Source organism: Achromobacter sp. SLBN-14 (genome assembly GCF_006715415.1).
GTDB classification, from domain to species: domain Bacteria; phylum Pseudomonadota; class Gammaproteobacteria; order Burkholderiales; family Burkholderiaceae_B; genus Achromobacter; species Achromobacter mucicolens.
Map to the genome: position 1 here is coordinate 3,653,899 of NZ_VFNE01000001.1, position 56,212 is coordinate 3,710,110.

A 56,212-nucleotide genomic window follows, 5' to 3' on the forward strand; every position below is an offset into this window, starting at 1 on the left:
TCAGAATCCTGCCTGGTAAGCGATGCGGAAAACGCCCTGGTTGATGCGCAGGGCCTGGTCACGCTGATGCGTCAGCCCGGCCTGCACGATCAATCCCAAGGGCGTGACGTAGGTGACTGCGCCCGAAACTCCCCAATCCGTGCCGTCCTGCAAGCCATGCCGCGCCAGTGTCTGGCCGCCGCCGGTCAGCTTGCGCGCGGCGGCCGTCGCGGTAACCTGCCAGCGGTCACGAGACAACGACACCGAGGTTACGCCATTGCCGTTGGCGACCGGCGCGCCGCGAAAGGCGCTGGAGTAGGTGGCTTCGTTGAACCAGTTCAGGTGCCATGCGTTGCCCAGCGGCGTGTCGTAGCTCAGGCGGGCCGATACCGTGTTGGCGCTTTTTCCCTGGACCGGATCCAGGTGCAGCCGGCCGGCGTCCACCCCGCCCGAGACGCCCGGCAATCCGGGCAGATCGCGAAAGTCGTACGACACGACGAATGACTTGAGCTGGTCGCTGAACAGGGGCGGTTCATCGGGCCCGAGCAGGCCGCCGTCCAGGCTGAACCGGCGGTTCATGGCGGTGTTGTCGCGCTTGAACAGGATGACGGCGACCGAGTGCGCGCCGCGGCCCGCGGTGTCCAGCGTGTAGCGTCCGCCCACGCCGATCGAGCCGCGGAATTCCGAGTTCTCGTTGAATCCCGAATACAGGCCGTCCACGATGTGCCAGGCGTCGCCAAATCCCAGGTCCATCTTGCCGCCGTAGAGCGCGTAGTTGTCGGCGGTGTAGGCGGCAAAAAGGTTGTCCAGATTCACGCCCAGATCGGAAAACGCGTTGTCCTTGGTGTCGTTGGTGGACGAGTTGAAGGTTGCCTTGGTCCGGACCGAGAACGCCCGCGTCAATTGCAGCACCAGCGCCGCCTCGGCCGTCGGTTGCACGCTGCTCCAGTGCGAGCGAGGCAGCTGGCCGTTGTCGTCCCGCACGCCAAAAAAGCCCGTGTAGCCAGTCATCATCAGAAATCTGCCGTTCAGGCGCGGATACGAGTCGTCGCCGCCCGACAGGTCGCTGTAGGGCGTAAGGAAGATTTCGGTCTTGAAAATGTCTTGCGCCTGCTGCGCCCACGCGCCCTGCGCGGCCCACGCCAGCAACAGCGCCGCTGCGGCCAGGCGCGGCGCACGAAGGCGCCGCATCACCGGCCCAGCTCGGCCGCCAGTTCGCGCACCTGCGCATGGATGTTGTTGAACATCCCGAAGTTCACCCGGCTGGCGACGACGAACACGCCCAGGTCGCGGTTGGGCGACAGGACGGCGTAGGACATGAAGCCGCCGATGCCGCCGCTCTTGCCCAGCAGGAACGGCGTGCCGTTGCGCGGCAGGGTCACCACCCAGCCCAGCCCCATGCCGTCGCCATCCGTGACTTCCGTGCCCACGACGGACTTCAGCCCGTCGTACGGCAGCCACATCGTGTGGGCCAGGAGCGCGGCCTCGCGGGCTTGCCGGGCGCCATCCAGATGCCAGCGCATCCAGCGCACCATGTCGTCCGCCGTGGCATAGATTCCGGCGCTGGAGTACATGATGTCGGGCGCCACCGCATTGGGATCCGGCTTGTCGAAGGGATCCAGACCGGTCATCAGACGTTTTTTCTGCGCCTCGGTCAGCATGTTGGTGGCGTCGGTCATGCCGGCGGGCTTGAAGACCTCGTTGGCGAGCACGGTCGAATAGTCCGCGCCGCCCGCCTTGGCCAGCGCGTCGCCCAACAGGCCATAGCCCAGGTTGGAGTACAGCGTGGTGGTGCCCGGCGCATAGGCCGGCTTGTGGGTGCCCATCCACTTCCAGTAATAGGCGCGGTCGAAGGCGTTGAACGGGTTGTCGGAGGGCTTGGCGTCGGGATTGGGCAATTCGCGGGGCAGGCCGGCCGAATGCGTTGCCAGGTCCAGCAGCGTGATCGGCCGGCCGTTGGCGTCGACCTTGGCTTGATCGGGCGCGTACTTCGCAAGCGGATCGGTCAGCTTGAGCTTGCCCTTGGCCGCCAACGACGCGAGCACATCGCCGGCAAACACCTTGGACACCGACGCGATGCGGAAAATGGATTGGCCGTCGGGTTCGACGCCGCTGCCGGGCGCGGTCTCGCCATAGCCCTGCACAACGACGTCATTGCCGCGCACCGCCGCGATGATCAGGGCGGGCGCGCCGGCGTTCAGGTAGAGCTGCATGCCGGCCATGGAAACGGCATCCTGCAGGGCAAGGTCAGTTGCCCGGGCCGGGCCGGAAGCCAGTGCGCAGACAGCGCTCAAGGCAAGAAGGGAGATGCGCGGCAGAAGGCGGGACGTCAGCATGCGGTTCTCTCGAAGAGGCGCGGCTGGGGGTGTCCCGTCCGCATGCCGCGATGATCCCAAAATCCGCCGACGCAGCCATCTGCGCCAGGATGAAACAACATTCCCGCATGATGAATGGCATATTGGGCGGCGCCGCAACCGGCAAACCCGGGCTCAAAGCCCCATGCGCTCGCGCAGCGGCTTGCGATAGGCGCGGGACACCGGCCAGGCGTCGTCCACGGCCCGCATCCGGATCTGCCACTTGTCGACGCTTCTGCGGTCCACGTCCATGACATGCAACGCGTTCGCAATGGCGGTGCGGTGCACCCGGAAGAATGTCTGCTCGGGCAGCAGCGTCGACCAGACGCCGAGCGCGCGCGAGTCCAGCACCATCGATCCGTCCTCAAGCCAGATTTCGCTGTAATTGCCGGCTGAGCGCACGCCGACGATGGCCTCTGGCTGCACGCCGCGGACCACGCCGCGCATGCTCAGGTACACCACTGACGCGGCAGGGTTGCCCAGCGGCGCACGAGTGCGGCCGCTGCCGTACTTGGCCTGACCGATGAGGTTCGCGCATTGGTACAGGGCGCCGACCTCGGCGGCGGACCAGTGCCGGTGGCGCAACGTGGTGTCAAAGCCGATGATGCCTTGCAGCTTGCCGTCATGAGAGACCGGCACGCTCAGCACGCTCTTGTTGCCCTGGCGCTGGAACTCGGCCTGGATGGTGCGCGCGGTGCGGGGCAGGTCGTTGACGTCGTGGATGGCGACTGCCTGGCCCTTGACCATGAAGCGGTGCAGCCAGGCGATCAGCGTGGTGGGCACATCCTGCAGCTCGGCGACGAAAGGTTCGGTCTGGCCGCGGCACCATTCGTGCGTATTGCGCAGCCGCAGCATGTCCGGGCGGTACTCGATCATCCAGGAGCGGTCGATGTCGGAGGTTTCACCCATGTAGGCAAGCTGCTCGGAGATCGCATCGTCCGCGGGCAGCTTGAGCAGGCTCATCGCGCAGTGGTAGACCCATTCCGATGACGGGTCCGGCTGGAGCAGGGTGACGGGGTGAGTCTGGTATTGGCCAACATCATCCTTCACGGGCGGATCCTCTTGAGGCGGCGACGCGCTTCGGGGGCGCGCTGTCGGACGCGCGCGGCTCGGCGGAATTCTCCTACCGGCGGCGCGGCATGACAACTGCCGGTCGCGGCCAGGAGCCCAGCCAGGTGACACCTGGCTACGTTGCCGCACAGCCGCCCGTCGACTCGCGCTCGACGATCTGGAAACCCACGTCGATGATGCGCTCCTGCGTGCTCTCGCCGCGGCAGCGCGCCATCAGGATGCGCGCGGCCTGCGCGCCGATGTTCGCGCCGTCGACCTGCACGGTGGTCAGCGACGGCGCCAGATGCGCGGCAAAATCAGCGCCGCCAAACCCGCAGACCGCCAGGTCCTGCGGCACGCGCAGGCCGCGCACGCGCGCTTCGGTCAGCACGCCCTCGGCAAGCGCGTCGGCGCTACAGAAAATGGCCTGCAGGCCGGGCGCCTTGTCGAACAGTTCGGCGGCGGCGCGCCGGCCGGACGCCACATTGCTGGGCGCCGGTACCACGGCCGTGGGCACGTCGTGGCCCAAGGTTTCCAGAAAGCCCGCGCGGCGCACGGCGGCGCGCTGGTCGTCGCCGGTTGCCAGCCCCACGTTGCGCCATCCCTTGGACAGGAAGAATTCGGCCACGGCGTTACCCACCCGCCGGTGCGAAAAACCCACCAGCATGTCGAGCGGGTGGCCGGTCAGGTCCCAGGTCTCGACGACGGGGATGCCGATTTCGCGCAGGCGGTGCGCGGCCGGTATGTCGCTCAGCAGGCCGGCGACGACGACGCCGTCGACCCGGCGTCCCGCCATGGCATTGAGCAAGGCTTCCTCGCGGCCGCGGTCATAGCCCATCTGTCCCAGGATGAGCTGGTAGCCGTCGCGGTCGAGCTCGGCGGTCAAGGCCTCGATGGTGGGCAGGAACTGCGGCACCGAGATGATCGGGACCAGCGCCGCGACGGTGTGGCTGCGCCGCGACTTCAGGCCGCCGGCCAGCAAGTTCGGGATGTAGCCCGTTTCCGTCACGGCCTGCTGGACTTTCGCGATGGTGGCCTCGGAGACGCGCCCCGGGTTGCCGAGCGCGCGCGAAGCGGTGATGAGCGACACGCCAGCGGCGCGGGCGACGTCATGCAGGGTGATGGACTTGGGCTTCATGGGATGGAAGGATAGTACGGGTATGTACGGATCGCGACGCGGCTTGCCGTGAATTTTGGACAACGTTATCATGACCGCCAGCTGCCACGTTCTCATCGCCGTCGCCAGCAAGGCTCCGCATCCCGGCGCTTTTTATTTGGCCACGAATGACAACGTTGTCCATTGGCTTGGACATCCCAGCGCCTGCTGCCTGCAATGCCCATTCAAGACACCTGGAGACTCCCATGACCGCCTCGATCCCCGCCGACCGCATCGCCTGGATGCGCATCTCGTCCTGCTATCTGCCGCTGGCCACCCCGATCAGCGACGCGAAAGTGCTGACCGGCCGGCAAAAGCCGATGACCGAGGTCGCGATGCTGTTCGTCGAAGTGCAGACCGAAAACGGCGACGAAGGCATCGGCCTTAGCTACTCAAAGCGCGCCGGCGGCCCGGGCCAGTTTGCCCATGCCAAGGAGATCGCGCCTGTCCTGATCGGCGAAGACCCCAGCGATATCGGCCGGCTCTGGACCAAGCTGTGCTGGGCCGGTGCGTCCGTGGGCCGCAGCGGCCTGTCCACGCAGGCCATCGCCGCGTTCGACGTGGCGCTTTACGACCTGAAGGCCCGCCGCGCCAAGCTGCCGCTTGCCAAGCTGCTGGGCGCCTATCGCGACTCGGTCGCTTGCTACAACACGTCGGGCGGATTTCTGCACACGCCGCTTGAGCAACTGCTTGTGAACGCCAGCGCGTCGCGCGAGCGCGGCATTGGCGGCATCAAGTTGAAGGTCGGCCAGCCCGACCGCCAGCTCGATATCCGCCGCGTCGAAGCCGTGCGCAAGCACCTGGGCGACGACGTGCCGCTGATGGTCGATGCCAACCAGCAATGGGACCGCCCGACGGCTCAGCGCATGTGCCGCATCTTTGAACAATTCAACCTGGTGTGGATCGAAGAGCCGCTGGACGCCTACGACCACGAAGGCCACGCCGCGCTGGCCGCACAGTTCGACACGCCGATCGCCACCGGCGAAATGCTGACCAGCGCGGCCGAGCACAGCGAGCTGATCCGCCACCGCGCCGCCGACTACGTGCAGCCCGACGCCCCGCGCGTGGGCGGCATCACGCCGTTCCTGAAGATTCTTTCGCAGGCCGAGCAGGCCGGCGCGATGCTGGCGCCGCACTTCGCGATGGAGCTGCACGTGCACCTGGCCGCCATCTATCCGACCGAACCGTGGGTCGAGCACTTCGACTGGCTGGAGCCGCTTTTCAACGAGCGGCTGGAGATCCGGGACGGCCGCATGCTGGTGCCCAACCGGCCGGGCCTGGGCATCTCGCTCAGCGATCAGGCGCGCGCCTGGACGCGTGAGCGCGTCGAGGTCGGCAAGCGGATCTGATCCATTTCCTGTTCCCGCCACGGGCCTTGCGGCGGGACGCATGCAACACCACCGGCGCGACAGACGCCATCCCAGAGGAGACTCGCATGAAAAAATGGTTCACCACGCTCGCACTTGGCCTGGCCGTCACGGCGTCGGCCCAGGCGCAGAACTGGCCGGCCAAGCCCGTCACGATGATCGTGCCGTTCCCGCCAGGCGGTTCGACGGACCTCATCGCCCGCACGGTGGCGCCCAAGCTGCAGGAAAAGTTTGGCGCCACCTTCGTGATCGAGAACAAGCCCGGCGCGGGCGGCACGCTGGGCGCCGGGCAGGCCAAGCGCGCCGCGCCCGACGGCTACACGATCCTGGTGTCGTCGCTTGGGCCCTTCGTGATCGGCCCGCATCTGGTCAAGGATCCTGGCTACGACGCGCTCAAGGATTTTGAATACATCACGGTGGCCGTGCAGGCGCCCAACGTGCTGGTGGTCAACGCCAACTCGCAGTTCCGCGACCTGAAGGGCGTGCTGGCGTACCTGAAGGCCAACCCGGGCCGCATGACGTTCGCCTCGGCGGGCAACGGCACCTCGGACCACCTGACCGCCGAACTGTTCTGGCAAGAGACCGGCACGCAGGCCACGCACGTGCCGTACAAGGGCGGCGCGCCCGCCATCGTGGACCTGCTGGGCGGCCAGGTCGACGCCAGCTTCAGCAACATCAACACCAGCCTCACGCACATCCAGTCCGGCAAGCTGCGCGCCCTGGCGGTCACGAGCGCGAAGCGTTCGCCCCTGCTGCCGGACGTGCCGACCATGGAAGAGTTGGGCCTGAAGGGCGTGACCGTGACGTCGTGGCAGGCGTTTGCCGGTCCCAGGAACATGCCCGCCGACGTTCGCGACAAGCTGCGCGGCGGCATCGTCGAGGCGCTGAACGACCCGTCGGTCAAACCGCGTCTGCTGGAACTGGGCTTTGAGATCGTTGGCAATACGCCGGCGGAATTCACCAAGTTCCAGGCCGACGAGTTTGCCCGGTGGAAGAAGGTGATCGAAGTGGGCAAGATCACGGCAAATTGATCTGGCCCGGGGGGCAGGAGGCGGTCCCGAGCGGGTGGTCCGCACCGTGTTCAGGCCTGATCGCTCCCGTTCGCTTCCAGCTCGATATAACCTGAAAAGTATCGGCCTTTGGCCCCGTTCCTCTGAGACGGGGCTTTTTATTTATGCCTTGAAGGTATCAATTCGGATTTTCAAAGTATTGGACGCGCAAAGTCGCCGGCTCTTATAAACGCCGTGTGACCACCTCTTCTACACCGCCGTCCATGCCCGCAGCCTTCATCGAACGCATCGAAACCTCTCTCGTCGACCTTCCCACCATCCGCCCGCACAAACTGTCGGTGGCCACGATGTATGGCCAGACGCTGATGCTGGTGAAGGTGTTCTGCAGCGACGGGGTGGTGGGAATCGGCGAAGGCACCACCATCGCCGGCATGGCGTACGGCCCGGAAAGCCCCGAGGCCATGAAGCTGTCGATCGATGCGTACTTCGCGCCCGCCATGATCGGCCAGGACGCCACGCGCATCCAGGCGCTGATGGCGCACCTGGGCAAGCTCGTCAAGGTCAATCACTTTGCCAAGAGCGCGCTGGAGACCGCGCTGCTGGATGCGCAGGGCAAGCGCCTGGGCGTGCCGGTCAGCGAACTGCTGGGCGGCCGCCGCCGGGACCGTCTGCCCGTGGCCTGGACGCTGGCATCCGGCGACACCACGCGCGACATTGCGGAAGCCGAACAGATGCTGCAAGAGCGCCGCCACCGCATCTTCAAGCTGAAGATCGGCGCGCGCGATCCGAAGACGGATATCGAGCACGTGGCCGCCATCAAGCGCGCGCTGGGCGACCGCGGTTCGGTGCGGGTCGACGTGAACATGGCGTGGAGCGAAACGCAGGCGGCCTGGGCGATTCCGGCCTTGGCGCAGGCGGGCTGCGAACTGGTGGAGCAGCCGGTGGCCAGTGCCGCGGCGCTGGCGCGGCTAATGCGCCGGTTTCCGGTGGCGCTGATGGCCGACGAGGTTTTGCAAGGCCCGGATACCGCGTTCGAGATCGCGCGCCAGCACGGCGCCGATGTCTTCGCCATCAAGATCGAGCAGAACGGCGGCCTTTTTGCGGCGCAGCGCGTGGCGGCGATTGCCGACGCGGCGGGCATCGAACTCTATGGCGGCACGATGCTGGAAGGCGCGGTCAGCACGGTGGCATCGGCCCACCTGTTTGCAAGCTTTGCCCAGCTGCAATGGGGCACGGAGCTCTTTGGCCCCTTGCTGATCACCGAGGAAATCCTGACGCAGCCACTGGACTACAGCGACTTCGAGCTGACCGTGCCGGCCGGCCCGGGTCTGGGCATCACGCTGGACGACGACCGCGTCAAGCGCTTCACGCGCGACGGACTGGTCAAGGTCACGAACAAGAAACACTGAACACACCAAACAAACAGATAACCCACTGGAGACAGACATGAGCCTCGACGTATTCAACACGAAGGAAGTGCAGGACCTGCTGAAGGCCGCGACCAATCTGGACGGCAGCGAAGGCAATCCGCGTTTCAAGCAGATTCTGAACCGCCTGTTGAGCGACCTTTTCAAGGCCATCGACGATCTGGACATCACGCCCGATGAAGTGTGGGCGGGCGTCAATTACCTGAATCAGCTTGGCCGCGACGGCGAGGCCGCGCTGCTGGCCGCCGGACTGGGCCTGGAGAAGTATCTGGACGTGCGCATGGACCACGAAGACAAGCTGGCCGGCCTGGATGGGGGCACGCCGCGCACCATCGAGGGCCCGCTCTACGTGGCCGGCGCGCCGGTGCGCGATGGCGTGTCGCGCATCGATGCCGATCCGGATGCCAACGCCGGTCCGCTGGTGATCCGCGGCATCGTGCGCGATACCGGCGGCGAGCCGCTGGCCAATGCGGTCGTCGAGTGCTGGCATGCCAATTCCAACGGCTTTTACTCACACTTCGACCCGACGGGCGCGCAGACCGACTTCAACCTGCGCGGCGCGGTGCGTACAGGCCCGGACGGCAAGTACGAGTTCCGCACCCTGATGCCGGTCGGCTATGGCTGTCCGCCCCAGGGCGCCACCCAGCAGCTGCTGGACGCGCTGGGCCGCCACGGCAACCGCCCGGCGCACGTGCACCTTTTTGTCAGCGCGGATCAGCACCGCAAGCTGACGACGCAATTCAATATCGAGGGCGATCCCCTCATCTGGGACGATTTCGCTTACGCCACCCGCGAAGCGTTGATCCCGCCGGTGACCGACAAGACCGGCGGCGCCGAACTGGGCCTGAAGGCAGACGCGTACAAGGAAATCGTCTTCGACGTCGTGCTCACGGGTCTTGTGCAAGGCAAGGACAACCAGATCGTCAATCGCCTGCGCGCGTCCGCCCAGGCCTGATCCCGGCAGGCATCGCCGTGACGCGATGCCGCCACCACCCCATACCTCATACCGATAACGGGCTCCGCGCGGAGCCCGGGGAGACTCTCATGGCCTCAACCCTCTCCATCCCGAGCCTGATCGATCAGGAACGGATGGGCGCCTTTCAATGGCGCGTCCTTGCCCTGTGCTTTCTGATCGCGCTGTTCGATGGCTTTGACACGCAGGCAATGGCGTTCACCGGGCCGGCGATCCTCGCGGCATTCAAGCTGCAGCCCGGCGAACTGGCGCCGATCCTCACGGCGGGCATCGTCGGCATGACGGTGGGCGCCATGACGCTGGGCCTGGTGGGCGACCGGATCGGCCGCCGTCCGGCGGCGCTGATCGGCGTGGCGGTGTTCGGGCTGGCGACGCTTGCGACGGCGGGCGCCACGCAAACGTGGCACATCCTTACGCTTCGGTTCATCGCGGGGTTGGGCATGGGCGGCTGCACGCCGATCGTGCTGGCGCTGGCGGCGGAATACGCGCCGGCACGCCATCGTGGCTCGGTGATCACCGGCGTGCTGCTGGGCCTGCCCGCGGGCGCCATGCTGGGCGGCCTGCTGGCCGCGCGCATGCTGCCGGTGATCGGTTGGGAGGGCATCTTCATCGTTGGCGGCGTGGCGCCGCTGCTGCTGCTTGGGGCGCTGGTCGTGCTGCTGCCCGAGTCGCTGCAATTCAAGGCCATGCGCGGCGACGCGGCGGGCCAGGGATATGTCGCCCGCATTCTGGCGAAGATCTCGCGCCAGCCGCTGCCGGCCGGCACGCGCTTCACGGTGCCGGAAGACGCGACGATCCGCGCCAGCGTCAAGGCGCTCTTTGCCGACGGCTATGCCCGCAAGACGCTGGCGATCTGGTCGGTGTACCTGCTGAACTGGGTGGCGTGGTTCATGCTGCTGTCGTGGCTGCCCACGGTGCTCAAGGCGGCGGGCTTGCCGGCAGACCAGGCCCCGATGGGCACGTTCACCGTGAACCTCGTGTTCATCGTGTGCGCCTTTCCGCTGTCCTACCTGATGCCGCGCGTGTCGACGCGGTCGCTGCTGATCGCGATGTTCGCGCTGGGCATTGCGGTGGCGCTGGGGCTGGGCTACGCGGGAACGGACTGGACGCTGGTGTTCATCCTGATCGGCGCGGCGGGCCTGGGCATCGGCGGCCAGCAGCTGGCGCTGAATTATCTGGTCATCGGCGCGTATCCGACGGCGCTGCGCGCCACCGCGACGGGCTGGTCCATCGGCATCGGCCGCGCCGGCGCCATCATCGGCTCGGCCATCGGCGGCACGTTCCTGGGCTGGTTCGGACCGTCGGGCTTTTTCATGGTGCTGGCCATTCCGCTGGCGGGCGCGCTGCTGGCCGTGCTGGCCGTGGACAACCGGTCGTCACAGCCCGCGCCGGGCGAGCTGTCGCGCGCGCATTGAGGGGGAGTCGGCATGAATCGATTTGAAAATCAGATCGCGCTGGTCACGGGCGCCGCGCAGGGGGTGGGACGCGCCACCGCCAAGCGGCTGGCGGCCGAAGGCGCCATCGTCGTCCTCGTCGATCGCGCCGCCGAACTGGGCGAGACTGTGGCCCGCGAGATCCGCGACGCCGGCGGGCAGGCGTCGTTCATCGACGCCGACCTGGAAACCCATGCGGGCGCGCAGCGGATGGTGCAGTACACGATGGACTCGCATGGCCGGATCGACGTGTCGGTGCACAACGTGGGCGGCACGATCTGGATGAAGCCCTTCTGGGAATACACGCCGGACGAGATGCAACGGGAGGTAACCCGGTCGCTCTGGCCAACGCTGTGGTCGTGCCGCGAGGTGATCCCGGTGATGCGCAAACAGGGCCGGGGCGCCATTGTGAACGTGGGCTCAAACGCCACCCGTGGCATTTATCGCGTGCCGTATTCCGCGTCCAAGGGCGGCGTGCACGCCGCCACCGTCTGCATGGCGCTGGAACTGGCCGAATCCGGGGTGCGCGTGAACGGCGTGGCGCCGGGCGCCCTGGACAATGGCGTGCGCGCCATCCCGCGCAACACCGAAGCACCTTCGGAGCAGGACCGCATCTGGCAGCGGGAAATGTATACGGATTGTCTGGCCGGAACGCCCATGCACCGCATGGGCAGCATGGAAGAGGTTGCCGCGGCGATCTGCTTTCTGGCGGCGCCCGAGGCGTCGTACATCACGGGTCAGGTGATGTACGTGGCGGGCGGGCACGTGGGGTGAGGACGCCGTTCAGGCGGCGTCATGCCGCCTGAACGAGCCGCTCCAGGCTGGCGGCGCCCAAGCGGCTGAAAGAGGCCGTCAGCCGGCCCGAACCTCCGCGCGCCGGCGAGGGCGGCTGCGCCGCCTGCGTCAGGCGGCGCACCGCCTTCAGCACTTCATCCGGGTTGGCCGGCTTGCGCATCAGGACCGCGCGTTCGCCGCAGGCTTCCAGCATTTCATGTTCGGGGCGGCCGCTCAGGACCAGCACGGGCGTTTCGTGCAGGTAGGCGTTTTCCCGCATGGCGGTCAGGAGGGCGCCGCCGTCCATGCCGGGCATGGACAGATCGGTGATGACGAGGTCGGGGCGCAGCGCAATCATCTGCTGCAGCGCGGTGAGTCCGTCGGTATGCGTCGTGACGTCATAGCCTTCGCTGCTCAGGAACTCGCTCATCAGGGCGACCAACGTGGGTTGGTCGTCCACCAAAAGGATTTTCTTCATGATTGTCAGTGCCGCGGACGGCTGGAATTCGGTTGTCTGCGCCATCGGCTGGCCGCGCGGTCACGCGGGCAGGGCCGGGACATGCCGGGCTAGGCGGCATCCGCGAGTAGGGGCGCAGTGCGTGCAGGCGAAATCCTAGGGCATGCCCGGGCTGATAGGGTGTCGTAGTTGTATCCATACGCAACCATCGGGCCGCAAGGACCTGTATAGTTCCACAGTTCGAAGGATTTCTATGGTGTTTTTCAATCCGCATAATCCTTCCGATCCTCGCATTGCGCGATTCGCGCGCCTTTCCTGATCTGGTAAATCGACCTCATGCTGAAATCGCCGCAGCCCGCCAGCCGCCTTGCCTTTCCTCGCACTCTGATGGCCGGATTCGTCTTGGCGGCGGTGGCCACGCTGGTCATCGCCTTCGTCAACGTCCGGTCCGCGGACACCCGGGCGCGCGCCGTCCAGGCCATGGACCGCGCCACCGAGTCGCTGCGACAGCTCAGCCTGTTCAATTCCGCCTTGAAAGACGCCGAGATCGGCCAGCGGGGATATCTGCTGACGGGCGACCCGTCTTATCTGGAACCCTACGTGCGCTCCGTGCCGCTGATCGAGCAGCGGTTGTCGGTCGTGAAGGATGCCGCGAATGACAATACCGCGCAGCGCCGGATCGCCAATGACATCGCCGGCATCACGCAGCAAAAGCTCAGCGAACTGAACAACACCATCGAAATGCGCAAGGCGGGCGACGCCGAGGGCGCAATGGCGGTGGTGCGGACCGATTCGGGCAAGGACGCCATGGACCGGCTGCGCGATCTGGTCGGCGAGCTCTACGCCCTGCAGATGGATCAGATCCAGCGCGAGCGGGATGCGTGGAACCAGGCCTCGACGATCTCGACCTACTACTCGTGGGGCGGCGCGCTGCTGCTGCTGGCCCTGATCGTGGCCTCGGCCGGCATGACCATCCGCGAATACCGCATCAAGGCGCGGCAGGCGTGGGTGACGACGGGCCTGTCCGGTCTCAGCATGCGGTTGCGGGGCGACCTGCGCCTGGATGAAATCGGCAGGCGGGCGCTGGATTACCTGGCCGAGTACCTGCATGCCAGTGTCGGCGCTGGGTATGTCGTCAACGGTGACGACCTGGAGCTTTTTGGCGGCTATGCGCTGCCGCCCGAGCGGCTGCCGCAAAAGATCCCGCTGGCGCAAGGCCTGGCCGGCCAGTCGGCCACGTCGCGCAAACTGCTGCACGTGCGCAATGTCCCCGCCGGCCACCTGGAAGTGTCGTCGGCCATGGGGCGCTCGACGCCGACCGAATTGGTGGTGGCGCCGGCCATGCAGTACGAGCGCGTGTATGCCGTGATCGAGCTGGGCTTCAATCATTCGGTCAGCGAGAGCGAGCGCAGCCTGCTCGAAGGCGCGTCGGAAATGCTGGCGTCGGCGATCCGGGCGGGCATGGACCGTTCGCGTCTGGAAGCGCTGCTGGCCGAGACGCAGCGCCAGTCCGAAGAGCTGCAGACCCAGCAGGAAGAGCTGCGCGTCAGCAACGAGGAGCTGGAGCAGCAAAGCCGCATCCTGCAGGAATCGCAGGCGCGCATGGAATTGCAGCAGACCGAGCTTGAGCAGACCAACCTCAACCTGGAATCCCAGACCGAACAGCTTCTGCGCGTGCAAAGCGCGCTGACGGACAAGGCGCGCCTTCTGACGCAGGCCAGCCAGTACAAGAGCGAGTTCCTGGCCAACATGAGCCACGAGCTGCGCACGCCGCTGAATTCGACGCTGATCCTGGCCAAGCTGCTGTCCGATAACAAGACGGGCAACCTGTCGGCCGACCAGGTGAAGTACGCCCAGACCATTCACGCGGCGGGACGCGACCTGCTGGCGCTCATCAACGACATCCTGGATCTGGCCAAGATCGAAGCCGGGCAGGCGACGGTGGAGGTCGAAGAGGTGGCGGTTGCCCCGGCCCTCCAGCGCCTCTTGGAGCCGTTGCAGCCGCTGGCCCAAGAGAAGGGGCTGACGCTGGAGCTGGATATCGCGCGCGACGTGCCCGACACCCTGCGCACGGATCCGCAGCGCCTGGGGCAGGTGCTGAAAAACCTGCTGTCCAACGCCATCAAGTTCACCGACAAAGGGTTCGTGGCGCTGCGCGTGGCGCGGGCCCCGGGGCGCATGGTGTCCTTTGCGGTGCACGATACCGGCATCGGCGTGCCCGCCGAACAGCACGAACTGATTTTCGAGGCGTTCCGCCAGGCCGACGGCAGCACGCACCGCAAGCACGGCGGCACCGGGCTGGGCCTGTCGATTTCGCGCGACCTGGCCAAGCTGCTGGGCGGCACGCTGTCGCTGACCAGCACCCCCGGGCAGGGCAGCGTGTTCACGCTGCTGCTGCCGATGAACCTGCTGGTCATTTCGCCCGCGCCGTCGGCCAACGACCGGACCGATGCGCCCGCGATGCCCGCGATCCCGGCGCAACCGGCCCCGGCCACGCCCGCCGTTCCCGCCACCTCTCAGGCCGACCCGCAAGCGCCGGCTGAGACCGCCGAATCGGATCCCGCGCAAACGTATGCCCGCACCATCCTCGTCATCGAGGACGACGAGCGCTTTGCCGGCATCCTGTCCGATCTGGCGCACGAGATGGGCTTTGGCTGCCTGACCGCGCATACCGCGACGGATGGCCTGGCGCTGGCGTCCCAGCGGCGGCCCGACGCGATCGTGCTGGACGTGAACCTGCCCGACTTTTCCGGCCTGGGCGTGCTGGATCAGCTCAAGCGCAATCCGGCCACCCGGCACATCCCGGTGCACATCGTGTCGGTGGCGGACTACGCGCAGGAAGCGCTGGTTCGCGGCGCGGTGGGCTACGCGCTCAAGCCGGTCAAGCGCGAGGAACTGGTGCACGCGCTGCACCGGCTGGAAGCCAAGTTCACGCAGAACGTGCGGCGCGTGCTGGTTGTCGAGGACGATGACCGCCAACGCGACAGCGTGCGCGAACTGCTGGCGCGCGACGACGTCGAGATCGTGCTGGCCGCCACTGCCGGCGATGCGCTGACGCTGCTGCGCGACACCACGTACGACTGCGTGGTCATGGACCTGAACCTGCCCGACATGAGCGGTTACGAACTCCTGCGCGAAATGGCCGAGCAGGACAGCGTGTCGTTCCCGCCGGTGATCGTGTACACCGGCCGCGCGCTGTCGCGCGACGAAGAACAGCAGCTGCGCCGCTTCTCCAAGTCGATCATCATCAAGGACGCGCGCTCGCCCGAGCGCCTGCTGGACGAGGTGACGCTGTTCCTGCACCAGGTGGAAGCCGAACTGCCGCCGCAGCAGCGCCAGATGCTGGAGCTGGCGCGCAGCCGCGACACCACGCTGGAAGGCCGCACCGTGCTGGTGGTGGAAGACGACGTGCGCAACGTGTTCGCGCTGTCCAGCATCCTGGAGCCCACCGGCCTGCACGTGGAGATCGCGCGCAACGGACGCGAGGCGCTGGATGCGCTGGGCCGCGCCGGCGTGAACGGCCACCGTGCGGTCGACCTGGTGCTGATGGACATCATGATGCCGGAGATGGACGGCTACACGGCCATGCGCGAGATCCGCGCGAGGCCCGAGTGGCGCCGGCTGCCCATCATCGCCCTGACGGCCAAGGCCATGAGGGACGATCAGGAGAAGTGCCTGGCCGCGGGCGCCAACGATTACATCTCCAAGCCGCTGGACGTCGAGCGCCTCTTGTCGCTGGTGCGCGTCTGGATGCGCAAGTAGGCCGGACCGGATCAGGACACAGCGATCACGCCCATGCCGACACAGAACAAGGCGCACATCGAAGACATCGAGCAGCGGCTGCTGCTCGATGCCATCTATCACCGGTATCACTATGACTTTCGCGAGTATGCGCAGGCCTCGCTGAAACGCCGCCTGCGCACCGCGCTGGGCGAGTTCGATTGCAGAACGCTGTCGCAACTGCAGGACCGCGTGCTGCACGATCCGGCCGTCTTCACGGGCCTTCTGCAGTACCTGACGGTGCAGGTCAGCGACATGTTCCGCGACCCCAGCTACTTTCTGGCGCTGCGCCGCGAGGTTTTGCCCATCCTTCGCACCTATCCCTCGATCAAGGTGTGGGTGGCCGGTTGCAGCGCCGGCGAAGAGGTCTATTCGCTGGCCATCCTGCTGCACGAGGAAGGCCTGCTGGACCGGTCGCTGATCTATGCGACCGATATCAATCCGCACGCGCTGCGCGCGGCCGAGCAGGGCGTCTTCGACCTGGACCGGGCGGCGGCCTTCACGGCCAACCACGCCCAGTCCGGCGGGCGCAGCTCGCTGTCGGACTACTACACGGCGCGCTATGGCCGCGTGGTGTTCGACAAGTCGCTGCGCGAACACATGGTGTTCTCCGACCACAGCCTGTCCACGGACAGCGTGTTCGCCGAAGTGCATCTGGTGTCGTGCCGCAACGTGCTCATCTACTTCGAGCGCGACCTGCAGAACCGGGCGCTGGGACTGTTCCACGATGCGCTGGTGCATCGCGGATTCCTGGGACTGGGGTCCCGGGAATCGGTCCGGTTCTCGGCGCAGGCCGACGGCTTTGACGACTTCGTGCTGGCGGACCGCATCTACCGCAAGAAGGCCGACCTGTGACCGCACGCGCACCGGACCCTCGTGCCGATGCGCAGGCCGCGGCCTCCTGGGATGCGATCGTCATCGGCGGATCCTCGGGCGCGATCGACGCCTTGAATGTCTTGCTGCCGGCGCTTCCGGCCGGCCTGCGCGCCGGTGTGGTGGTCGTGCTGCACCTGCCATGCGACCGGCGCAGCCTGTTGCCGGACATTTTTGGCTACCGCTGCGCGTTGACCGTGCTGGAAGCCCAGGACCAGCAGCCGATACAGCCCGGGAATGTGTATTTCGCGCCACCCGGCTACCACCTGCTGGTGGATCGGGGGCCGCGCCTGGCGCTGTCGATCGACCCGCCGGTGAATTTTTCGCGCCCGTCCATTGACGTGCTTTTTCAATCAGCGGCCGATTGTTATGGCGATCGGCTGCTGGGCGTGCTGCTGTCGGGCGCCAACGAGGACGGCGCCGAAGGCCTGGCCGCCATCCAGGCGGCCGGCGGCCGCACGCTGGTGCAGTCGCCTGAGTCGGCCCCCGTGCGCACCATGCCGGACGCCGCGCTGGCGCTGGTTCCGGCGGCGCGGGCCCTGACACCCGACGAGATTGCCGCCGTTTTCGCGCAGTTGCCCACGAGGCGGCTGCCCTGAGACCCAACCGCATTGACACCATGATCCCGACATCAGCCCCTTCCCACGACGACCGCATCAAATGCCTGCTGGTCGACGACATTCCGGAGAATCTGATTGCGCTCGAGGCGCTGCTTGCCAGCGACCGTGTCGAGGTGCTGAAGGCCCAATCCGGCCCGCAGGCGCTGGAGCTGCTGCTGCGCCACAGCGACGTCGCGCTGGCGTTGCTGGACGTGCAGATGCCCGACATGAACGGCTTCGAGCTGGCCGAACTGATCCGGGGCAGCGAGCGCACGCGCCACATTCCGCTGATCTTCATCACCGCCGGCTCGCGCGAGCAGAACTGGCAGTTCCGCGGCTACGAGAGCGGCGCGGTGGACTTCCTGTACAAGCCGGTGGACCCGTACATGCTGCGCAGCAAGGCGAACGTGTTCTTCGAACTGCACGAGCGCAAGCGTGCGCTGGCGCAGCAGCTGGAAGAACGCACCGAGGCACTGAGGGTGAACGAAATGTTCATGGCGGTGCTGAGCCACGACCTGCGTACGCCGCTTCAGGCCATCATCATGGGCGCCACGGTGCTGCAGCGCCGCGGCGACGACGAGCGCGTGGCCAGCCTGGCGCGGCGCATGCTGCAAAGCAGCGAGCGCATGTCGTGCCTGATCGAAGACCTGCTCGATGTGACGCGCATCCGCCAGGCGGGAGGCCTTGCGCTGTCGCCGGAAGCCCTGCGCATGGATGCGCTGGTCGAGCGCACGCTGGACGAGGTGCGCACGGGCTTTCCCGAGCGCCACGTGGAGTCGCTTAGCCGCGGCGACGCGGCCGGTTCATGGGACGGCGCGCGCATCTCTCAGGTCATCGCCAACCTGGTCGGCAACGCCTTGCATCATGGCAGCAAGAACGCGCCGGTTCGCGTCGAGGTCAATGGCGAGGCCCCGTGCGAGGTTGTCGTGACGGTGTCCAATGGCGGCACCATTCCGCCCGAGCTGCTCCCGCACCTGTTCAACCCGTTCCGCAGCGGCGCGCGCCGCCCCGGCGGTCATCACGGCCTGGGCCTGGGCCTGTTCATTGCGCAACAGATCGTGGCCTCGCATGGCGGGTGCATCAGCGTGGACTCGCGCGACGACGTGACGAGTTTCCGGGTGGCCCTGCCGCGGCATGCCGAGCCGGCCGGGGCGCCGGTGATCGGCCAGCGCGTCGGCAACGCGACGCCGGCCTGATTGCCGGTTTATTGGCTGTCCCGCCGCGCGGCCGCCAGGTCGTCCGGCGTATCCACATCCGCGCACACGCCCGCGTCGTCGACCGCGAGTTCGGTCACGCCATGACGCGCCAGCACGGCACGCGCGCCCACATCGCCCGACAGCGCCGCCAGCGCCGGCCAGATGGACCGCTGAAAGGCGACCGGATGGCCGCGCTGCCCGCGCCAGGCCGGCGCCACGATCGGATGCAGAAGCGCCGCCTGCGCTACCCGCAGGCAGGTGTCCGGGCGGATCCACGGCATATCGCCCAGCGCGACGAGGCAGGCTTGGATGTCCGCGCCGGCGGTCTGCATGACGTGGCGCGCGGCGGCAGCCAGGCTGTCGCCCATGCCGTCGGCGCGCGGATCGATCGTCACGACCTCGCACCCGGCCTGCGCCAGTAGCGCGGCGACGCGGTCGTTATCCGCGCGGGTGATCGCCACGACGCGCGTGGTGGCCGCGCGCAGCATCGCCGCGGCGGCGGCCACCACGGGCACGCCGTCCGCAAGGGGCGCAAGCAATTTGTCCTGCCCCCCGGCGGCGTCGGCATAACGCCGGCCGCGCCCGGCAGCAAGCAGGATGCCCAGGCAGCGCGGGGGCGGCGCGTTGTCCGGATTGGTTTCGAGATCGAACATTTTCTTGTCAGGTTGGCGTGGCGGCCGGGCGATTGCCGTCGCTATCATCGATTGTTGATGACGATCTTATCGGGAATTCCAGGATGCCATGCACGCGGCCGTGCGCATTGTCACGCCCGCGGCTCGCGGCCAGGCACACCGCTTGCTGGGAACCCGCCCTGGATGTCCGGGCTTCGGCCCGCCGGACGCTTACAGGAGTTCCAACCTTGGAAAATCCCACTGATATCAATATGTCGCGGCGCAACCTGCTCAAGGCAGGCGCCGCGTCCGCCACCGCATTCGGAACGCCTGCCATGTCCGCTGCCCAGAGCACCGCGCCGCCGCAAAGCCTGAAGGCCACCGTCACGCTGACCGTGAACGGCAACACCCACGAATTGGCGTTGGACCTGCGCACGAGCCTGCTGGACGCGCTGCGCGAGCACCTGCACCTGACCGGCACCAAGAAGGGCTGCGATCACGGGCAATGCGGCGCCTGTACGGTGCTGCTGGACGGCAAGCGCATCAATTCCTGTCTGACGCTGGCCGTCATGCACGATGGCCAGCAGATCACCACCATCGAGGGGTTGGGCACGCCGGGCGCGCTGCATCCGCTGCAGGCTGCGTTCGTCAAACATGACGGTTACCAGTGCGGCTACTGCACGCCGGGGCAGATCTGCTCGGCGGTGGGCATGCTGGACGAGGCCGCGCGCGGCATGCCCAGCCACGTGAGCGGATCGCTGAACGAACGCCCGCTGCTGTCACCCGAGGAAATCCGCGAACGCATGAGCGGCAACATCTGCCGCTGCGGCGCCTACGCCAACATCCTGGATGCCATCGAAGACGTCGCGGAGGGCAAGGCATGAGAGCCTTTACGTACGAGCGTCCCGGGACCGGCGCCGAAGCGGCCGCCAGCGCCGCGCGCGAGCCGCGCGCCCGGTTCATCGCCGGCGGCACCAATCTGCTGGACCTGATGAAGATCGAGGTGGAAACGCCTTCGCATCTGATCGATGTCAACGGCCTGGACCTGGACCGGATCGAACCGGCCGGCGACGGCGGTCTGCGCATTGGCGCGCTGGTGCGCAATGCGGATCTGGCGGCCCACGAGACCGTGCGCCGCGACTACGAGGTGCTGGCGCGCGCCCTGCTGGCGGGCGCCTCGGGACAGATCCGCAATCGCGCCACGACCGCCGGCAATCTGCTGCAACGCACCCGCTGCCCCTATTTCTACGACACCAATCAGCCCTGCAACAAACGCGTGCCCGGCAGCGGCTGTTCCGCAATCGGCGGCGTGACGCGGCAACTGGCCGTGATCGGAGGCAGCCAGGCCTGCATCGCCACGCATCCCAGCGACATGGCGGTGGCGATGCGCGTTCTGGACGCGAAGGTCGAGACGGTGCGCCCGGACGCGACGCGGCGGGTCATTCCCATTGCCGACTTCTACCGGCTTCCCGGCGACACGCCGCACCTTGAAACCCATCTGGACGCGGGCGAACTGATCACCGCGGTGGTGCTGCCCAAGCCCCTGGGCGGCAAGCACTTCTACCGTAAGGTGCGCGACCGCGCGTCGTATGCGTTTGCGCTGGTGTCGGTGGCCGCCGTGGTGCAGGACGATGGCGCCGGGCGCGTGGCGCTGGGCGGCGTGGCGCCTCAGCCGTGGCGCGATGCGTCGGCGGAAGCGCAGCTGCCGGATGGCGCGGCGCGCGTGACCGATGCGCTGCTGGCGGGCGCCGCGCCCACGCCAGACAACGCCTTCAAGCTGACCCTGGCGCGGCGCGCGCTTGGCGCCGTCTTGACGCAAGCGAGGACGTAAGGCTATGAAATTCGAGACTCCCGCGACACAGAATCCCATCGACCAGCTCAAGATCGTGGGCCAGCCCGTCGATCGCATCGATGGTCCGCTCAAGACGAGCGGCCAGGCCCCATATGCCTACGAGCATCACGACATCGCGCCGAATGCGGCGGTCGGCTATGTGGTGGGCGCGGCAATCGCCAAGGGCGCCATCACCGCCATGGACACCGATCTTGCGCGCCGCGCGCCGGGTGTCCTGGCCATCGTGACCGCGCAGAACGCCGGCAAGCTCGGCAAGGGCAAGATGAACACGGCCACGCTGCTGGGCGGCCCGGAAATCCAGCACTATCACCAGGCCATTGCGGTGGTGGTGGCCAACACGTTCGAGGAGGCGCGCGCGGCCGCCAAGCTCATCCGCGTGCAGTATGCGCGGGCCCCGGGCGCGTACGACCTGGCGGCGTTGCGGAACAACGGCGCCTCGGGCAAGCACATTCCCAAGACGGACACGGGCGACTTCGATGCCGCGTTTGCAGAAGCGCCCGTCAAGATCGACTCCACCTACACCACGCCTGACCAGTCGCACGCCATGATGGAGCCGCACGCTTCGCTCGCCGTCTGGAAGGGCGACAAGCTTACGCTGTGGACGTCCAACCAGATGATTGCGTGGGGGCGGTCGGACGTGGCGCGCACGCTGGGTATCCCCAAGGAAAACGTGCGCCTGGTGTCGCCCTACATCGGCGGCGGTTTCGGCGGCAAGCTTTTCGTGCGCGCGGACGCCTTGCTGGCCGCGCTGGCCGCGCGCGAGGCGGGCAGGCCAGTCAAGGTGGCGTTGCCGCGTCCGCTGGTGATCAACAACACCACGCACCGGCCTGCCACGATCCAGCGCATCCGGCTGGGCGCGGGGCGGGACGGCAAGCTGACGGCGATTTCGCACGAAAGCTGGTCCGGCGACCTGCCGGACGGCCAGCCGGAAGAGGCCGTGCAGCAGACCAAGCTGCTGTATGCCGGCGCCAACCAGCACACCGCGCTGAACCTGATGACGCTGGACCTGCCCGAGGGCAACGCGATGCGCGCGCCCGGCGAGGCGCCGGGCATGATGGCGCTGGAGATCGCCATCGACGAGATGGCAGAGGCGCTGGACATGGATCCCGTGCAGTTCCGCGTGGTGAACGACACCCAGGTCGATCCCACCGATCCGTCGCGGCCGTTCTCGCGCCGGCGTTTTGTCGAATGCCTGCAGACCGGCGCCCGCCACTTCGGCTGGGACAAGCGTGATCCCAAACCCGGTGCGCGGCGGGAAGGGCAGTGGCTGATCGGGCTGGGCGTGGCCAGCGCCTTTCGCAACAACCTGGTGACCAAGTCGGCCGCGCGCGTGCGGCTGGACGCGACGGGCCGCGTGATCGTCGAGACCGACATGACCGACATCGGCACCGGCAGCTACACCATCATTGCGCAGACGGCGGCCGAAATGCTGGGCGTGCCGCTGTCGCGCGTGGTCGTGCGCCTGGGCGATTCGTCGTTTCCCGTGTCGGCGGGCTCGGGCGGCCAATGGGGCGCGAACAGTTCCACGGCGGGCGTCTACGCGGCGTGCGAGAAGTTGCGGGGGCTGGTCGTTGATCGCCTGGGATTCGATGCGGCGGGCGCGGTGTTTGCCGACGGGATGGTCATCGATGCCGGCGGACGCTCGGCGCCATTGGTGCGCGCGGCGTCGGGCGGCGAGCTGGTCGCGGAAGACGCGATCGAGTTCGGCGACCTGGACAAGAAATTCCAGCAGTCCACCTTCGGCGCGCACTTCGTGGAAGTGGCCGTGGACGCCGCCACCGGCGAGACCCGCGTGCGCCGCATGCTGGCAGTCTGCGCCGCGGGCCGCATCCTCAATCCCAAGACCGCGCGCAGCCAGGTCATCGGCGCCATGACCATGGGCGTGGGCGCGGCGTTGATGGAGGAGCTGGCCGTCGACCATCGCCTGGGGTATTTCGTCAACCACGACCTGGCAAGCTACGAGGTTCCCGTTCATGCCGACATTCCACGTCAGGAGGTCATCTTCCTGGACGAGGACGATCCGGTGTCGTCGCCGATGAAGGCCAAGGGCGTGGGCGAGCTGGGCCTGTGCGGCGTGGCGGCGGCCATCGCCAATGCGGTGTACAACGCGACCGGCGTGCGCGTGCGGAACTATCCGGTGACGCTGGACAAGCTGCTGGACGGGATGCCCGTCGACGCGTGATGCCTTGCCGCCATGCGCTATGCTGGCGCGATGACGAAACACGATTATCAGGACGCGCTGCGCCGCGCGCTGGACGCGCACACGGCGGCCGCGCTGCACACGCTGGCCGGCATGTTCGCGCGATTGCCCGAGAAGGCGCGCGAGATCCAGTTCGGCATCTTTCCCGACCAGGGCGGCGAAGGGACCTTTTCGGTGGTGATTGGGCTGGAAGGGCCGGATCTGTATGTGCTCAATAAAGCCATCGAGGGCTTCCGCGATCTCTTTGACGTGGTGCACGGAGAAGCAGGACTGGAGCCGCCGGTGCCCATGTTTTCCACCGAGCCGGCGTTCTGCGTGCAGGACGCGATAGCCGACGTGGCGGCCGATTGGGTCGAAATGCTATGGGACCAAGCCGGCCGCGCCGTGTCGCCCCTGCCGGCGATGGTCTATGCCCATGACGACTACGGCACGGATCTGCCGCGGGCATTGAGCCGGGCATAGCGGCGAAGTTACTGGCGGACAAGGCGGGGCGGCGGAGCGTCGTCGGGCCCCAAGCGAAACATTCGAAACAACCCATTACGGCTGGTTTGCCCGGAATGCGCTTTGGCGGCGCGGTTTTGCGTCACGTTGCCTGCCACCAACTGTTTCATCGGCCAAACCGGATGTTGCGAACCGTTCCGAAGCCGGTAGGATGCGCGCACATTGCCGTCTTACCGACCCAAGGATCGATTCCATGTCCCTGCCGCGCCCGCGACTTGCCCTCTCTGCCCTGACGCTCGCCCTGACCCTGTCGGGCTGCGTCACGATTCCGTCGTCAAACGGCGAGGGCACGGCGGACGATCCGCGATACGGCAAGCTGGTCGACCTGATCGGCGAGGCGATGAAGGCGAACATGGCCGTGGTGCTGGTGGCGGACCTGATGCCGCACGCCTCGCTGAAGGACGCCATGCTGATGACGACCTGGACCGGGAACACCGTCTGGATGTTCGAACCGGACCCGCGCATCACCTTCGGCCGCAAGTTCCAGAACAACTCGCTGCAGCGGGACAAGGACACGACCTACCTCTTCAAGGCGTTTGAAGTCCACATCCTGCCGCCGGGCAAGTACCTGCTGACAGGTGGAGACGATTACAAGCTCAATGCCACGCTGAATCAGATCGGCGCGCGCCCCGGCGCTGAAGGGTCGGGCCGGGGCGCCAACGGCACCGCGTACCTGTCGCCCGAGCTGTACCGCGAGTTCTACAAGGAAACGAACTGGCACGAAGGCACCACGGGCTCGCGGACCAGCACTCAGAAAGTCTGCACGGCCGTGCATCGCGGGTCGGGCGCCTGCGTCGCCTGGGGCGAGCAGCAGGTCACCGAAACCACGCCGGGATCGCGCGCCGGTTACTACGAAGACACCACGTCGCGCGACATCCCGGCCATCAAGGTGCAGTCCCGCGTGCTGCCCAAGCTGGCGCTGGCCAGCTTCACGCTCAAGGGCGGGGATCTGGTGCTCAGCCAGCGCATGCACATGAAGACGCCCAGCTACAAGTTCAAGCAGTCCGCCTGCCGCGCGGTGGATCCGAAGATGATCGAGTGCCCGCTGGAAGACTTCACGGTCTACACGTGGCCGGCGCCGATGGATTTTGCGCAGAAGTACTTCGCGCAGCGCACGAACCTGACCGACGCGCAGCGCGAATTGCTGTCCAAGCTCAAGCCGATGCAGATCACGCCCTTGGGCAAGCAGGGCATGCAGGATCCGGTGTGGGGCGTGCCGCTGTCGATCGGCAAGGGCAAATAGGGCAGCGGATTGCGACCAATGGCGGATGGTCGTAGTCATTCCGGCTACTTGAGCAGCTAAAAAACTGCGCATAGATTGACCGAAACCGCTTCGTCCTCGCGCGAGCCGGTCGAATGGATGGTCCGTAGCCCAGTTCCTTCAGTGGTGCGTTTGCTCTGATTTCTTCAGGGAGCCCATTCTTGGACGTCCACCCCGCCTTTCTCACGCGTGCGCGCTCGCGCACCCGTGCTTTCCCCTTGGCCATGCGCACAAAGGCAGCTCCGCCCTTCGGCGGCACGCTGCCCGCCGTTTGCCGTGGTTTCCCTGACCCTGATCTGTGGAGCGTGCCCCGCCACATCGACACCGAATGCGCAGTAGCTTGAAGAACATCGTCGTGCTTGTTGGAAGTCCCCGAAGTGAACTTCGTCAGACCCATCCATTGGAGCGATAACAATGAAGCTAACTCGCCGCAAACTGAACGCAGGGGGATTGGCCCTGCTGGCTGCAGGATCGCTGGGACCGGCGTTCCGGGCCTCGGCAGCCGCCTCCGAAGGGCTGGTGGCAAACCTGCCGGAAGCCGACGACCGTTTCGTCCTGGCCACCGAAGCCTACATCTACGCCTACCCGCTGGTGACCATGGAGATGACCCGCCGGGTGATCACCAACGTCGCCGAACCTAAAGGAACGCGCGCCCCGATGGGCCAGCTCATCAAGCTGCGCGAGTATCCGGACGCCAAGTTCCGCGACGTGACGGCGCCGAACGCCGACACCCTGTACACCACCGCCTTTTTCGATGTCGGCGACGAGCCCTGGGTCATCAGCCTGCCCGACATGAACGGCCGCTACGCGCTGTTTCCGCTGCTGGATGGATGGACAACCGTGTTCGACGTGCCGGGCAAGCGCACGACGGGCACCGGCGCGCAGACCTTCGTCGTGACGGGGCCGGGCTGGGAAGGCGCCGTGCCGCAGGGCATGAAGCAATACAAGTCGCCCACGAGCATCGTCTGGCTGCTGGGCCGCATCTATTGCACGGGCACGCCGGAGGACTATGCAGAAGTGCACAAGCTGCAGGACCAGGTGAAGATCGCGCCGCTGAGCGGCTGGGGCAAGGCGTGGACAGCGCCGCAGGGCAAGGTGGATCCGGCCATCGACATGAGGACGCCGGTGCGCGACCAGGTCAACAACATGGATGCCCACGAGTACTTTGCGTTGTTTGCGCAGTTGCTCAAGCGCAATCCGCCGACCGCGGCGGACGCGCCCATGGTGGAAAAAATGGCCACCATCGGCATCGTGCCTGGGCAGGATTTCGACAAGTCCAAGTTGCCTGCCGATTTTGCCAGGCGGGTGCCCGAGACGGGATTCGCGCGGATCATGGCGCATTTCCGGTCCACCGATGGCGACATCCAGCATATCGACGGCTGGGGTTTCACGACCAAGACGGGGATCTACGGCACCAACTATCTGCAACGGGCCTTGGTCACCGCCATCGGGCTGGGTGCGAACCGGCCGCAGGACGCCGTCTACCCGACCTCGTTGCGGTCGGCCAACGGGGCGATCCTGCGCGAATACAACGGGTCGGAAAAGTACGTGTTGACGTTCAAGAAGGGCCTGACGCCGCCCGTGTCGGGGTTCTGGTCGCTGACCATGTATGACCAGAACTACTTCTTTGTCGATAACCCGCTGAACCGCTATTCCATCAGCGAACGCCAGCCGCTCAAGCGCAAATCCGATGGGTCGATCGATCTGTTGATCCAGAACGAATCGCCGGGGCCCGAGCACGAGTCGAACTGGCTGCCGGCGCCCAAGGGCCGATTCATCCTGATGATGCGCCTGTATTGGCCCAACGAAAGCGACCCGTCGATCATCAACGGGTCGTGGACGGTGCCGCCGGTGCGGCGGGTGAGCTGACGCGGTTACGGCGGCAGGACGCGCCCTGCGTTTGGGCGGGGCGCCTTTTTTTCGACATGCCTTCGGGCCTCGGGGATCTCGCGATGAAAAAGCACATCACTGTCTGCCTGGCATGCGCAGCGGTCCCGCTAGGGGCCACCATCGCGGCCGAAACCCCATCGGCGCCCGCTTCGGCTGCCGCGGTTTCCGACGAATGGAAATTCTCGGTCTCGCCGTATCTGTGGGCGCCGGCGCTGTCGGGCACCGTCACGCATCGCCGCCTGCCGACGGTGGACATCAATGCAAGCTTCGACAAGATCCTGGACAACCTGGATTTTGCCGCCATGCTGATGGGCGATGCGCGCAAGGGCCGGTACAGCATCTTTGGCGATCTGTTGTACGTGAAGGTCGGTGCGCAAGGCGACACCCCCAGGGGAATCCTGGCCAGCAGTGTGGACGTGAAGAACGAATCGTTCACCGGCCTGATCGGCGCGGGCTATTCGGTGCTCGACCGGTCGGAGCACAGTCTGGACGTGGTGGGCGGCCTGCGCGTCTGGTCGGTGGATTCGGACGTCACCTTCAAGGGCAGATTCACGGACGGCCGCAAGCACAGCGAAAGCGCCACGTGGGTGGACGCCATGGTGGGCGTGCGAGGCACCTATAACTTTCATCCCAAGGCCTATCTGACGGGCTGGGGCATGATCGGCGCCGGGGGCGCGCAGGCGGACTGGGACCTCGGTCTTGGCGTGGGCTACAGCTTCAACAAATCGGTGTCGGCGACGGTGGGCTACCGGGCAATGGGCGTGGACTACGAGCGCAACGGCTTCAAATACGACGTGGTGCTGCAGGGGCCCATTGCAGGGGTGACCATCCGCTTTTGACGGCAGCGCCGGACAACCGGTTGCTCAGCGCAGGTCGGCCACGTTGACGGTGCGGGCGCCGCACGCCTGCACCAATTCGGGGTCATGGCTGGCGAACAGCACGACGCGTGTCTGCGCCCAGGTTTTGAAGATGTCGGCCAGCACGCCGCGCGCCTGGGCATCCAGCCCGTTGCTGGGACCGTCGGCCACGACAACGGCCGGGTCGCCCAGCGCGGCGGCCGTCAGGTAGACCTTGCGCCGCGTGCCCGTGGACATCTGCTCGAAACGCTTGTCCAGATGCGGCTCCAATCCCAGCCGATGGGCCAGGTCCAGCACGGCGTCGTCCAGCGCAACGTGCTTGGCTGCCGCCACCTGCTGCAGCAGGCCGCGGCCCGTCTGCTCGGGAAATGCCATGCAGTTGTCCGGCACATAGGCCAGACGGGACTGCGCCGCAAGCGGCGCATCGCGCAGCGAGTGCCCGTCGATAAGGACGTCGCCGCTATCGGGCGCCAGCGCGCCGGCAATGATGGCGAGCAAGCTGGATTTTCCGGTGCTGTCTTCTTCGCAGAGCGCCACGCAGCCCGGCGCGAAGGCGTGCGAGAGGCCCTGGAACACGATATGGTCGCCGTAGCGCTTGCTGAGGTTGTCGATGCGTAGCATGCGGCAAGTGTACGAGAGGTTTATTGTCATCAAAAGCCGCCGGTAGCATCGACGGCAAACATTTCTAGCCGGAGACTTCATGACTGCGCCCATCCCCACGTTCCCCCACGCCCGCGTGACGCGCGATTCGCGCGGCGTCTACACCCTGCAGATCCACGACGCGAAGAGCCTGAACATCCTGGCCTCGGCCGTCACGCGTGGCCTGACCGAGGCCGCGCGCTGGATCGCCGCGCAGGACGACGCGCGCGCGGTGGTCATCCGCGGCACGGGCGACCGGGCCTTCGTGGGCGGGGCCAACATCCATGAGATGGCCGAGCTGGACCCGCCGACCGCGCGCGCGTTCATCACGCGGCTGCGTGACCTGTGCGACGCCGTGGCGGATATCCCGGTGCCGACCATCGCACGGTTGCCGGGTTTTTGCCTGGGCGCCGGCATGGAGCTGGCGGCCGCCTGCGACATCCGCCTGGGTTCGGCGGACGGCGTGTTCGGCATGCCCGAGGTGCGCGTCGGCATTCCGTCGGTGATCCATGCGGTGCTGCTGCCCGCGCTCATCGGTCAGGGTCCGACCAACTGGCTGCTGCTGACCGGCGAGACGGTGGACGCCGCGCAGGCGCGGGACTGGGGCTTTCTGGAATTTCTGTGCGAGGCCGGCGAGCTGGACGCGCTGGTCGAACGCACCGTGGCGGCGATCGCGGCCAGCGGGCCGGCCGCGGTGCGCTCGCAGAAGGCCTTGCTGCGCTATTGGACCGAGTCCTCGATCCAGGCCGGTCTGGACCGCAGCGTGGAGGCCTTCGGCGAGGCGTTCACCACCGATGAGCCGCGCCGCTACATGGCGCCGTTCCTGGCGCGCAAATCGCAACGGAAGGCCGGGTAATAGGCGGGAACGCTGCCGGCCCCCTGGATGTGCGCCCTTGCGGGAACGCAGTGTGCTGACCCGCAAGCATTGCCACCACGCAAGGAGCCGACATGACTGCCCAAATGAACGACATGGAACGCTGCATCGATAGTTGCCTGGCCTGCTATCGCATGTGCGTGAAGACCGCCATGAGCCATTGCCTGGAGGCCGGCGGCGAGCACGTCGAGCCTCACCACTTCAGGCTGATGATTGGGTGCAGCGAGATCTGCCGCACCGCAGCGCACGCGATGCTGGTAGGCCTTGAAAACCACAAGGTGGTTTGCGGCGCCTGCGCCGCAATTTGCGATGACTGCGCGGCCAGTTGCGAAGGCATGGACGGCATGGCCGACTGTGCGCGCACGTGCCGAGAATGCGCCGACATGTGCGGAAAGATGGCCGCTTGAGCGGCTATGTCCCGCGCGGCATCTGGCCGGATGCGCCGCGTCGGCCAATCACGGCTTGCCGGGGCCCGCGCACGGGCCCCGGGTCCGGCTATTTACCGAGATGTTCGCGCACCGCGGTAGCCGATGGTCCGACGGCCTTGACCGCCTCGCGCAGTTGGGCCTCGGTGACGCCAAGCGCCTGGGTCCAATAGCGCAGCTCGTGCGGCTCGTTCACGTTTATCCGGGAGCGGTCCTGCGGGCCGCGCTTGCTCAGGTCGTCTGACATGGTTGGGTCCTCCGGGTTGTAACGCCCGGAGGGCAGCAAGCGGCGTGCCTGCGCGTCGCGCCCGCCCTGTCACTGCACGCGGGTTGGCGTGGCCACGCGTGAGGTTTGCGCGGGCATGCGCTCGACCGTCAGCGCATCCGGTTCCGACGCGGACGGGCGCACGACCACGGCCTTGCCGGCGCTGGCCGCGCCCAGGTTGGGCAGGTCGGCCGGCCGCGCCGCCACGGACGCGAAGGGGCCGCCGCCGGTGGCGGGCACGCCGTCCAGCGTCAGGCTGGCGGACCACGTGCCGCCGCGGCGCGAGAGCACCTCGTAGCGCTGCGGTGCGCCGGCGGCGCGGGCGACCACATACAGCGCGCCGTCGATGAGGCTGATGGCGGGCGGCGATGCCGCTTCGGCATCCATCTTGGCGAGCTTGCCGTGTTCGAGCAGCCAGAGGTGTCCGCCCGAGCGCTCCAGAATGGCAAGCACGACGTTGCCGGCGGTATCGGCCTGGATGGCCGGTCGGCCGATGAAGGGCACGCCCAAGTCCGCCGGCGCGCTCCAGTCCATGTCCAGGTCGGTGGTGTCGCCCGCTTCCACCAGTTTGGTCAGGTGGTTGTTGGCGCGCTGGCGGAAATAAAGCTCGACCCGGTTTTCATGGTTGCGGATGGCAGCCAGGCCGCCCGCGGCTTGCGGCGCGGCCACGCGGCGCCAGCCTTGCCATTCCGACCGGTGGCTCTTGGCGGCTGGCAACTGGCGGGTATAGAAAAGCTCGCCCTTGGCGGCAATGGCGAAGACGACATAGCGCCCGTCGGCGCCGCGCGCGGCGGCCGGTGAACCGGTGACGCCCTCTAGTGGCGGAAGCGCCTGCCACGTGCTCCAGCTGCCGTCGATGCCGGACGGGGTGATCCAGTGCAGCAGCCCGTCGTAGCCCAGCGCGACGGCGGCGGCTTCGCCACGGGGCGCCACCGCGGGGATCTGCGTGACGCGCAAACCGCCCAGCGCCTGCCAGCCCTGCCACGTGCCGTCATGGCGCTGCTTGTTGGCCCATACGCCGCCCAGCGGATCGCGCGCCATCAGGCCGGCGGTGCCGTCGGCGTGGGCAAACGAGACCACGGGGCCGGTGGTGCGTCCGCCCAGCGTGTGCCAGCGCTTTTCGGCCGAATCCCAGCTGTTGACGGCCGCATTGGTTTCGCCGGCGGCGAACACGACGAGTCCGCCTCGCCCGTCCGGGTACACCTGCGGCGCGACGTCCTGGCGCGACACATAGTAGGCGCGCTGGACCCACGCGGCGGCGGGGCCGGCCGGTTCCTTGCAGCCGGTGGGGCCGGCGCAATAGTGGTAGTCGTTCCAGGCGTAGTGCTGAAAGATAACGGACTTGCTGGCGATTTCCGCGTCGGCAAGATTGGTGGCTCGTTCCTGGCTGGGGTAATCGATGTATCCCGTCTCGGCGTAGTTGCCGGGCGCGCGCAACATGGCCTCGCGCGCCAGCCGCGCGCTGGCGATGTGGTCGGGGTGGCCGTGGCCGGCGCAGCGCCAGCACAGCTGGGTGTAGGGCACGCTGATCGTGTCGTCCAGGTGACGCGCCGTGGTGGGGCCGTACTGGCGGATCATCTCGGCCAGCGTGTCGACGAGCTGTTCGCGGGTATAGACCTCGGCGTGCGGTCCCAGCGTGTCCACGTTCTGGCCGGGTTCGGATTCGGTGCGGCTCAGCGGCGTCAGGCTGCCCCAGCCCTTGCCCAGCCACGGATCCTTCAGCCGCATGTGCCAGAGCTGCACGCGCGGATTGCCCTGCAGCGTGAAGCGCGCGATCTGGCGGCCCGCGACGATGCCGGTATCTTCCTTCCAGGCGTCGGGTTCGCGCGCCATGTAGGCGTAGGCGGCGCGCACGCCGCGCTCGCGGCCCAGCATGTAGCCTTCGCCTTCGCCCGCGTCGCTGGCGGTCAGATAGACGACGCGCACGCAACCGCCCGCCTCGATGTTGGAGGCGACGTCCGGGTTCATGAAAAGCAGGTCGTCATCCAGATGGGCGACGAAGGCCAGGTCCTTGATCCCGTGGCACTGGGCCAGCGTCGGAGGAGCGGCCCAGGCCTGGGCGGAAAAGAGGGCTGCGGCCAGGCAGCAAAGCGCCTGGCACAGCGGGCGCAGCAAGGCAGTCAAAGCGGGCATAAAAAAAGCGCTGCATGGTGGAGGTGCAGCGCGTCTTGAGGTGGTAAAGAGTGCGGAAAGTATAGCTGCGACGTGAACGCGGGCTGCAATAGGCGCTTGCCCGGTGTGGCGCGGGGCCGACGGTTTGTGACAGGCCAAATGGGGGACGTTTTAGGAAGGTGTCTGACACCCTTGAGACGACATTGCAGGATGACGTCGTTCTCGTTGGGTGTCAGACACCTTCCGTGAAATGGGGGACGTGTTCAGCGGGCCGATTCGGTGCTGACGACCAGCTTGTTCGCGCGCGCGGTTCGCGCCCGGCGTTCCAGCATCACTGCCCACAGCCACAGCGGCATGCTGGCGATGGCAAGCAGGCTGCCCACCCAGCCGGTGGAGGTCCAGCCGAACCCGGCCGCGATGGCAAGGCCGCCTAGGAAGGGGCCCAGCGCGTTGGCGGTGTTGAAGGCCGAATGGTTGAGTGCGGCGGCCAGCCCCTGGGCGTCGCCCGAGACGTCCATCAGGCGCGTCTGAAGCACGGTGCCCAGCGCGCCGCCCACCCCCACCAGGAACACGTTCAGCGTAATCAGCCAGACGTTGTGGGCCATCAGCGGAAAGAGGGCCAGCACCACGGCCGACCACAAGAGCAGCAGGCCGGCCGTGCGCATGACGGCGCGATCGGCAAAGACCGGCACCACAATGTTGCCCACGGTCAGGCCGACGCCGAAGGCGCTCAGCACCAGCGGCACGGTCGCGGGCGACACCTGGGTGACGGCGGTCAGCGTGTCCGCGAGGTAGGTGTAAATGGAGAACAGACCGCCGAATCCGACGGCGCCAATCGCCAGCGTGATCCAGACCTGGCCGCGGCCCAGCGCGCTCAGTTCGCGCAGCGGGCTGGCGTGCGGATCGGCGGCCGTGTCCGGGGCGTAGGCGCGCACGCTCAGCATCGTCAGCACCGCCAGCAGCGACACCAGGCCGAAGCTCCAGCGCCAGCCGATGACCTGGCCCAGCCAGTTGGCCATCGGCACGCCGATGATGGTGGCCACCGTCAGGCCCAGGAACACGCGGCCCACGGCCACGGTACGGCGGTTGGCCGGCACCATTGAACTGGCCACCAGCGAGGCGATGCCGAAGTAGGCGCCGTGCGGCAGGCCGCTCAGAAAGCGGAAGAACAGCATCCAGTGATAGTTGGGCGCGATGGCGCTCAGGCCGTTGCCGATGGCAAAGAGGCCCATCAGGGCGATCAGCAACCGGCGGCGCGGCATGCGCGCGCCCAGCACCGCAAGGATCGGCGCGCCGACCACCACGCCCAGCGCGTAGGCGCTGATCACGTGCCCGGCGGTGGGGGCATCGATGCCCAGCGACTGCGAGAAATACGGAAGCAGGCTCATCGTCGCGAATTCGGTGGTGCCGATCGCGAAACTGCCAATGGCAAGCGCCAGCAGCACCAGAGCGGGCCGGTGCTGCGCGGAAACGGTATGGGACATGGAGACTACGGAAGAGGAATGGCGGAATGCTGCGATGCAACAGCGGCATTGTAGAGGGCCGAACCTGTCATTTGCATGTCGGGTCGTTGCGGCATGTCCGTGCGGTGTGAACGGCATCCGGCGGAAAGGTCTGGCGGGCGCCTTGCGAGGATCTTTGCATTTATTGATATTTGTTGCATTACACGTTCGAACATTAGAAAAGTTTCGATGGCTCTGGTGTCAGGCGCTCATTAGATTGAAAGAAAAATCCTTATGCCTCAATTGCTTAGGTGATTTTCTTGAAGCTGATTTTTTGACAACGAGCCCGCACCAGCGCTGGGTGGACACGCCATGAACCACATCTTTTCGACCGTCCTGAATGCAACGCCAATCACTATGCAAACCACGCAGCAAGCCTTGTCTTGCGCCACGCGCCGCCGGCGTAAGCCCGGCAGGGTGCAGCGTGCGGCCTCTACTGCAGCTGTTGCGCTAGCCTGCGCGGGCGGCCTGGGATTGGCGGCGAATACCCATGCAAACGGCCAATTGCAGCTATGCAGTGCCGACACAATGTCGGGAAGGTCCGTCAATTCCGGCACTCCAGTCTATTTGCTAGACTGCCCCGACGGCAGCCCGCTTTTTACCCTGCAGAACATCTATGGCGCCAATACGTTTGACGGTTTAACCGCCGCGACGGCCCGGGTCACCGGCTACGCCGATGGCACGTTGGAACTGAAGGGCGAGAACGGCATCTCCATGCTGAACACCGTCAACATGAACGGAAACCGGATCACCCAGGTGGGCGCGGGCGTGTTGTCGTCCACCAGCCTGGACGCGGTGAATGGTTCGCAGCTTTACGCCACCAACCAGCTAGTGCAGTCCAACAGCGCAGCCATCACGACGTTGGGTACAACCGTCGCGCAGAACACGGCCACGCTGAACACCCTGACCACCAGCCTCAACAACGGCGAGGTCGGCCTGGTCCGGCAGGACCCGGTCAGCGGCGCCATCACCATTGCCGCCAGCAAGGGCGGCAACGTGATCGACATGGCTGGCACGGACGGCACGCGCACCGTCACGGGCGTGGCCAACGGCGTCATCTCGGCAACCAGCACCGACGCCGTGAACGGCAGCCAGCTCTATGCGATTTCCCAACAGGTCGGTCAGCTCAATGCCGCCAATGCCTACGTGCGGGCGGATGGCGCCAACGATGGCAGCGACGACGCCGTGGTTGGCGCGGGCACGCAGGGCGCGGCCTTGGGCGCCAACGCCACCGTCACCGCATCCAACGGCGTGGCAATCGGCGCCAACGCATCGGCCACCGCGGCAAATAGCGTTGCGCTGGGCGCGGGCTCGGTGGCCGACCGCGCGAACACGGTGTCCATCGGCGCGCAAGGCGCCGAGCGGCAAGTCACCCACGTGGCTGCGGGCACGCAAAGCACCGATGCCGTGAACGTGGGGCAACTGAACCCCGTGGTGGCCAGCCTGGGCGGCGGCGCGCATATCGATGCGTCCACGGGCGCCGTCACCGGTCCGTCGTATCAGCTGGATGGCCAGACGTATTACAACGTGGGCGACGCGCTGGGTTCGCTGGACACCGGCGTGCGTCAAAACCGCGAAGGCCTGGCCCGCCTGGACAATCGCATCGACCAGACCAACCGCGCCATCGATGAGGTGGCGCGCAATGCCTACTCGGGTATCGCCGCCACGACGGCGCTGACCATGGTTCCGGAGGTCGACCCCGGCAAGCGGTTCGCGCTGGGCGTGGGCGCGGCCACGTACCGCGGCTACCAGGCCGTCGCGGTCGGCGCATCGGCGCGCGTCAATGACCGCGTCAAGCTCAAGGCCGGCGTGGGCATTGCCTCGGGCGGGCCCACGGCCGGGGTCGGCGCTTCGATGCAGTGGTGACGAGGTCTCGGCCCACGCTCACACCGTCACCACGTTCAACCCGCCGTTCGCCAGGCTTTCCGGATTGGCGCCTGACACGAACAACCGGAAATCGTTGTGGGCAAAGTTGCCGATCACCTTGGCCTGCGTGGCGATGAGCGCGCCCGCGTCGCCGTTGGTCAGAAGGTTGTTGCCCGTGACCGCCGCGTCGAACGCCGGGAAATGGCTGTAGGCCTCCAGCGCGTTGTCGGCGGCGCGCAGGCAGCGCCACGCGGCAAACTCGCCGCCGGTCTGGATGATCGTGAGCATGGCGCGTGCGGCCTCGGCGCCCAGCCGCATGCTGGGCAGGTGATTGCTTTGCAGGGTCAGCGTGCCGTCGCCTTCCGGCACCATCTTGCCGGTGCGGATGCCGCCGCCCAACAGCTTCAATTGATCCGTCGTCAATTCCGGAAAATCCCCTGATTCCGCAAAGAGCGCAATGCCGCCGCGCAGGCGGTTGTCGCGCACGGTGGTGTCGGCATCGTTGTCCAGCAGCGCCAGCGCGCACGACAGCGGATCGGCCAGCAGCGCGGCGGCCAGCGCGGCGATGGCGGGGCGCAAGCGCTTGGCCACCGGCGTCTCGCGGCCGACCTGCGTGGCCAGCGTGGTCAGCGCCGCCTGGACGCGCGGGGTCACCGTCAACGCATTGCCGGCCGTGCCCGCGCGCAACAAGGCCGCGATCTCGGCGGTCATCGCCTTGCGCGCGTCCATGGGCTGGCGCGACAGCGCCAGGGCGGCGCGATTGTCGTCATCGTCCAGCAGCGCATAGGGCGCCAGCGCCCGCTTCAGCGCGGCCAGCGTGGGGGCGCGGGCAAAGAGCTGATCAAGCCGCTCGGCGGCGCCGCGGCCGGCGGCATACAGGCGGCATGCTTCGATGTGCACGCGCCGGCTGCCGTCGACGCGCACCAGGCTGTTGCCGGGACCGGCCGGACCGGTGCAATCGACGCGCGAAAGCCGCAGGTCGGCGCATTGATTGAAGGCGATGGCGCCCGGCTGTCCGCGACGCGCGATCGCGAGGTCGGCCATGGACACGCTGGCAAAGCCGTCCAGGCTGAACAGGCGCTCGTCCAGCATCAGCCGGCTGGCCGGTCCGCAGCCATGCAGCATCAGGCGCACACGCGGCCCCTTGATGATGAGGTCGTCGTCCAGCTTGTGCTCGCCCGGCGTCAGGCACAGGCAGATGTCCATACGGTCCTGGCCGATGAGCGTGCGCAGCGCCTTGTCCAGCGTTGGAAAATCGCCCGCTGGGCCCACGGTCAGGCAGCAGCCGCCGCCATGCGTGCGCCGGCACAGCGCGTCCAGCGCCTCTTGCACCGAGTAGGCCTGTTCGGCGAGCAGGTCCGCGCAGTGGCTCGGGTCGTAGGCGACCTCGGATGCGAGGGCGAGGGCGGCGGTGTAGCGCAGCGGCAGATAGTGGTCGGGCGCGGGTTGGCCCGCCCGCAGCAATTGCGCGGTGGCGCGTTGCACGGGACGGGCGGCGTCGCACGCAAGCGACCAGGCAATCGATGCGATGCCGTCGGCGCCCGTCGTCACGTCCTGGGTGGCGGCGCCATTGGGCAGCCGGCCAGCATCCACGGTAAAGCGCACGACGGCGCCCGCCACCGGCAGGCTGCCGTTGGCCACGCCCGCGCGCAGTTCCGACGGCAACGCCACCACGTCCGGCGTCATCGCGGGGTTGGGCTTGACGCTCTGGCCGTCGCCGCCCGCGTAATAAAGCTGCGTCAGTTCCGTCAACGCGGGGAAGAGCGGGCGGCAGTCGCTGACGGCGGTCCACGCGCCGGCCTGCCAGCGCAGCAGCGCCAGCCGCGCGAATGCGCGCAGGACGCCGGCAGGTGCGTTGAAGGCGGGCTTGCCGTCGGGCAGTTGCGGCCATTCGATCGACGCGGTGGCGGTGCGCGCGGGAATGAGCCAGTAGTCGCCCACGCGCAGGCGTCCGGGCGAAAACTTGATCTCAATGCCGTCCTGTTCCAGTTCTACCCAGCCGGCGTTGGCGCTGTTGATGGGCGCGGGCGTGATCTCCGCGACGCCGTCCCAGCGGCGCACGCGCGGGTTGGCCGGAAAGCGGGCGGCGTCCAGCGCGTGGCCGATCAGGCTGGCCGGATCGATCGTGACCGTGTTGCCGTCGGTGCGCACGACCTGCGCCAGCGGCCCCGGCTGTCCCAGCAATTCGTGCGTGTCGTCCAGAAACTCGACCCAGCAGCCCGCGGTGATGGCCAGCACGTCATCGCGGCCGATGCTGGCGACTTCGAACTCGTTGGCCACGGGATCGTCCAGCCAGCGCACGACGCGCGACAGGATGCTGCCGTTTTCGCGGGACCACTTGTAGCGCGCCTTGCCCGCGCCCGCGCCGTCCTGGTGGATCTCGATACGGTACAGATGATTTTCCAGCAGGCGGTAGCCGGCGTCGGGCGGCAGCTGGCAGGGCGTCTTGGGCGGCACGCTGGCCTCGGCGCGCGCCGCCATGCGCGCATCGGGCGCGGCGGTCAGGGCGTCCCACGCGGGCAGCGCGGACAGGCAGGTCAGGGCGGCGTCCGGCGCGCCCACCTGCATCAGTTTGACCTGCCAGACCGTCTTTTCGCGGGTGGCGGTGTCGGGGCCGCCCAGCGCGACTTCGCGCATGCTGGTGTCGCCGGCCGGCAGGTCCAGCGTGCACAGGTGGCGCTGCCACGCTTCCAGATACGCCAGGTACAGGCCTTCGGGCGGCGGGGCGGTCTGGCCGCCCGAGCCGAAGACGACGATGCCGTCGATGTCGGCGGGCGTCAGCGCGGGCGGCGGCAGCGGCAGGACGGACGCGCCGGCGGGCAGCACGGGCGATGCCGTCGGGGGCATGTCGGGCTGCTTGGCCACGGTGGCGGGCTGCGGGTTCTCGCAAAGCAGGCCGTCCAGATACAGGCGGCCTGCCGACAGCGACAGGTCCTTGCCGGCAGGCGCCAGTGCGAAGCCGGGCGCGGCCAGCGGCACGCCCACGGGGCCGATGGTGTCCGCCGTTTCGGTTTCGATGCGCCGGTTCAGGATGTCCTGCTGCTCATTCCAGTCCGAATCCATCTGCACGCGGCCCTGCTGCATGCGGACGGCCCGGTAGCGCCGGGCGGGGTCGAAGGTGAGGCGGCTGAGATCGGCTTTCATGATGTTGTTCCCGAAGACAGAGGGCTCAGTTCACAGGGATCAATCCCGCTTCGAGGCCGAAGCGCAGATACTCGTCCAGCGCCTGCCGCAGATTGGCTTCGCGCTGGGCCTGCAGCAGGAAATTCCAGGCGCCCATCTCGGCGCCGTTGTCCGCGCCCTCGCGGATCTCGGGCGCGCAACTGCGGGCCAGTTGGCCATACGACGGTGAGCCGAACGTGGTGGCGGTGAACGACGGGGCGACACGCGCCGCCGCGCGCTTGGCGGCCGCGCCGGTCAGGTCTTGCATGGCCAGATCGGGCTGGCAGCGGTAGCGGCGCGGCGTGACGGACGGCATGGGCACGTGGCAATAGCGCACGCAGCCCTCTTGCCGGCGGTTGATGGCAAGCGTGCCGCCGAACAACGTGTTGGACGCGTCCAGCCGTCCGGCGGCCACGCGCCCGAACAGCGTGCTGGCCAGGATGCGCAGGGCGCTGTCGTCCACATCGACCGCGGCCGCGGCGCTGCCTTGCGCATCGATGAGGCTTGCGTCGATCTCCACCGACGCAAGCGGCGATGCGCAGCGCACGGGCCCGCAGATGCAGCGCGTCAACCGCAGTTCCAGTTCGGGCGCGGCGCCCGTGTGACGCACGCCGCCGCGCGCCGGCGCCAGCGTGCAGTGGCGCAGCGCAACGGCTCGCAGCGCACCTTCCAGCCGCAGGCGGCCATCCAGAAGCAGCCCGTCGAGCCGGATGCGGGTGCTGGCGTTGCCGCGCACGCGCCAATCGCCTTGCAGCACGGGACGGCGCAGCGGCGCGGCCTCGATCGACAACCGCGTGTCGGGCAGCACAAGATCGGGGGCCAGGGTCTCGGTGCCATCGTGGTCGATCACGATGCGCACCCGCTGGCCCGCCAGCACCGCGGCCAGCGCCGCCGTCAGCGTGGGCGTGGCCGCCGAGGGCACGCGCAGGAGGGCGTCTAACGCGTTGTCGAACGCCCCATCCGCGTCATCGCCATCGGTCGTGCTGCGGGCGTAGGGGCCCGCGCCGATGTCGCCGGGAAAGCCGTAGGCATGGCGCACCTGCACCGATTGCGCGGTGACGCCCGGCGGCAGGGCCAGCCGACCGCGGTGCGGATCCAGGCCGACCAGCACGCCGCCCGCGCCGGGAAAGCTGCGGTCCGGCCGCCCGGACTTGCGCGACTTGAACAGCAGGGCGGTGTCGGGCCGGCGCCACTGTTCGGGAGCGACGCCGGGGATGGGCGCAAGATTGCAGATCACCAGATGCTCGGCGGGAACCGGCTGGCCGTCCAGCCACACCTGCACGACGGGGCCGGCGGCGCTGTCGGCAAACCAGCCTTGCGGGGGCGCGTCGCCATCGGTCAGGGCCTGGCGGCGCGCTTGCAGTTCCGCATGCAGATTGCGCCAGGACAGCGGTTCGGGCACGTTGATCGGCTCGGCCAGGTGGTCGATGTCGGTCTCGGTGCGCGGCCGGTTGAAAAGGGGCTGGTCGCGGCCCAGCGGATCGATGGTGTAGAAGCCGTCGTGCGTGGTGGCGCGCGCCGCATCGCCGCGCTGCACGGTGTACGACTGCAACCGCCAAAGAAAGAGTGCGACGTTGGGCAGGTTGTAGCGTCCGGCCGGCAGCGCGCGCACGTGGGCGGTGTGCAGCTCGGCGCCGAAGGGGCCGTCCACGCGTTCCATCGCGCGCGAATCGCGCAGGTCGGGCGTGCGCAGCGCATGCGCGCGGGGGTGATTGACGTGCTGCGTGGTGGCGACGCGCTCGAAGCACTCGGACACGCGGCTCGGCCAGCCGGTGGCGTTTGCCGCCAATTCTTCCAGCACCAGCGCCGTGCCCTTGCGGCGGCGCAGCCGCAGCGTGTTGGCCACCAGCGCCCGCGGCGAAAAGGCGGCGCCCACGGGATACAGCGCGCGCACGCCGAGCAGGTCGCCCAGATACGGCACCACCCAGTCCTCGCAGGTTTCGATGAACCAGTTGTCGTAGAGCCGGTCCACGTCGGCGTCCACCAGCGCGCCTTGGCGCGCCAGCACGTCCAGCAGCGCGCGCAGCGGCCCGCCGGCGGCGGCGTCGCGTTCGCGGTAGAACGCCGGCAAGAGGGCCATCAGGGCATCGGCATCCAGGCGGGTGTTCATGTGCGCTCCGACAAGTCGATGCCGGCGGGATCCGGGCGCAGCAGCTCGGCAGGCTGCAGGGCGCCCTGTTGCCAACGCGCGGTGCGCGCCGGTAGCAGGGCGTCCGGACCGTTGCTGCGCCGCGCGCCCGCGCCGTCCAGACCGGCATTGAGCACCAGTGCGTCCAGATCCACCCACGCGACGCCCGGCACGCCCTGCAAGACCGCAAGCACCTCGGCGCCGTGCACCGGCTGGCCGAACGCCCGCGCGGCAAAGCCGAAGGCATCCAGGACGCGCGCGCGGGCGGCTACCAACACGGCCGCCGCTTCAAGGCGCGGATCGATGCCCAGGCCCGCCCGCAGGCCGAAATCCAGGTAGCGGCACGGCGCCACCTTCAGCGGCTGGTAGGGCGGGCGCGCCGCGTCGATGGCCGCGAGCAGGTTGCGATACAACGCGCCGGCCGGATCCAGCGCGGCGCCATCTTCGCCCGCGACGGTCAGGTGCACGAGCCGTTGCTCGCCGTCCCACTGCCATACCGCCTGCGCCTTGCCGATGCCGGTAAAGGCGGCCGCGAAATCCTCGAAGTCGCGCAGCGACACGATGCGGTCCAGCGTGCGCACCCGCAGCGGCGCATTGCGGCGGGCGGCGTCGCCCGCTTCGGGGTCCACGCCGCCGGTCGCGGGCGCGGGGTTGACGACCGCCTTGACGCCGGGCGCGCGCGTTAGCAGCACGCTCAACTGGCCGGGCGCGACGTTGCCTTCGCGGCCCAGGCCCACGCGGTAACGCGCCTGGACGTTGCCCAATCCGGACGGCAGACGCGCGCCATGCAGGCCGTCGCCGAACTGCACGGTGGCCCCGCCGCTGTCGTCCACGCGCAGCAGATATGCGCGGTCGTCCGGCGCCAGCGCGGTGATGCGCGGCGCCTCGTCCCACAGCAGGCCGTCCACGCGGACTTCCAGGCTGCTCGCCGCGCCGCTGGCGGTGGGCGCGGGCACGAACGTCAACGGCTTTTGCTGCAGCGTGAAACGCTGGAAGGCGCGGTTGCCGGCGCCGCTGCCCAGCACCTCCGGCTGGATGCGCATCTGCCGGCTGTCGCCGTGGCTGGCGGGCGCGACGTTGGCGTTGATGCGCACCGTGGCGGGCAGATAGGCGTGCGCCAGGTCGGCGTCCAGCACGAGCGTCGTGCGGCCGCCAGCGCTGTCGTTGCGCTGGATGCGCACGATGTCGCTGGCGTCGGCCAGCGTGACGGTGGCGCGCGCGCCATCCTCGAATTCCAGGTCGGCGCTTGCGCGGTCGCGCGCCACGCGCACATTGGCCACGGCATCGCCGCGCAACAGCCGCTCGCGCGGCGCCACGTTGGCGGCATCGGTTTCGGTCAGGATCAGGCCCGACACCGCCAGCACGCGGTCTTGCGGCAGGTCGGGCTCGTACGACGCCAGCACCAGCGTGTGGCCTTGCGTCAGCCCCGAGGCCGGACGCACGCCCCAGTCCAGCGGGTCGGATTCGCCGTAGGCCGTGGTCTCTCGCAGGGCATCGTTGAACTGCTCGCGCACGCGCTCGCCCCGCAGCGTGAGGCGCGTGGTCGGTCCCGCCAGCGCAAAGCCCGTGCGCGCGTCGGGGCCCGCGTCGGCAATGCGGTACAGCTCTTCATAGCCCGGCATCGACAGCACGGTCCAGCCGCCGGCCACCCATTTGGGATAGGAGGCGTCCAGGTGCACGCCGTGCACGTCGCCCGGGTACAGGCTGGCCGCGGGTATCGTTTGGCGCGCCAGGCCCGGCCCGGACCACGCCAGCACGAAGGTGGCGTCGCCGCCCGCCTCGTAGTATTCGATGCGGATGTCGTGCTTGCGCCCCGCCACGAGCCGCGCGCTGGCGCTGTATTCGGTGGGAGATTGTTCGCGCCACTGGTCGATGAGCAGGTTGCCATCCACCCACAGCCGCACGCCATCGTCGGCCGTGACGTGAAAGGTGTAGCTGCCGCTGTCCGGGGCCCGCACCCAGCCCGTCCAGCGCACGCAGAAATTGTCCGCGGGCACGCCGTCGCCGGGGCCGCCCGCGGCCCAATGAAAATCCAGCTGCGGATCGGTGCGGGTCATCACGCGCTGGCTGAAGGTGCGGCCACGGTAATACTCGCCGTACAGCCCGGCGCCGGGGCCGCTGGCGCCGGGCGGATCGGACACCTCGGCCAGCGTATAGCCCGGCCACTGCGGAAACTGGCTGAATGACGGCTTGGCGTCGTCGGCCATGCCCAGGTAAGCCGCGCGCAGCGTGGCGGGCATGGCGCGCCAATCGGGCGCGTTGTAGCCGAACAGGCGGGCCTGCGCGCGCAGCGCGAAGCAGCGCGGGTTGCGCCCCGCGGGCTGCACGTGCGGCGCGGCGCTGCCCAGGCCCCGCTCCAGCGAGATCAGCGTATAGGCGGGCGCGCCGTCTTCACCGGGACCGGGCACGTATTCGCGAACCTGTGTCAGGCGGCGGAAGTCCCAATTCTCGTTGCCCGGATCACGCGCGCGCTCGTCGCCAACGATGAGCACGGCGTCGCCGGCCTTCAGGCGTGTGGCCGCGCCGGCCAGGCACAGCGTGCGCGCGCCAAAGCGCGGGGGCGCTGGTTCCAGCCACGCCAGTTCCAGCGCGTTCCAGGCGGCGCGCGCCTCGACGGCCTGCAGGGTTTCAAAGGTCTGCGCGCGTTCGTCCTGCGCGGGCACGCTCTGCGCGCGTGTCCAGGGTTCGATTCGGGCGCGCGGGGGCGCGCCCGGCGCGGTTTCCAGCGAGAACGCCAGCCAGGTCGTCGCTGCCACGCCCGGCCGCAGTTCATAGCCGATGGCCCGCGCCAGCGACTGCACCGACCGGCGCTCGGTCGCGGTTCGCAGGTAGCCCTCGTTGCCGATCCGCTCCTGATAGAACGCTAGCACGTCCAGCACGGCCGCCCAGGCGTCGAACAGGGCGATGACGGGGTCATCGCGGTCGCGCGTCGTCAGCGCCGCCAGGGCCGGCGAGCGCGCCAGGTCCGCCGTCAGGCTGGCAAGAAACCGGCCATGGGTGCCGATGCGCAGGCGCAAGGCGGGCTGGCCGGGCGGATTGGCCAGGTCCGACGGCGTGAGCGCGGGCTGCCCGGCGCAGCAGCCGCAGTCGTCGCGAGTCGTCATGATCCGCCCTCCACGATGAAGTCGATGCGGCCGTTCTCCGGGAAGTTCGGATCGCCGTCGGCGCGCAGCACTTCCAGCGGCGCGGCCAGCAGACGGCCTGTGTCCAGTTCACCCGCCGGGTCGCGGCCCCAGCGCTGAAAGCGTTCTGCCCGCGCCGACGCCACGCCCGGCACGGCCATGACGGCGCGCATCAGCGCCGACAGCGCCAGCGGCGTGCCGAAGGTGTAGCGGTCGGGATGAAAGAAGCCCGGCCGGCCAGCGCGGTCCAGGCCCGCGGTGAAGGCGTCGCGCAGCGCCGCCTTGACGTCCGCGGCGAAGTGGCCGGGCGCGGCGCAGACGCGCACCAGGATGTCCAGCGGCACATGCACCGGGTCCGAGAACTCCAGGTCCTGTCCGGCCAGCCGGAAGCGTTCCATGAAGGCGCGCAGCGCGGCGCGAAACGGCGCATCGACGGCCAGCCCGCCGCGCCGGTCCACGGTCAGGAAGACGGTGTGCCAGCTGCCCGTCCAACGCAGGCGGGCCGCCGCGCGCTGCACCTGCGGATGGCGCTGCGCCAGCCGCGCATAGTCGTCGGCGGTGACCGCGCGCTCCTGCACCCGGAAGGCCTCGGGCGCGTTGAGCTTGATCGCATCGGCCGGTTCCGGCGCCGCGCCGCCCTGCGCCGGCAGGGGATTGCGCACGCGCGCCACACCCAGCATCAGGTCGGGATCGTCGCTGACCAGCGCGCCGATGGCTTCCGCTCCGACGTTGCCTTGCGGTCCGCCGCCCAGCCGATACCGCGCCAGCAGGCGTTCGCCGGGCGCGGGCGCGGCGCCATAACGGTTGTCGCCAAAACGTAGCCAGGCCACGCCGTCGTGTTCCAGTTCGACGACGAATTCGCGCGCGTCGCGCGCGCTGGCCAGCAGGCTGCGCTGGGGCGACCACGGCGGGCTGGCCGGCGCAGGCACGTCGCCGGGCTGATCGGCGTCGTCGGCCTGCAGCGACATGCCGCTGGGCAGCGCGCGGCGCGGGTCCTGGGCCAGCGCCGCGCTGGCGGGCAGCGGCCCCGCCACGGCAAGCGCATGCCGGTAGGGCTCGGCGCAGGCGAGGCCGGCATCCGGCAGGCGCGGCCGGTAGGGCCGCGCGGCAAACGCATCGCGCGCCGTCGCGGTATCCGGCAGCAACGGCGTCCAATCGCGCTGCATGCCGTGATCGGCCAGGACCACGTTGCCGCGCGCCACCGATACCGCGCGCTTGACCAGCGCGCCGCCCTCGTCGAACTCCTGGCTCACGCACAGCGGGAACGGCAGCGCATCGTCCGGATGCCAGGCGATCAGCAGCAGGTCGGTGCCGGTCAGGTCGTCGCGGCCGGTGCGCGTTTCGGTCAGGCGCACGGCGTGGCGATGCGTGCGGTCCGCATCGGCCTTGCGGCCCGTCAACGGGTCTATCGTCTCTTCGAACACCAGCACGTCGCCGGGCGCAAGCGCCAGCGGCGGATCGTTCACCAGCGCCGCCTGCGTTTGGCCGCGCGGCAGGCAGTACGCCGGGTCGGCGAAGTCATGCAGAAAGATGCGGCTGTGCGCGGTGTGCAACAGCAGGTCGTGCAGCGTCTCGAACACTTCGATGCCGGGCGCGGGCAGCCCGTCCAGCGCGTCGCGGCGGCGCACGGGGGCCGCAAGCGCGGCTTCCGGGGAACTGGTCAATAGCGGCGTGCCGGCCGGGATGACCTTGCCTTCGCCCGCCGCGTGGGTTTGGACAGTGACGAAGACGCGCGCGTTGCAGCCGTCATGCAAGGGATAGTCCAAGAGGCGCGCATGACGGCGCAATGAGGTTCGGCGGCGCGCGGTGTCCAGGTACGCTTCGGTGGCGGCGGCGTCCTGCGCGTACGACAGGTGGTCGGCGGCATAGGCCAGCGTTTCCACCAGCGCCACGGTGAAATCCGCGGGATTGCGCTCGGTGAAGTCGGGCATGCTTTGCGACAGGCGGTCCAGCATCAGCCGCCGGAAGCTTTCGTAGTCCTTGGCCAGGTAATCGAGCAGCGGCTCGGGCGGCGCGGGCGCATCGCACGCGCGCGTATCGGCGCAGTCGAATTCCGACGGGCACCCGGCCTTGAAGTTGATCTCGATGGTGGACAGGCACAGGTCAAAGCCCGGCGCGGGCGCGTCGGGATCGGCGGGGTTCACCAGCGCCAGCGTGTACCACGAGAAGTCGCCGGCCTTGTCCACGCTCAGCCGGATCTCGTTGCCGGACAGTACCGGGTCAGCAGCCAGCGCAATGCCGCGGATGCGCGTGCCGCCTTCGATGCGCACGTGGGCGCGGCCGATGCCGGACACCGGATGCACGCACACCACGCGCAGCGTGCGCTGGTCGGCCGCATCGATCTCGACGAAGGCGATGCCGTTGTCGCCGGGCGGCTGCTGGGCGCGCAGCAGTTGCAGGCGGCGGGGGTTGGCGCTGCGGAACTGGCGGTTCATGGCACGTCCCGGGTAAAGCGCGCCAGCCGACGTTGCTGGCCCTGGCGCAGCACGTACTGCACGTCCACCTGCAGGGTGGCATCGCGATGCGCGACGTTGACGGACTCCACCGCGATGCGCTCGCCCAGCCACTGCTGCAGCGCACCCTGCACGCTCATCTGCACGGCGGCGGCCAGCGTGTCGCTGTTGGGGGCGAACACCAGTTGCAGCAGGCCGCAGCCGAAGTCCGGCCGGTTGACGCGTTCGCCGGGCACCGTGAACAGCACCTGTTCGATCATGTCGCGCACGTGCTCGGCGTCATCGGCATCGCGGCTGCGGCCGCGCGCGTCGGGCTCGAACGGAAAGCGCAGGATGGCCATGGCGGTGCGCCTTACATGCCCACGACGCGCGCCTGCGCCTGCAGCGCCAGCATGGGCGTGCCGGTGGGCGTGCAGATCGACGCGCCGGCCTGCAGCGCGGCCGGCTGTCCGCCGATCAGCACACGCGTCGCGCCGCTTAACCACATGCCGGTGACGCAGGGGCCGTTGCCCGAGGGCGGGGGCGGAAAGGCGCAGCCCGCGATCGAATACGTCGACAGGATGGTCACGGCCGGCTGGCCCGACAACAGCACGCGCGGGTTGGGCGACAGGGGAACGGCCTGGCCGCCGTGCGAACACTGCACGGTGGCGCCAAGATGCAGCAAGGGTCCGGGCATGGCTGCGCCTCCTGTGATGCAAAGTCAGGTCACCGTCAGGGCGCCCTGGTTGATGTTGACGGCCGGACCGGCAAGCATCACGGTCGCGCCCTGGCCGTTGGACAGCGTGATGCCCACGTCGCTGATCGAGATCATCGCGCCGGTCTTGGTCTTGAGCAGGATGCCGCCCGTGGGGCCGGGCAGGTCGGAAATCATCAGCGTGTTCTGTCCACCCGTCTGCAGCACGATGCTGGGCGACACCGGCAGCCCCGCCAGCGCCAGCGCGGGCACTTCGGCGGCCGAGCCCCAGAATCCGCCGACCCAGATCGGGTAGTCGGGCTTGCCTTGTTCAAACTCCACCCACACGCCCGAACTGACTTGCGGCACCACGAAGACGCCGCTCTGCTGGCCGGCGAACGGGACGCAGGGCATGGCCCAGCTTGAGACGCCCAGGCCCAGCACGTCGGGCACCTGCACCTGGATGCGGCCCATCTGCATGGGATCGACGTTGTTGATCACCACGCCGCGGAATTTGCCGTAGTGGCGTTGGGGGTCTGTCATGGCGGCACCAGGGGCAGGGTCGAGATCAGGCCATTGCGGGCCAGCGAGAATTGCTGGCGGAACTCGCCCGCCTTGAGCGTGCTGTCCACCCGCTTGACGTAGTACAGGCCGTCGAACGCCAGGCCCGCGCCGCGCACGCCCACAAGCTGGCGCGACTTGAGCACGTGGCCGTAGCGCAGCACGTTCAGCGATCCATCGGCGGTGACCGCGTCGGCGGTCGTGCCGGCGGCCATGGCCAGGCCGCGTCCCAGCGCGGCGGCCGGCGACAGCTTGGCCGTGTCCTTGAGCAGCGTCAGCCCCTTGGCCAGCGGCGGCAAAAGACCCAGCGGCGGGCTGGCCAGGCTGATGTCGGGAACCGGCAGGGGGATCGGAAACTTGGTCAGGGGGTTCTGGATGAAAATGACGGGCAGCGCGGCGTCCGACTGGTTCACCGAGAACGACAGCGACTCGACATTGCTGTGCACGTCCATGCCCAAATTGAGCGCCGGCTGCACCGGCCCCACCCGGATTTCGGGGCCCCAGTACGCCACGTTGGCGCCGGGCAGCGGCCCCGGTTCGATGTAGAACACGTGGCCGACTTCCGCGGCCAGCTGCCGCACGTAGGCCAGGTCCGTGCCTTCATGCAGGGGAATGCGTTCGACGGGGATCGGCACATCGGTGAACGGCGACGGCACGACGAGCGGCAGCATGCCGTACAGCGCGTAGCGGCCGATGATGGCCGCGACACGCGCGGGCGGCGGCATCGCCGGGTAGGGCAGGCCGCTCATGTCCTGCTTGTCCATCGCCACCGTCAGGTCCTCGCCCGTGACGGTCAGGCGCGATTGGCCGGGCGCGTTGCCGTCGGTGATTTCCTGGCGCGTGACCAGCCCGTCCATCAGCACGGTGGGCAGTCCGTTCAGCGTGGCGATCAGGATGACCCGCAGCCACGGCACCTGGCCGCCCGCGATCACCAGCAGCGTGTGCAGCGGCGAGCGGTTGCTGACGGTGAACGACAGCTGAAAGCCTCCCGGGCCGTCGGCCGACGACGACACCTCGACGCGCTCCAGGCCATCCATGATGGGCCGCGGTGCGGGCACGGGCAGGCCGGGCCCCACCAGTAGCGTCAGGTGCACGCCGCTAAGCATCGCCGCCTCCGAATTGGCCATTGAATGGCGCGCCCAGCGCGGCGGGCAGCGTCACGCGCAGGCTTCGGCCGGGTGTCTCCAGCGCGGCCGGGCGTGGCGCGTCGTTGCCGTCCGCCAGACGCCAGAACTGCAGCGGATCGCCCAGCGCCGCCGCGGCTAGCCGGTCCAGCCGGTCGCCGGGGGCGACGGCCACCTCGCCGACCGCGGTAAGGGCCGCCGGGTCCGGCAGGAAGCGGCGGCGCAGGTAGACGAGCGGCCGGCCGTCGGGCCCCGGCATGTCAGCGGTGGGCACGCCGTGATACCGGCTGTTGGCGGGAAAGCGTTCCACGCTCATGGCAGGGACTCCAGCCCGACGGAGCCCAGGTCGCCCAGCCCCGCCAGCGCGGCCAGCCGCTCCTTGCGCTGCTGATACACCAGGTACAGATGGCCGCCCTTGTCGCCGAAGCCCAGGTCGCCGACATGCAGCACGCGCAGGCCCAGCGAGACCTTGGCGCGGATCGGATTCAGGCGCGCGTCGAAAGCCTCTTCGGTGATCGAGAAATCGGTCACGCGCACCGGCACCACGCGCTCGCGGCTCCAGACGAAGAGACTCAGCGGCGCGACCGTGGGCGCGATCTCCAGCGTGCCCAGATTCGCGATCTGGTTGTTGCGGATGAGCGCGGCGCTGTCCGGGTAGACGATGGTCTCCAGCGCCGCCAGCTGCGCGTGGATGCCGGTGTCGCGCGCGTCGCGGTGTTCGTCCGGAAACTCCAGCTGGTCGGTCGCGTCCAGCTCGGCGTCCAGCCGGATCGTCTCGGCCGGCGGCCCCTTGAGCCGCAGCGGCTCGCCCGCCGCGCCGCCGTCATCCACACTTTGCGGCTGCAGCGATCGCGTCAGCGTCTCGGGGTTGTACTGCAGCGAAATCACGCGCTGCACCGCCCCGCTGGACGGATCGATCAGGATGATGCCGCCGCGCAGCAGGCGGGGCGAAAGCGGTCCGCTCATGGGTAGGCCTGCGGCTCGGCGGCGTTGCGCACGGCGGTGATGCGCTGCGCGCCCACCAGCGATTCGGGCCAGTTGCGCGCCGCGCTGAACAGATCCGGGCGGTAGTCGAACTCCAGCACGAAGCGCGATACCGGCACGCGCGCCACGCAATCGATTTCGACGGCGCGCAGTTTGCCCGGCGGCTCGTCGACCATGGTGACGTCGGCATAGCGCGTCTGGCACAGGTCGAGCACCTCTCCCACGGTCTTGCCAATCCAGTCTTGCATGACGGCTCCTAGATGAGGCTCATGTTCTTGGGGACCGCGCTGGCGGCGTCGGGCCGGCAGGCGCGGTAAAAGCAGACGCCGCAGCCGTCGATCGATGCCCGCACGCCGGTCTCGACCTTGGCCTGGAACGTGCCGGTGGCGGCGGCAAAGGCGTCGTTCCAGCGCGTCTTGAAATCGACGTTGCGCTTGCGGCAGTCGTACACCGCTTCGTAGTCCTGGATGTTCAGCGCGTAGTGGCAGCTACCCGCCCCGATGTACTTGACCCAGCCCTGGTTGCCGGCCATGAAGTTGGCCACGTCCGCGCCGGAAAACGCTACGCCCAGCTTGGATCCTTCCGAGCTGCTGTAGGGATGGGTGTGGTACGTGCCGAGGGTGTAGTCGCCTTTTTTCTCGGCGGGCAGGCTGATGCTGCCGCCGCCGCCCGAGCCCGTGCGGATGACGCGCTTGCCGTCCTTGTCGGACACGATGCGGCCGCCGTGCTCCTGCACGGTGTCGCCGCCGTGCCCGGACTTGGACCAGGCGTCGTTGACCGCGTCGTACACGTCGTCCGGCATGGTGTGCGTGCCGGGGCATTTGCGTGCTTCGGCCTCGGCCACGCGCAGGTCGCCCATGCCGGCGCGCTGCACGGTTTGCGCCAGTCCTGGCGCGGCGATGGGCTGGGACAGGCTGCGCGCCGCGCGGTCGGCCTGCGCTTCAAGCGGCGAGTCGGCCGCGCCCAGTTCCAGCGGCAGCCCGGGGCGGTAGCGCGCCTGTTGCTGCACCACGTGCGCCAGCTCATGCGCCAGCAGTTCGCGGCCCTGCCGCGTGCGCGGAGCATAGCGTCCGGCGCCGAAGGCGACGTGCGGGCCGACGGTGTAGGCCTGCGCATGCAGCGCGCGCGCCGAGTCTGCGGCCCGGGCATCGGCGTGGATGCGCACGCGGCCGAAGTCGTGGCCGAAGCGCTGCTCGAATTCCGCGCGGTCGGCGGCAGCCAGCGGCTCGCCGGGGTTGCGCAGCACGTCCTCGACCTGATCGGGCACCGTCGTCTTCGCGCGCCCGCCCAGCGGCAAGGCCGTGCAGCCGGACTTGCCGCCGCTCTTGCCGCCGCACCCGCAGGCGCAGCGGCGCAGCACCAGGCGCGAGCGCGGCGGCGCGGTGTCAGGTTGCGGCGTGAACAAAGCCGATCGCATGGCCAGGCTCAATGCTTGAGGTGGAATGTGTCGGCGATGGCGCGCCCCGCTTGCGCGCCGGCCTGCTCCGGCTGCGGGCCGTCCGCCACGGTGCGCACCTGATCGGCGCTGCCATCGGCGGCGGCGCCGTTGTGCTGCGCGGCGCGCCGCACCAGTTCGTGCACCAGCGCGGCCACGAACGCATTGCGCTGGGCGGCGTCGTGGCTCGGCAGGCTGAGCGCGCGGATATGCAGATGGATTGCGGATTTCATGGCCATCCCCTCGTTTCGGCGTCGGCCAGGGGCCGCTCGCGTTTGGCGGCTTCGGCGTGCGCGGCTTGCAGCACGTGAGCCATGGTGACATCGGAGCCGGCGTCGGCGGCCAGGAAGGCCGCGTTCAGCGCGACGTTGCGGATGCTGCCGCCCGTCAGGTTCAGCCGCGCCAGCTGGCGCGGATCGAGGTCGCGGGTGGGCGTGGCGGCCGGGAACACGCCGCGCCAGATGCGCGCGCGCTGGTCCTGGTCGGGAAACGGAAACTGCACGACAAAGCGAAGCCGCCGCAGGAATGCGCTGTCCAGGTTGGACTTCAGGTTGGTGGTCAGCACCGCCAGGCCGCGGTAGGACTCCATGCGTTGCAGCAGGTAGCTGATCTCGATGTTGGCGTAGCGGTCATGGCTGTCCTTGACCTCCGACCGCTTGCCGAAGAGCGCGTCGGCTTCGTCAAAGAGCAGGATCGCGCCGCCGTCCTCGGCGGCTTCGAACAGGCGCCGCAGGTTCTTTTCGGTTTCGCCGATGTACTTGCTGACGACGGCGGACAGGTCGATGCGGTACAGGTCCAGCCCCGTCTCGCGCGCCAGCGCCTCGGCGGCCATGGTCTTGCCGGTGCCGCTTTCGCCGGTAAAGAGGGTGGCAAGGCCCAGGCCGCGCGACTGCGCGGCGGCAAATCCCCAATCCTGGTGGACGCGGTAGCGCTGGCGCAGATGCGCCGCGATCTGGCGCAATACCGCCAACTGCGGCTCGGGCAGCACCAGGTCGTTCCAGCCTGCCGCGGGCGTCAGGCGCTGCGCCAATCCGTCCAGCCGGCGGCGGCTGGCCTGCGCACAACCCTGCCAGAGCACGGCGGCCGGATCGGCGCCGTCCGCCAGCAGCGCGGGGGCGAGCGCCGCGGCGGTGAGCTGTAAGGTGCGCGAGTCCAGTCCAAACTGGCTGGCGGCATGGTCCACCGCCTGGCCCGCACGCGCGGCTGCCTGCGGACCCAATGCCTGCCGCCACAAGGTTCGGCGGTCCGCCTCCTGCGGCCGGGTCACGGGGTAGTGACGCGACGCCGCGCGCAAGGCGACCGGCTCGCGCACCCCCACCAGGCACAGGCCGCCGGCCTGTTCCACCAGATGCCGCGCCGCGGGCGGCAAGCCGTCGGACGCATCGACATACAGGCCGGCGCCCAGCAGCACGGCCTCGCGCTGCCAGAGCGTCAGCATGGCGTTGCGCTCGGCCGCGTCCGCCGGCACGTCTTCGGCGGCCAGCGCCAGGCACGCCAGCCCGGCGGCATGCGCGGCGCGCGCCGCCACGTCCTCGTGCGCGCCGGCATCGTCGCCTTCCAGCACGAACACCGGCAATGGCGTGCCTTGCGCGGCGGCCACCTGCGCGGCGATTTGCTCCGACGCCTCCGCGTGCGCGGGCGCGGCGTGGGGCAGGGGCAGCGCTGGACGCAACAGCGGGCGAAGGCGCGCGTCGGGTTCGTTCAACCCGGCCAGGTAGTGCAGCACGCGTTCGTCGATGCGCAACCGCGCGGTGCTCAAGTCGGTGGTGTCGTCCACGTCCAGCAGACGCCAGCGGCGCAGCGGGCGTTGCGGCGACAGCGCGCTCCAGTGCGCGCCTTCAAGCTCGGCCAGCGCCAGCGCGAAGCTGGCGTGGCGCTGGCCGCCGCTGCGGCCGTTGGCGTGGGCGCAGAGGTCCGCCAGCACCGCGTCCATCTCGATGCCGGCGCACAACAGCAGAAGGTCGCGCTCGAACGCCGACAGGCCAAAGATGGCCGTCAACTGGTCGATGGCCGCGTCGCCGTCCATGGCGGCGCGCGCCTGGACCAGCTGTTGCGCGCCGTGCCGGGGCGGCCGGCTGCCGGGCTTGCGCAGCCGAGTGCGCAGCCGCGTGAACTCCGCGGCCAGCAATTGCTGGTTGGCTTCGGTCCAGCCGGTGGGCGCGCGCGCGTTCATGGCAGCTCGATCTGGCGGTCAAGGTAGCGGACGGGGACCGACTCGCGGTCCACCAGCGGGCTTTCGATGCCGTCCACCCGCAGTCGCGCCAGAAAGCGCGTACCTGCTGGCGGCGCGTCGCGCCATTCGAAGATGAGCGCGCTGGCGGGCGCGGCGGCGGGTTCGGCGGGCAGTTCCCGGTCTCCCAACAGCAGGCTGGCGGCCTGGCCGGGCAAGAGCGGGGGCGCGATGCCCAGCGTCATGCGTACCGTGCCGGCGTTGCGCGTGGCCGAGGCCGGCGGCAGTACGGGTTCGGGCGCCAGCACCAGCGCAAGCTGATTGCTGTCGCGCGGCAGGCCGGTATCGGCGGCCTGCACGTGGGCATGCACGCGGTACAGGCCGACAGGCAGGTCTGCCGGCATCGTCAGCCGCAGCCAGGTATCCGTGCCGGCCTCGACGGGCACGTCGCGCTCGGCGTCCAGCGTGGCGTGGCGCAGCGTCACCCGCCGCGCCAGGCCGTCCAGATGATGCCCCACGAGCGTCACGGATCCGCCGGGCACGGTAACCGGTTGCCTGCCCGCCGGTTGCACGGACAAGAGCGTGGGCAGCGGCGGCGTCAGGCCGGGAAAGACCAGCACGCCCCGGTCGCGCGGCGTGCCGGGAATAGCCTCGCCGCGGGTCAGCACGGGCAGGGCGCCGCGCGCGGGCCGGCGCGATTCGATCAGCACCACCGACACCTGGAACGCCGCGGTCGGCCGGTAGTGGGCCTGTAGCGCGGACCACAGGCGCGACATCTCTTCGGCGCCCAGCGCCGCGGGCGTGATCTTCAACAATTCGATCTGGCTGGCCAGGTCCGCGCCGCGCAGGCTCTGGTACACGGTGGGCAGGATGGCGCCGTCGACCACGTCCGGATCCAGCGCGCGGCGCACGGCCTCGCGCGGCAGCACGGCCGACTCGTGCAGCAGTTGCAGCGCGTAGCCCAGCAGCACTTCGGCCTGCAGTTCGGCGCGGCCATAGGCCGTCAGCAGATAGTGCAGGTCCAGGGCCAGCGGCGGATTGGCGATGCGGTCGCCGGCGGCATCGCGCGACGGCAGCGCCGCATTGCGCCATGCGGCGTTGGGCGTGACCTGATGCAGGAACAGGTTCAGCTGCGGGTCTTCCTGGTTGTCCAGCGACACGGCGTCGGGGGCCAGCGCGGAAACCTTGACGCCCGCGCCCAGCGTGTCCGTCACGGCGTGGTCGATCATGCCCGAGTCGAGCAGGTCCTTGATGACGGCGGTGACCGCCGCGATGGCCAGCGCGTTGCTCATGGCAGCCCCGCGCGCCGTGCGGCCAGGTAGTCGCGCAACGAGAGCGCGGACGATCGCGGAGCGGCCGCGGCACGCGGCGGCGGGGGCGCGACCTCAAGGCGGTCGATGGTGATGTGCACGTCGGGCGCGGATGATTGCTCGGCGGGACGAGACGCAGGGGATGGGGCGTCGCGCCGTGCGGCAGGGAAGGGCAGCGATGCTGCGCCGGCCGCATTACTCGCAGCCGGTGCGTAGGCGACATCGGTAATCGCCTGCGCGGCGTGCATCGGTGTTGCGGACTCGGTGCGAGCGGGCGGCGCCAGGCTTGCGGAAACGGGCCGCTGCGCCTCAATGGAGATTGAATCCTGATCGCCCGGATCGGGCAGGAACGCGCTGCGTAATGGCGGGGGCGCCGCGTCCGTGCGCTGCGGCGCGCCGGACGTTCGCATACCGGCATCGGTTACTGGCGCGTTCGCAATGAAGTGCCTCTGCGGCATCGCCGCTTCGCGCCCGGAGGCACGTGCATGCACGTCCGCCGCCTCGTCGGCATGTTCGTATGCGCCGAAAGCCGCCCCTTGTGAAAACCGCTGCCCCAGACCGTTCCCGGCGTCCTCCAAGCCACGCCCGGCCTGCGCTGCCGAATCGCGCCCGGCAAGGTGAGCTTCCTGACCCTGCCCATCCGCGCCCAACGGATCCGGCGGCACGACGCCATGCAGCGCCGCCGCCAGCGGCGAAGGCGCGCTGCGCAGACGCGGGGCGGTGCCCAGGCTGCGGCTGGCCAGTTGGCGCAGGAATTCGCTCATGGCATGGCCTCGCTGTCAGCCATCGCCAGGTAGGCGGCGCGCCGGGCCGGGCCCAGCGCCAGCACCTGCGGCTCGGTCCAGCCGTAGGCGCGCGCCAGGCGATGCACGTCCCGCAACAGGCCGCGCGCGCACAGGCTGATGTCGTCCCACAGGCAGATGTCGGCATCCAACGCGGCCGTCCAGGCGTGGGCGCAGTCGGCGCAGCGCAACGACAGCGCGATGTTGGCGGCGGGGTCCAGCGCCTCCATGCGCGCCTCGATGTCGTCCAGAGCCGCGCCTTGCGGCAGGCTGGCTTCGGGCGGTGCGCCGACGCGGCACGCGCGCAGCAACAGGGCGAGCGCGGCTTCGCTGTCGGCGGCCATCGCCGCGTGCACCTGGTCCCGGCTGCTGGGCAGGCGCCAGGCGGCGCCGTGCGCGTCGAACATGGGTTCGGCGGACCCGCGCTCCGGCGGCGCGGGCAGGGTCTCGATCAGCGCGGCCAGATCCAGGTCGAACGCCATCGCCGCGCCGCACGCCGGGCAATCGGCGCAGGCCGGCAGCCGCGCGCCGAACGTCGCGCGCCGCAGGCGCAGCAATGCCAGCGTCCGCCATCCGACCGGCCGTGACGCCACCTCCTCGCCGGGCATTGCCACGGCCAGCGCGCGCAGGCCCCGATCTATCGGGTGGCGGTCACGGCCTGCCTCCCACAGCGCAAGAATCTGCGATTCGATCAGGGCGTTCATCGCGGCGCTCCATCAAGCCGGCTCGACAAAGCTCGGTTCGGACGGCTCGGCAACTTCGTAGTCGCGCTCCCATCCTTCGTTTTCCAGCTTGATGGTCTGAATCGCGACGGCGTTGGCGTTGGCGTCCAGATCCGGGATGGCCTGGTATTCCGACACCCAGCAGCGGAACACCTTGTAGGCCAGCACCAGTTGCCCGGCTTCGTTGTAGACCTCGATGATGATGTCCTTGCGAAAGTTCTTCAGCGACACCTCGCTGCCCAGCCCCGAGCCAAAGTTCCACACCTTGTTGGCCCACTGCTCGAACTCGCGGTCGTGCGTGAC

At 68.7% G+C, this 56,212-nt stretch carries 47 protein-coding genes and 3 pseudogenes (1 of these 50 cut by a window edge); 22 read left to right on the plus strand and 28 right to left on the minus strand.

Annotated features, from left to right (window positions below):
* The 4 genes from FBY20_RS16565 to FBY20_RS16580 all read right to left on the minus strand — a co-directional run bounded on the left by FBY20_RS16565 (position 1) and on the right by FBY20_RS16580 (position 4,521).
* Positions 1 to 1,170, minus strand: coding sequence for a hypothetical protein (locus FBY20_RS16565; protein WP_142053472.1), 1,170 nt, complete (start codon positions 1,168 to 1,170; stop codon positions 1 to 3).
* Positions 1,170 to 2,315, minus strand: a complete 1,146-nt coding sequence (gene ampH, locus FBY20_RS16570; RefSeq protein WP_142053474.1) for a D-alanyl-D-alanine-carboxypeptidase/endopeptidase AmpH — start codon at positions 2,313 to 2,315, stop codon at positions 1,170 to 1,172. The genes FBY20_RS16565 and ampH overlap by 1 nt, the downstream gene beginning before the upstream one ends.
* Positions 2,316 to 2,468: 153 nt before the next feature.
* Positions 2,469 to 3,383 carry a GAF domain-containing DNA-binding protein gene (locus FBY20_RS16575; protein WP_235512773.1) on the minus strand — a complete coding sequence of 305 codons (915 nt, stop codon included), beginning with the start codon at positions 3,381 to 3,383 and terminating at the stop codon, positions 2,469 to 2,471.
* Positions 3,384 to 3,519: 136 nt separating this feature from the next.
* Positions 3,520 to 4,521: a LacI family DNA-binding transcriptional regulator gene (locus FBY20_RS16580; RefSeq protein ID WP_142053476.1), complete on the minus strand. Its 1,002-nt coding sequence runs from the start codon at positions 4,519 to 4,521 to the stop codon at positions 3,520 to 3,522.
* 224 nt (positions 4,522 to 4,745) lie between these two features.
* Here FBY20_RS16580 and FBY20_RS16585 point away from each other — a divergent pair, with 224 nt between their 5' ends.
* The 6 genes from FBY20_RS16585 (at position 4,746) to FBY20_RS16610 (ending at position 11,523) form a co-directional block, all read left to right on the plus strand.
* Positions 4,746 to 5,888 (plus strand): mandelate racemase/muconate lactonizing enzyme family protein, encoded by a 1,143-nt coding sequence (locus tag FBY20_RS16585; RefSeq protein ID WP_142053478.1) that lies wholly within the window; start codon positions 4,746 to 4,748, stop codon positions 5,886 to 5,888.
* Between the two features lie 86 nt (positions 5,889 to 5,974).
* Entirely contained in the window at positions 5,975 to 6,937 is a 963-nt protein-coding gene (locus tag FBY20_RS16590) for a tripartite tricarboxylate transporter substrate binding protein (RefSeq protein WP_142053480.1), read from the plus strand.
* Positions 6,938 to 7,179: 242 nt separating this feature from the next.
* Positions 7,180 to 8,325: a muconate/chloromuconate family cycloisomerase gene (locus tag FBY20_RS16595; protein WP_142056018.1), complete on the plus strand. Its 1,146-nt coding sequence runs from the start codon at positions 7,180 to 7,182 to the stop codon at positions 8,323 to 8,325.
* A gap of 37 nt (positions 8,326 to 8,362) precedes the next feature.
* Positions 8,363 to 9,298, plus strand: a complete 936-nt coding sequence (catA, locus tag FBY20_RS16600; RefSeq protein WP_056326050.1) for a catechol 1,2-dioxygenase — start codon at positions 8,363 to 8,365, stop codon at positions 9,296 to 9,298.
* Between the two features lie 134 nt (positions 9,299 to 9,432).
* Complete coding sequence (locus tag FBY20_RS16605) at positions 9,433 to 10,731, plus strand: MFS transporter (protein WP_142056020.1); 1,299 nt, start codon at positions 9,433 to 9,435, stop codon at positions 10,729 to 10,731.
* A 12-nt stretch (positions 10,732 to 10,743) separates the two neighbouring features.
* On the plus strand, positions 10,744 to 11,523 hold the full coding sequence (locus FBY20_RS16610) for a 1,6-dihydroxycyclohexa-2,4-diene-1-carboxylate dehydrogenase (protein WP_142053482.1): 780 nt from the start codon (positions 10,744 to 10,746) through the stop codon (positions 11,521 to 11,523).
* A gap of 19 nt (positions 11,524 to 11,542) precedes the next feature.
* Here the strand turns inward: FBY20_RS16610 and FBY20_RS16615 are convergent, their stop codons facing one another.
* The gene (locus FBY20_RS16615) at positions 11,543 to 12,001 is read right to left on the minus strand and encodes a response regulator (protein WP_254595344.1); all 459 of its coding nucleotides are present in this window, start codon (positions 11,999 to 12,001) and stop codon (positions 11,543 to 11,545) included.
* A 315-nt stretch (positions 12,002 to 12,316) separates the two neighbouring features.
* Here FBY20_RS16615 and FBY20_RS16620 point away from each other — a divergent pair, with 315 nt between their 5' ends.
* The 4 genes from FBY20_RS16620 to FBY20_RS16635 are packed head-to-tail and all read left to right on the plus strand — an operon-like array spanning position 12,317 to position 18,428.
* A complete protein-coding gene (locus FBY20_RS16620; protein ID WP_142053484.1) occupies positions 12,317 to 15,742 on the plus strand; it encodes a response regulator in 3,426 nt (1,141 codons plus the stop codon).
* 33 nt (positions 15,743 to 15,775) lie between these two features.
* Positions 15,776 to 16,615 (plus strand): protein-glutamate O-methyltransferase CheR, encoded by an 840-nt coding sequence (locus FBY20_RS16625; RefSeq protein ID WP_142053486.1) that lies wholly within the window; start codon positions 15,776 to 15,778, stop codon positions 16,613 to 16,615.
* Complete coding sequence (locus tag FBY20_RS16630; protein ID WP_056326061.1) at positions 16,612 to 17,232, plus strand: chemotaxis protein CheB; 621 nt, start codon at positions 16,612 to 16,614, stop codon at positions 17,230 to 17,232. Before FBY20_RS16625 ends, FBY20_RS16630 begins: the two co-directional genes overlap by 4 nt.
* 20 nt (positions 17,233 to 17,252) lie before the next feature.
* A complete protein-coding gene (locus tag FBY20_RS16635) occupies positions 17,253 to 18,428 on the plus strand; it encodes a response regulator (RefSeq protein ID WP_142053488.1) in 1,176 nt (391 codons plus the stop codon).
* Positions 18,429 to 18,436: 8 nt separating this feature from the next.
* On the opposite strand, the gene FBY20_RS16640 is transcribed toward FBY20_RS16635, so the two are convergent.
* Positions 18,437 to 19,081: an NTP transferase domain-containing protein gene (locus FBY20_RS16640; RefSeq protein ID WP_142053490.1), complete on the minus strand. Its 645-nt coding sequence runs from the start codon at positions 19,079 to 19,081 to the stop codon at positions 18,437 to 18,439.
* Between the two features lie 206 nt (positions 19,082 to 19,287).
* On the opposite strand from FBY20_RS16640, the gene paoA reads away from it, so the two are divergent.
* From paoA to FBY20_RS16675, 7 genes are all read left to right on the plus strand, one after another.
* Positions 19,288 to 19,923, plus strand: coding sequence for an aldehyde dehydrogenase iron-sulfur subunit PaoA (paoA, locus tag FBY20_RS16645; protein ID WP_142053492.1), 636 nt, complete (start codon positions 19,288 to 19,290; stop codon positions 19,921 to 19,923).
* A complete protein-coding gene (locus FBY20_RS16650) occupies positions 19,920 to 20,870 on the plus strand; it encodes a xanthine dehydrogenase family protein subunit M (RefSeq protein ID WP_142053493.1) in 951 nt (316 codons plus the stop codon). Before paoA ends, FBY20_RS16650 begins: the two co-directional genes overlap by 4 nt.
* Before the next feature lie 4 nt (positions 20,871 to 20,874).
* Positions 20,875 to 23,073 carry an aldehyde oxidoreductase molybdenum-binding subunit PaoC gene (paoC, locus tag FBY20_RS16655; protein WP_142053495.1) on the plus strand — a complete coding sequence of 733 codons (2,199 nt, stop codon included), beginning with the start codon at positions 20,875 to 20,877 and terminating at the stop codon, positions 23,071 to 23,073.
* A gap of 30 nt (positions 23,074 to 23,103) precedes the next feature.
* Positions 23,104 to 23,553 carry a DUF6389 family protein gene (locus FBY20_RS16660; protein WP_142053498.1) on the plus strand — a complete coding sequence of 150 codons (450 nt, stop codon included), beginning with the start codon at positions 23,104 to 23,106 and terminating at the stop codon, positions 23,551 to 23,553.
* A gap of 232 nt (positions 23,554 to 23,785) precedes the next feature.
* On the plus strand, positions 23,786 to 24,835 hold the full coding sequence (locus tag FBY20_RS16665) for a hypothetical protein (protein WP_142053500.1): 1,050 nt from the start codon (positions 23,786 to 23,788) through the stop codon (positions 24,833 to 24,835).
* Positions 24,836 to 25,267: 432 nt separating this feature from the next.
* Positions 25,268 to 26,722: a DUF1254 domain-containing protein gene (locus FBY20_RS16670; protein WP_142053502.1), complete on the plus strand. Its 1,455-nt coding sequence runs from the start codon at positions 25,268 to 25,270 to the stop codon at positions 26,720 to 26,722.
* An 83-nt stretch (positions 26,723 to 26,805) separates the two neighbouring features.
* Positions 26,806 to 27,582 carry a hypothetical protein gene (locus FBY20_RS16675; RefSeq protein WP_056326082.1) on the plus strand — a complete coding sequence of 259 codons (777 nt, stop codon included), beginning with the start codon at positions 26,806 to 26,808 and terminating at the stop codon, positions 27,580 to 27,582.
* Positions 27,583 to 27,606: 24 nt separating this feature from the next.
* On the opposite strand, the gene FBY20_RS16680 is transcribed toward FBY20_RS16675, so the two are convergent.
* Entirely contained in the window at positions 27,607 to 28,221 is a 615-nt protein-coding gene (locus FBY20_RS16680) for an ATP-binding cassette domain-containing protein (protein ID WP_142053504.1), read from the minus strand.
* Between the two features lie 79 nt (positions 28,222 to 28,300).
* Between FBY20_RS16680 and FBY20_RS16685 the strand changes: the two genes are divergently transcribed.
* Both FBY20_RS16685 and FBY20_RS16690 read left to right on the plus strand, forming a co-directional pair.
* A complete protein-coding gene (locus FBY20_RS16685; RefSeq protein ID WP_142053506.1) occupies positions 28,301 to 29,095 on the plus strand; it encodes an enoyl-CoA hydratase in 795 nt (264 codons plus the stop codon).
* A 92-nt stretch (positions 29,096 to 29,187) separates the two neighbouring features.
* Positions 29,188 to 29,520, plus strand: a complete 333-nt coding sequence (locus FBY20_RS16690) for a four-helix bundle copper-binding protein (RefSeq protein WP_142053508.1) — start codon at positions 29,188 to 29,190, stop codon at positions 29,518 to 29,520.
* Positions 29,521 to 29,608: 88 nt separating this feature from the next.
* Here FBY20_RS16690 and FBY20_RS16695 read toward each other — a convergent pair whose 3' ends face one another.
* From FBY20_RS16695 to FBY20_RS16705, 3 genes are all read right to left on the minus strand, one after another.
* Positions 29,609 to 29,785: a DUF3606 domain-containing protein gene (locus FBY20_RS16695; RefSeq protein WP_081100949.1), complete on the minus strand. Its 177-nt coding sequence runs from the start codon at positions 29,783 to 29,785 to the stop codon at positions 29,609 to 29,611.
* A gap of 69 nt (positions 29,786 to 29,854) precedes the next feature.
* Positions 29,855 to 31,936, minus strand: coding sequence for a PIG-L family deacetylase (locus tag FBY20_RS16700; protein WP_142053511.1), 2,082 nt, complete (start codon positions 31,934 to 31,936; stop codon positions 29,855 to 29,857).
* Positions 31,937 to 32,178: 242 nt separating this feature from the next.
* Positions 32,179 to 33,399 carry an MFS transporter gene (locus FBY20_RS16705; protein ID WP_142053513.1) on the minus strand — a complete coding sequence of 407 codons (1,221 nt, stop codon included), beginning with the start codon at positions 33,397 to 33,399 and terminating at the stop codon, positions 32,179 to 32,181.
* A 750-nt stretch (positions 33,400 to 34,149) separates the two neighbouring features.
* Here FBY20_RS16705 and FBY20_RS28125 point away from each other — a divergent pair.
* The 3 pseudogenes from FBY20_RS28125 to FBY20_RS28135 form a co-directional block, all read left to right on the plus strand.
* Positions 34,150 to 34,548: pseudogene (locus FBY20_RS28125) on the plus strand (hypothetical protein); the annotation flags it as partial.
* Between the two features lie 105 nt (positions 34,549 to 34,653).
* Positions 34,654 to 34,849: pseudogene (locus FBY20_RS28130) on the plus strand (hypothetical protein); the annotation flags it as partial.
* Positions 34,850 to 35,043: 194 nt separating this feature from the next.
* Positions 35,044 to 35,283 (plus strand): annotated as a pseudogene (locus FBY20_RS28135) (YadA C-terminal domain-containing protein); the annotation flags it as partial.
* Between the two features lie 18 nt (positions 35,284 to 35,301).
* On the opposite strand, the gene FBY20_RS16715 reads toward FBY20_RS28135, so the two are convergent.
* The 18 genes in view from FBY20_RS16715 to FBY20_RS16800 are tightly spaced (at most 25 nt apart) and all read right to left on the minus strand, a layout consistent with a single transcriptional unit that may run on beyond the window.
* The gene (locus FBY20_RS16715; protein WP_142053517.1) at positions 35,302 to 38,427 is read right to left on the minus strand and encodes a DUF6519 domain-containing protein; all 3,126 of its coding nucleotides are present in this window, start codon (positions 38,425 to 38,427) and stop codon (positions 35,302 to 35,304) included.
* A gap of 25 nt (positions 38,428 to 38,452) precedes the next feature.
* Positions 38,453 to 40,555, minus strand: coding sequence for a phage tail protein (locus tag FBY20_RS16720; protein ID WP_142053518.1), 2,103 nt, complete (start codon positions 40,553 to 40,555; stop codon positions 38,453 to 38,455).
* Positions 40,552 to 43,677 carry a putative baseplate assembly protein gene (locus tag FBY20_RS16725; protein WP_142053520.1) on the minus strand — a complete coding sequence of 1,042 codons (3,126 nt, stop codon included), beginning with the start codon at positions 43,675 to 43,677 and terminating at the stop codon, positions 40,552 to 40,554. The genes FBY20_RS16720 and FBY20_RS16725 overlap by 4 nt, the downstream gene beginning before the upstream one ends.
* Positions 43,674 to 46,130 carry a putative baseplate assembly protein gene (locus FBY20_RS16730; RefSeq protein ID WP_142053522.1) on the minus strand — a complete coding sequence of 819 codons (2,457 nt, stop codon included), beginning with the start codon at positions 46,128 to 46,130 and terminating at the stop codon, positions 43,674 to 43,676. Before FBY20_RS16730 ends, FBY20_RS16725 begins: the two co-directional genes overlap by 4 nt.
* Entirely contained in the window at positions 46,127 to 46,489 is a 363-nt protein-coding gene (locus tag FBY20_RS16735; protein ID WP_128827156.1) for a GPW/gp25 family protein, read from the minus strand. Before FBY20_RS16735 ends, FBY20_RS16730 begins: the two co-directional genes overlap by 4 nt.
* Positions 46,490 to 46,500: 11 nt before the next feature.
* Complete coding sequence (locus tag FBY20_RS16740) at positions 46,501 to 46,824, minus strand: hypothetical protein (protein WP_056326115.1); 324 nt, start codon at positions 46,822 to 46,824, stop codon at positions 46,501 to 46,503.
* 24 nt (positions 46,825 to 46,848) lie between these two features.
* On the minus strand, positions 46,849 to 47,364 hold the full coding sequence (locus FBY20_RS16745; protein WP_056326117.1) for a phage baseplate assembly protein V: 516 nt from the start codon (positions 47,362 to 47,364) through the stop codon (positions 46,849 to 46,851).
* Positions 47,361 to 48,509, minus strand: a complete 1,149-nt coding sequence (locus tag FBY20_RS16750) for a hypothetical protein (RefSeq protein ID WP_255452383.1) — start codon at positions 48,507 to 48,509, stop codon at positions 47,361 to 47,363. The genes FBY20_RS16745 and FBY20_RS16750 overlap by 4 nt, the downstream gene beginning before the upstream one ends.
* Positions 48,481 to 48,822: a LysM domain-containing protein gene (locus tag FBY20_RS16755; protein ID WP_142053524.1), complete on the minus strand. Its 342-nt coding sequence runs from the start codon at positions 48,820 to 48,822 to the stop codon at positions 48,481 to 48,483. The genes FBY20_RS16750 and FBY20_RS16755 overlap by 29 nt, the downstream gene beginning before the upstream one ends.
* Complete coding sequence (locus tag FBY20_RS16760; RefSeq protein ID WP_056326125.1) at positions 48,819 to 49,472, minus strand: hypothetical protein; 654 nt, start codon at positions 49,470 to 49,472, stop codon at positions 48,819 to 48,821. Before FBY20_RS16760 ends, FBY20_RS16755 begins: the two co-directional genes overlap by 4 nt.
* Entirely contained in the window at positions 49,469 to 49,738 is a 270-nt protein-coding gene (locus FBY20_RS16765) for a hypothetical protein (RefSeq protein ID WP_056326128.1), read from the minus strand. Before FBY20_RS16765 ends, FBY20_RS16760 begins: the two co-directional genes overlap by 4 nt.
* Before the next feature lie 8 nt (positions 49,739 to 49,746).
* Positions 49,747 to 50,907: a DUF4157 domain-containing protein gene (locus FBY20_RS27870; RefSeq protein ID WP_222119270.1), complete on the minus strand. Its 1,161-nt coding sequence runs from the start codon at positions 50,905 to 50,907 to the stop codon at positions 49,747 to 49,749.
* Between the two features lie 8 nt (positions 50,908 to 50,915).
* Entirely contained in the window at positions 50,916 to 51,158 is a 243-nt protein-coding gene (locus tag FBY20_RS16775; RefSeq protein WP_142053526.1) for a hypothetical protein, read from the minus strand.
* The gene (locus tag FBY20_RS16780; RefSeq protein WP_142053528.1) at positions 51,155 to 53,098 is read right to left on the minus strand and encodes an ATP-binding protein; all 1,944 of its coding nucleotides are present in this window, start codon (positions 53,096 to 53,098) and stop codon (positions 51,155 to 51,157) included. The genes FBY20_RS16775 and FBY20_RS16780 overlap by 4 nt, the downstream gene beginning before the upstream one ends.
* Entirely contained in the window at positions 53,095 to 54,387 is a 1,293-nt protein-coding gene (locus tag FBY20_RS16785) for a DUF4255 domain-containing protein (RefSeq protein ID WP_142053530.1), read from the minus strand. The genes FBY20_RS16780 and FBY20_RS16785 overlap by 4 nt, the downstream gene beginning before the upstream one ends.
* A complete protein-coding gene (locus FBY20_RS16790) occupies positions 54,384 to 55,169 on the minus strand; it encodes a hypothetical protein (protein ID WP_142053532.1) in 786 nt (261 codons plus the stop codon). Before FBY20_RS16790 ends, FBY20_RS16785 begins: the two co-directional genes overlap by 4 nt.
* The gene (locus tag FBY20_RS16795; RefSeq protein WP_142053534.1) at positions 55,166 to 55,891 is read right to left on the minus strand and encodes a hypothetical protein; all 726 of its coding nucleotides are present in this window, start codon (positions 55,889 to 55,891) and stop codon (positions 55,166 to 55,168) included. The genes FBY20_RS16790 and FBY20_RS16795 overlap by 4 nt, the downstream gene beginning before the upstream one ends.
* A 12-nt stretch (positions 55,892 to 55,903) precedes the next feature.
* Positions 55,904 to 56,212, minus strand: partial view of a phage tail protein gene (locus tag FBY20_RS16800; protein WP_056326957.1) — the 3' portion only. Its footprint extends 216 nt past the window's final position; 309 of the gene's 525 nt are visible here — the last part of the coding sequence; its start codon lies beyond the right edge, outside the window; it ends in the stop codon at positions 55,904 to 55,906.

What these genes read in the sequence shown, in the direction of transcription:
- FBY20_RS16580 (WP_142053476.1), bottom strand. Translation starts at nt 4,521, where the DNA reads ATGAAGCCCAAGTCCATCACCCTGCATGACGTCGCCCGCGCCGCTGGC.
- catA (WP_056326050.1), top strand. Translation starts at nt 8,363, where the DNA reads ATGAGCCTCGACGTATTCAACACGAAGGAAGTGCAGGACCTGCTGAAG.
- FBY20_RS16660 (WP_142053498.1), top strand. Translation starts at nt 23,104, where the DNA reads ATGACGAAACACGATTATCAGGACGCGCTGCGCCGCGCGCTGGACGCG.
- FBY20_RS16615 (WP_254595344.1), bottom strand. Translation starts at nt 12,001, where the DNA reads ATGAAGAAAATCCTTTTGGTGGACGACCAACCCACGTTGGTCGCCCTG.
- FBY20_RS16610 (WP_142053482.1), top strand. Translation starts at nt 10,744, where the DNA reads ATGAATCGATTTGAAAATCAGATCGCGCTGGTCACGGGCGCCGCGCAG.
- FBY20_RS16625 (WP_142053486.1), top strand. Translation starts at nt 15,776, where the DNA reads ATGCCGACACAGAACAAGGCGCACATCGAAGACATCGAGCAGCGGCTG.
- FBY20_RS16715 (WP_142053517.1), bottom strand. Translation starts at nt 38,427, where the DNA reads ATGAAAGCCGATCTCAGCCGCCTCACCTTCGACCCCGCCCGGCGCTAC.
- FBY20_RS16585 (WP_142053478.1), top strand. Translation starts at nt 4,746, where the DNA reads ATGACCGCCTCGATCCCCGCCGACCGCATCGCCTGGATGCGCATCTCG.
- FBY20_RS16755 (WP_142053524.1), bottom strand. Translation starts at nt 48,822, where the DNA reads ATGAGCGTGGAACGCTTTCCCGCCAACAGCCGGTATCACGGCGTGCCC.
- FBY20_RS16790 (WP_142053532.1), bottom strand. Translation starts at nt 55,169, where the DNA reads ATGAGCGAATTCCTGCGCCAACTGGCCAGCCGCAGCCTGGGCACCGCC.
- paoC (WP_142053495.1), top strand. Translation starts at nt 20,875, where the DNA reads ATGAAATTCGAGACTCCCGCGACACAGAATCCCATCGACCAGCTCAAG.
- FBY20_RS16760 (WP_056326125.1), bottom strand. Translation starts at nt 49,472, where the DNA reads ATGAGCGGACCGCTTTCGCCCCGCCTGCTGCGCGGCGGCATCATCCTG.
- FBY20_RS16780 (WP_142053528.1), bottom strand. Translation starts at nt 53,098, where the DNA reads ATGAACGCGCGCGCGCCCACCGGCTGGACCGAAGCCAACCAGCAATTG.
- ampH (WP_142053474.1), bottom strand. Translation starts at nt 2,315, where the DNA reads ATGCTGACGTCCCGCCTTCTGCCGCGCATCTCCCTTCTTGCCTTGAGC.
- FBY20_RS16565 (WP_142053472.1), bottom strand. Translation starts at nt 1,170, where the DNA reads ATGCGGCGCCTTCGTGCGCCGCGCCTGGCCGCAGCGGCGCTGTTGCTG.
- FBY20_RS16765 (WP_056326128.1), bottom strand. Translation starts at nt 49,738, where the DNA reads ATGCAAGACTGGATTGGCAAGACCGTGGGAGAGGTGCTCGACCTGTGC.
- FBY20_RS16595 (WP_142056018.1), top strand. Translation starts at nt 7,180, where the DNA reads ATGCCCGCAGCCTTCATCGAACGCATCGAAACCTCTCTCGTCGACCTT.
- FBY20_RS16725 (WP_142053520.1), bottom strand. Translation starts at nt 43,677, where the DNA reads ATGACGACTCGCGACGACTGCGGCTGCTGCGCCGGGCAGCCCGCGCTC.
- FBY20_RS16665 (WP_142053500.1), top strand. Translation starts at nt 23,786, where the DNA reads ATGTCCCTGCCGCGCCCGCGACTTGCCCTCTCTGCCCTGACGCTCGCC.
- FBY20_RS16605 (WP_142056020.1), top strand. Translation starts at nt 9,433, where the DNA reads ATGGGCGCCTTTCAATGGCGCGTCCTTGCCCTGTGCTTTCTGATCGCG.
- FBY20_RS16740 (WP_056326115.1), bottom strand. Translation starts at nt 46,824, where the DNA reads ATGCCCGGACCCTTGCTGCATCTTGGCGCCACCGTGCAGTGTTCGCAC.
- FBY20_RS16635 (WP_142053488.1), top strand. Translation starts at nt 17,253, where the DNA reads ATGATCCCGACATCAGCCCCTTCCCACGACGACCGCATCAAATGCCTG.
- FBY20_RS16720 (WP_142053518.1), bottom strand. Translation starts at nt 40,555, where the DNA reads ATGAACACCCGCCTGGATGCCGATGCCCTGATGGCCCTCTTGCCGGCG.
- FBY20_RS16590 (WP_142053480.1), top strand. Translation starts at nt 5,975, where the DNA reads ATGAAAAAATGGTTCACCACGCTCGCACTTGGCCTGGCCGTCACGGCG.
- FBY20_RS16670 (WP_142053502.1), top strand. Translation starts at nt 25,268, where the DNA reads ATGAAGCTAACTCGCCGCAAACTGAACGCAGGGGGATTGGCCCTGCTG.
- FBY20_RS16695 (WP_081100949.1), bottom strand. Translation starts at nt 29,785, where the DNA reads ATGTCAGACGACCTGAGCAAGCGCGGCCCGCAGGACCGCTCCCGGATA.
- FBY20_RS16745 (WP_056326117.1), bottom strand. Translation starts at nt 47,364, where the DNA reads ATGACAGACCCCCAACGCCACTACGGCAAATTCCGCGGCGTGGTGATC.
- FBY20_RS16620 (WP_142053484.1), top strand. Translation starts at nt 12,317, where the DNA reads ATGCTGAAATCGCCGCAGCCCGCCAGCCGCCTTGCCTTTCCTCGCACT.
- FBY20_RS16775 (WP_142053526.1), bottom strand. Translation starts at nt 51,158, where the DNA reads ATGAAATCCGCAATCCATCTGCATATCCGCGCGCTCAGCCTGCCGAGC.
- FBY20_RS16640 (WP_142053490.1), bottom strand. Translation starts at nt 19,081, where the DNA reads ATGTTCGATCTCGAAACCAATCCGGACAACGCGCCGCCCCCGCGCTGC.
- FBY20_RS16750 (WP_255452383.1), bottom strand. Translation starts at nt 48,509, where the DNA reads ATGGCCAATTCGGAGGCGGCGATGCTTAGCGGCGTGCACCTGACGCTA.
- FBY20_RS16735 (WP_128827156.1), bottom strand. Translation starts at nt 46,489, where the DNA reads ATGGCCATCCTGCGCTTTCCGTTCGAGCCCGACGCGCGCGGCCGCAGC.
- FBY20_RS16785 (WP_142053530.1), bottom strand. Translation starts at nt 54,387, where the DNA reads ATGAGCAACGCGCTGGCCATCGCGGCGGTCACCGCCGTCATCAAGGAC.
- FBY20_RS16650 (WP_142053493.1), top strand. Translation starts at nt 19,920, where the DNA reads ATGAGAGCCTTTACGTACGAGCGTCCCGGGACCGGCGCCGAAGCGGCC.
- FBY20_RS16680 (WP_142053504.1), bottom strand. Translation starts at nt 28,221, where the DNA reads ATGCTACGCATCGACAACCTCAGCAAGCGCTACGGCGACCATATCGTG.
- FBY20_RS16705 (WP_142053513.1), bottom strand. Translation starts at nt 33,399, where the DNA reads ATGTCCCATACCGTTTCCGCGCAGCACCGGCCCGCTCTGGTGCTGCTG.
- FBY20_RS16795 (WP_142053534.1), bottom strand. Translation starts at nt 55,891, where the DNA reads ATGAACGCCCTGATCGAATCGCAGATTCTTGCGCTGTGGGAGGCAGGC.
- FBY20_RS16730 (WP_142053522.1), bottom strand. Translation starts at nt 46,130, where the DNA reads ATGAACCGCCAGTTCCGCAGCGCCAACCCCCGCCGCCTGCAACTGCTG.
- FBY20_RS27870 (WP_222119270.1), bottom strand. Translation starts at nt 50,907, where the DNA reads ATGCGATCGGCTTTGTTCACGCCGCAACCTGACACCGCGCCGCCGCGC.
- FBY20_RS16690 (WP_142053508.1), top strand. Translation starts at nt 29,188, where the DNA reads ATGACTGCCCAAATGAACGACATGGAACGCTGCATCGATAGTTGCCTG.
- FBY20_RS16685 (WP_142053506.1), top strand. Translation starts at nt 28,301, where the DNA reads ATGACTGCGCCCATCCCCACGTTCCCCCACGCCCGCGTGACGCGCGAT.
- FBY20_RS16675 (WP_056326082.1), top strand. Translation starts at nt 26,806, where the DNA reads ATGAAAAAGCACATCACTGTCTGCCTGGCATGCGCAGCGGTCCCGCTA.
- FBY20_RS16700 (WP_142053511.1), bottom strand. Translation starts at nt 31,936, where the DNA reads ATGCCCGCTTTGACTGCCTTGCTGCGCCCGCTGTGCCAGGCGCTTTGC.